This is a genomic window from Crocosphaera watsonii WH 8501 (assembly GCF_000167195.1).
In the GTDB taxonomy this organism is placed as follows: domain Bacteria; phylum Cyanobacteriota; class Cyanobacteriia; order Cyanobacteriales; family Microcystaceae; genus Crocosphaera; species Crocosphaera watsonii.
The window spans coordinates 1-55,207 of sequence record NZ_AADV02000009.1 but is presented as its reverse complement, the minus strand read 5'-3'; the positions used below and the strand labels follow the sequence as shown (position 1 = coordinate 55,207).

At 36.5% G+C, this 55,207-nt stretch carries 61 protein-coding genes and 2 pseudogenes; 33 read left to right on the top strand and 30 right to left on the bottom strand.

The genetic code is table 11. From position 1 onward, the window contains the following. Positions 1–135 precede the first annotated feature (135 nt). Both CWATDRAFT_RS12340 and hpnA read right to left on the bottom strand, forming a co-directional pair. Positions 136–825, bottom strand: a complete 690-nt coding sequence (locus tag CWATDRAFT_RS12340; protein ID WP_007305297.1) for a chemotaxis protein CheW — start codon at positions 823–825, stop codon at positions 136–138. Between the two features lie 37 nt (positions 826–862). Beyond that, on the bottom strand, positions 863–1,849 hold the full coding sequence (gene hpnA, locus CWATDRAFT_RS12335) for a hopanoid-associated sugar epimerase (protein ID WP_007305296.1): 987 nt from the start codon (positions 1,847–1,849) through the stop codon (positions 863–865). Positions 1,850–1,977: 128 nt separating this feature from the next. Here hpnA and CWATDRAFT_RS12330 point away from each other — a divergent pair, with 128 nt between their 5' ends. After that, complete coding sequence (locus CWATDRAFT_RS12330; RefSeq protein WP_021836843.1) at positions 1,978–2,175, top strand: hypothetical protein; 198 nt, start codon at positions 1,978–1,980, stop codon at positions 2,173–2,175. After that, entirely contained in the window at positions 2,156–2,536 is a 381-nt protein-coding gene (locus tag CWATDRAFT_RS12325) for a hypothetical protein (RefSeq protein ID WP_007305298.1), read from the top strand. Before CWATDRAFT_RS12330 ends, CWATDRAFT_RS12325 begins: the two co-directional genes overlap by 20 nt. A 90-nt stretch (positions 2,537–2,626) precedes the next feature. Here the strand turns inward: CWATDRAFT_RS12325 and CWATDRAFT_RS12320 are convergent, their stop codons facing one another. From CWATDRAFT_RS12320 to CWATDRAFT_RS41750, 7 genes are all read right to left on the bottom strand, one after another. Next, complete coding sequence (locus CWATDRAFT_RS12320; protein ID WP_007305295.1) at positions 2,627–3,409, bottom strand: Rpn family recombination-promoting nuclease/putative transposase; 783 nt, start codon at positions 3,407–3,409, stop codon at positions 2,627–2,629. 31 nt (positions 3,410–3,440) lie between these two features. Continuing rightward, positions 3,441–3,602, bottom strand: a complete 162-nt coding sequence (locus CWATDRAFT_RS38535) for a DUF5989 family protein (protein ID WP_007305294.1) — start codon at positions 3,600–3,602, stop codon at positions 3,441–3,443. Beyond that, complete coding sequence (locus CWATDRAFT_RS12315) at positions 3,602–4,009, bottom strand: SxtJ family membrane protein (protein ID WP_007305293.1); 408 nt, start codon at positions 4,007–4,009, stop codon at positions 3,602–3,604. Before CWATDRAFT_RS12315 ends, CWATDRAFT_RS38535 begins: the two co-directional genes overlap by 1 nt. Before the next feature lie 20 nt (positions 4,010–4,029). Beyond that, complete coding sequence (locus CWATDRAFT_RS12310) at positions 4,030–5,868, bottom strand: carbamoyltransferase family protein (protein WP_007305292.1); 1,839 nt, start codon at positions 5,866–5,868, stop codon at positions 4,030–4,032. A gap of 492 nt (positions 5,869–6,360) precedes the next feature. Beyond that, positions 6,361–6,675: a hypothetical protein gene (locus CWATDRAFT_RS12305; RefSeq protein WP_007305291.1), complete on the bottom strand. Its 315-nt coding sequence runs from the start codon at positions 6,673–6,675 to the stop codon at positions 6,361–6,363. Positions 6,676–6,677: 2 nt separating this feature from the next. After that, positions 6,678–6,854 carry a hypothetical protein gene (locus CWATDRAFT_RS38530; protein WP_007310570.1) on the bottom strand — a complete coding sequence of 59 codons (177 nt, stop codon included), beginning with the start codon at positions 6,852–6,854 and terminating at the stop codon, positions 6,678–6,680. 119 nt (positions 6,855–6,973) lie between these two features. Next, entirely contained in the window at positions 6,974–7,075 is a 102-nt protein-coding gene (locus tag CWATDRAFT_RS41750; RefSeq protein ID WP_071905581.1) for a PEP-CTERM sorting domain-containing protein, read from the bottom strand. 472 nt (positions 7,076–7,547) lie between these two features. Here CWATDRAFT_RS41750 and aspS point away from each other — a divergent pair, with 472 nt between their 5' ends. The 5 genes from aspS to CWATDRAFT_RS12280 all read left to right on the top strand — a co-directional run bounded on the left by aspS (position 7,548) and on the right by CWATDRAFT_RS12280 (position 12,474). After that, positions 7,548–9,344: an aspartate--tRNA ligase gene (gene aspS, locus CWATDRAFT_RS12300; protein ID WP_042711473.1), complete on the top strand. Its 1,797-nt coding sequence runs from the start codon at positions 7,548–7,550 to the stop codon at positions 9,342–9,344. A gap of 146 nt (positions 9,345–9,490) precedes the next feature. Further along, complete coding sequence (gene bioF, locus CWATDRAFT_RS12295; RefSeq protein WP_007305300.1) at positions 9,491–10,672, top strand: 8-amino-7-oxononanoate synthase; 1,182 nt, start codon at positions 9,491–9,493, stop codon at positions 10,670–10,672. Further along, positions 10,662–11,357 carry an alpha/beta fold hydrolase gene (locus CWATDRAFT_RS12290; protein WP_007305301.1) on the top strand — a complete coding sequence of 232 codons (696 nt, stop codon included), beginning with the start codon at positions 10,662–10,664 and terminating at the stop codon, positions 11,355–11,357. Before bioF ends, CWATDRAFT_RS12290 begins: the two co-directional genes overlap by 11 nt. Beyond that, positions 11,344–12,159 (top strand): methyltransferase domain-containing protein, encoded by an 816-nt coding sequence (locus tag CWATDRAFT_RS12285; protein ID WP_007305302.1) that lies wholly within the window; start codon positions 11,344–11,346, stop codon positions 12,157–12,159. Before CWATDRAFT_RS12290 ends, CWATDRAFT_RS12285 begins: the two co-directional genes overlap by 14 nt. A gap of 48 nt (positions 12,160–12,207) precedes the next feature. Further along, positions 12,208–12,474: a YciI family protein gene (locus CWATDRAFT_RS12280; RefSeq protein WP_007305303.1), complete on the top strand. Its 267-nt coding sequence runs from the start codon at positions 12,208–12,210 to the stop codon at positions 12,472–12,474. A gap of 25 nt (positions 12,475–12,499) precedes the next feature. On the opposite strand, the gene CWATDRAFT_RS12275 is transcribed toward CWATDRAFT_RS12280, so the two are convergent. The 3 genes from CWATDRAFT_RS12275 to CWATDRAFT_RS12265 form a co-directional block, all read right to left on the bottom strand. After that, positions 12,500–13,177: a hypothetical protein gene (locus CWATDRAFT_RS12275; RefSeq protein ID WP_232287085.1), complete on the bottom strand. Its 678-nt coding sequence runs from the start codon at positions 13,175–13,177 to the stop codon at positions 12,500–12,502. Between the two features lie 20 nt (positions 13,178–13,197). Further along, positions 13,198–14,193, bottom strand: a complete 996-nt coding sequence (locus tag CWATDRAFT_RS12270; RefSeq protein WP_007305289.1) for an ImmA/IrrE family metallo-endopeptidase — start codon at positions 14,191–14,193, stop codon at positions 13,198–13,200. 140 nt (positions 14,194–14,333) lie between these two features. Continuing rightward, positions 14,334–15,353 (bottom strand): N-acetylmuramoyl-L-alanine amidase, encoded by a 1,020-nt coding sequence (locus tag CWATDRAFT_RS12265; RefSeq protein WP_007305288.1) that lies wholly within the window; start codon positions 15,351–15,353, stop codon positions 14,334–14,336. Between the two features lie 119 nt (positions 15,354–15,472). Here CWATDRAFT_RS12265 and CWATDRAFT_RS12260 point away from each other — a divergent pair, with 119 nt between their 5' ends. The 6 genes from CWATDRAFT_RS12260 to CWATDRAFT_RS12235 all read left to right on the top strand — a co-directional run bounded on the left by CWATDRAFT_RS12260 (position 15,473) and on the right by CWATDRAFT_RS12235 (position 19,620). Continuing rightward, on the top strand, positions 15,473–16,261 hold the full coding sequence (locus CWATDRAFT_RS12260) for a class I SAM-dependent methyltransferase (RefSeq protein ID WP_042711472.1): 789 nt from the start codon (positions 15,473–15,475) through the stop codon (positions 16,259–16,261). Positions 16,262–16,390: 129 nt separating this feature from the next. Then, a complete protein-coding gene (locus CWATDRAFT_RS12255) occupies positions 16,391–17,026 on the top strand; it encodes a peroxiredoxin (RefSeq protein WP_007305305.1) in 636 nt (211 codons plus the stop codon). Between the two features lie 147 nt (positions 17,027–17,173). Next, positions 17,174–17,410 carry a 50S ribosomal protein L28 gene (rpmB, locus tag CWATDRAFT_RS12250; protein ID WP_007305306.1) on the top strand — a complete coding sequence of 79 codons (237 nt, stop codon included), beginning with the start codon at positions 17,174–17,176 and terminating at the stop codon, positions 17,408–17,410. A gap of 245 nt (positions 17,411–17,655) precedes the next feature. Continuing rightward, positions 17,656–18,552 (top strand): alpha/beta fold hydrolase, encoded by an 897-nt coding sequence (locus tag CWATDRAFT_RS12245; RefSeq protein ID WP_007305307.1) that lies wholly within the window; start codon positions 17,656–17,658, stop codon positions 18,550–18,552. 228 nt (positions 18,553–18,780) lie between these two features. Further along, positions 18,781–19,368 carry a type IV pilin-like G/H family protein gene (locus CWATDRAFT_RS12240; RefSeq protein WP_007305308.1) on the top strand — a complete coding sequence of 196 codons (588 nt, stop codon included), beginning with the start codon at positions 18,781–18,783 and terminating at the stop codon, positions 19,366–19,368. Between the two features lie 51 nt (positions 19,369–19,419). Beyond that, positions 19,420–19,620, top strand: a complete 201-nt coding sequence (locus CWATDRAFT_RS12235; protein WP_007310562.1) for a hypothetical protein — start codon at positions 19,420–19,422, stop codon at positions 19,618–19,620. A 92-nt stretch (positions 19,621–19,712) separates the two neighbouring features. Here CWATDRAFT_RS12235 and CWATDRAFT_RS12230 read toward each other — a convergent pair whose 3' ends face one another. Together CWATDRAFT_RS12230 and CWATDRAFT_RS12225 are read right to left on the bottom strand one after the other, a co-directional pair. Beyond that, the gene (locus CWATDRAFT_RS12230; RefSeq protein ID WP_232287084.1) at positions 19,713–20,360 is read right to left on the bottom strand and encodes a class I SAM-dependent methyltransferase; all 648 of its coding nucleotides are present in this window, start codon (positions 20,358–20,360) and stop codon (positions 19,713–19,715) included. A 493-nt stretch (positions 20,361–20,853) separates the two neighbouring features. After that, positions 20,854–21,807: an alpha/beta hydrolase family protein gene (locus tag CWATDRAFT_RS12225; RefSeq protein WP_007305286.1), complete on the bottom strand. Its 954-nt coding sequence runs from the start codon at positions 21,805–21,807 to the stop codon at positions 20,854–20,856. A gap of 223 nt (positions 21,808–22,030) precedes the next feature. Between CWATDRAFT_RS12225 and CWATDRAFT_RS33520 the strand changes: the two are divergent. From CWATDRAFT_RS33520 to CWATDRAFT_RS12210, 4 genes and pseudogenes are all read left to right on the top strand, one after another. Next, positions 22,031–22,228: pseudogene (locus tag CWATDRAFT_RS33520) on the top strand (BrnT family toxin); the annotation flags it as partial. 4 nt (positions 22,229–22,232) lie between these two features. Further along, positions 22,233–22,439 (top strand): CopG family antitoxin, encoded by a 207-nt coding sequence (locus CWATDRAFT_RS12220; protein WP_007305310.1) that lies wholly within the window; start codon positions 22,233–22,235, stop codon positions 22,437–22,439. Positions 22,440–22,600: 161 nt separating this feature from the next. Continuing rightward, positions 22,601–22,951, top strand: coding sequence for a hypothetical protein (locus CWATDRAFT_RS38525; RefSeq protein WP_007305311.1), 351 nt, complete (start codon positions 22,601–22,603; stop codon positions 22,949–22,951). Between the two features lie 149 nt (positions 22,952–23,100). Beyond that, a complete protein-coding gene (locus tag CWATDRAFT_RS12210) occupies positions 23,101–24,585 on the top strand; it encodes an IS1380-like element ISCwa5 family transposase (RefSeq protein WP_007305312.1) in 1,485 nt (494 codons plus the stop codon). Positions 24,586–24,778: 193 nt separating this feature from the next. Here the strand turns inward: CWATDRAFT_RS12210 and CWATDRAFT_RS31725 are convergent, their stop codons facing one another. From CWATDRAFT_RS31725 to CWATDRAFT_RS12200, 3 genes are all read right to left on the bottom strand, one after another. Then, positions 24,779–25,621 (bottom strand): mechanosensitive ion channel family protein, encoded by an 843-nt coding sequence (locus CWATDRAFT_RS31725; protein WP_007305285.1) that lies wholly within the window; start codon positions 25,619–25,621, stop codon positions 24,779–24,781. Positions 25,622–25,801: 180 nt separating this feature from the next. Further along, positions 25,802–26,584 carry a hypothetical protein gene (locus CWATDRAFT_RS31720; RefSeq protein ID WP_050018354.1) on the bottom strand — a complete coding sequence of 261 codons (783 nt, stop codon included), beginning with the start codon at positions 26,582–26,584 and terminating at the stop codon, positions 25,802–25,804. 370 nt (positions 26,585–26,954) lie between these two features. After that, positions 26,955–28,547, bottom strand: coding sequence for a gamma-glutamyltransferase family protein (locus CWATDRAFT_RS12200; protein WP_007305283.1), 1,593 nt, complete (start codon positions 28,545–28,547; stop codon positions 26,955–26,957). A 174-nt stretch (positions 28,548–28,721) separates the two neighbouring features. Between CWATDRAFT_RS12200 and CWATDRAFT_RS12195 the strand changes: the two genes are divergently transcribed. Beyond that, entirely contained in the window at positions 28,722–29,903 is a 1,182-nt protein-coding gene (locus CWATDRAFT_RS12195) for an NHL repeat-containing protein (RefSeq protein WP_007305313.1), read from the top strand. Between the two features lie 49 nt (positions 29,904–29,952). Here CWATDRAFT_RS12195 and vapC read toward each other — a convergent pair whose 3' ends face one another. The 3 genes from vapC to CWATDRAFT_RS12190 are packed head-to-tail and all read right to left on the bottom strand — an operon-like array spanning position 29,953 to position 30,533. Next, positions 29,953–30,180 carry a type II toxin-antitoxin system VapC family toxin gene (vapC, locus tag CWATDRAFT_RS35800; protein ID WP_422615051.1) on the bottom strand — a complete coding sequence of 76 codons (228 nt, stop codon included), beginning with the start codon at positions 30,178–30,180 and terminating at the stop codon, positions 29,953–29,955. 3 nt (positions 30,181–30,183) lie between these two features. Next, entirely contained in the window at positions 30,184–30,336 is a 153-nt protein-coding gene (locus CWATDRAFT_RS38520) for a PIN domain-containing protein (RefSeq protein ID WP_198138978.1), read from the bottom strand. Between the two features lie 20 nt (positions 30,337–30,356). Further along, positions 30,357–30,533 carry a type II toxin-antitoxin system VapB family antitoxin gene (locus CWATDRAFT_RS12190; protein WP_007305280.1) on the bottom strand — a complete coding sequence of 59 codons (177 nt, stop codon included), beginning with the start codon at positions 30,531–30,533 and terminating at the stop codon, positions 30,357–30,359. Between the two features lie 133 nt (positions 30,534–30,666). Between CWATDRAFT_RS12190 and CWATDRAFT_RS12185 the strand changes: the two genes are divergently transcribed. After that, positions 30,667–31,038 (top strand): carbohydrate binding domain-containing protein, encoded by a 372-nt coding sequence (locus tag CWATDRAFT_RS12185; RefSeq protein ID WP_021831181.1) that lies wholly within the window; start codon positions 30,667–30,669, stop codon positions 31,036–31,038. Between the two features lie 94 nt (positions 31,039–31,132). On the opposite strand, the gene CWATDRAFT_RS12180 is transcribed toward CWATDRAFT_RS12185, so the two are convergent. Continuing rightward, entirely contained in the window at positions 31,133–31,912 is a 780-nt protein-coding gene (locus tag CWATDRAFT_RS12180) for a hypothetical protein (RefSeq protein WP_007305279.1), read from the bottom strand. 244 nt (positions 31,913–32,156) lie between these two features. Here CWATDRAFT_RS12180 and coxB point away from each other — a divergent pair, with 244 nt between their 5' ends. From coxB to CWATDRAFT_RS12130, 10 genes are all read left to right on the top strand, one after another. Beyond that, positions 32,157–33,104 carry a cytochrome c oxidase subunit II gene (gene coxB / locus CWATDRAFT_RS12175; RefSeq protein WP_007305315.1) on the top strand — a complete coding sequence of 316 codons (948 nt, stop codon included), beginning with the start codon at positions 32,157–32,159 and terminating at the stop codon, positions 33,102–33,104. A 212-nt stretch (positions 33,105–33,316) separates the two neighbouring features. Next, positions 33,317–34,984 carry a cytochrome c oxidase subunit I gene (gene ctaD / locus CWATDRAFT_RS12170; protein ID WP_007305316.1) on the top strand — a complete coding sequence of 556 codons (1,668 nt, stop codon included), beginning with the start codon at positions 33,317–33,319 and terminating at the stop codon, positions 34,982–34,984. Positions 34,985–35,167: 183 nt separating this feature from the next. Next, positions 35,168–35,785, top strand: coding sequence for a cytochrome c oxidase subunit 3 (locus CWATDRAFT_RS12165; protein WP_007305317.1), 618 nt, complete (start codon positions 35,168–35,170; stop codon positions 35,783–35,785). Positions 35,786–36,478: 693 nt separating this feature from the next. After that, the gene (locus tag CWATDRAFT_RS12155) at positions 36,479–37,297 is read left to right on the top strand and encodes a carbon-nitrogen hydrolase family protein (RefSeq protein WP_007305319.1); all 819 of its coding nucleotides are present in this window, start codon (positions 36,479–36,481) and stop codon (positions 37,295–37,297) included. 35 nt (positions 37,298–37,332) lie between these two features. After that, positions 37,333–38,793, top strand: coding sequence for a glycoside hydrolase family 13 protein (locus CWATDRAFT_RS12150; RefSeq protein ID WP_007305320.1), 1,461 nt, complete (start codon positions 37,333–37,335; stop codon positions 38,791–38,793). A gap of 64 nt (positions 38,794–38,857) precedes the next feature. Next, a complete protein-coding gene (locus CWATDRAFT_RS12145) occupies positions 38,858–39,145 on the top strand; it encodes a DUF2288 domain-containing protein (RefSeq protein WP_007305321.1) in 288 nt (95 codons plus the stop codon). A 117-nt stretch (positions 39,146–39,262) separates the two neighbouring features. Beyond that, complete coding sequence (locus tag CWATDRAFT_RS33515) at positions 39,263–39,358, top strand: photosystem II reaction center protein T (RefSeq protein WP_007305322.1); 96 nt, start codon at positions 39,263–39,265, stop codon at positions 39,356–39,358. Positions 39,359–39,534: 176 nt separating this feature from the next. Further along, positions 39,535–40,095, top strand: a complete 561-nt coding sequence (gene nrdR / locus CWATDRAFT_RS12140; RefSeq protein WP_007305323.1) for a transcriptional regulator NrdR — start codon at positions 39,535–39,537, stop codon at positions 40,093–40,095. Positions 40,096–40,184: 89 nt separating this feature from the next. Then, complete coding sequence (locus tag CWATDRAFT_RS12135) at positions 40,185–41,549, top strand: TrkH family potassium uptake protein (RefSeq protein ID WP_007305324.1); 1,365 nt, start codon at positions 40,185–40,187, stop codon at positions 41,547–41,549. 166 nt (positions 41,550–41,715) lie between these two features. Then, positions 41,716–42,408, top strand: a complete 693-nt coding sequence (locus tag CWATDRAFT_RS12130; protein ID WP_007305325.1) for a potassium channel family protein — start codon at positions 41,716–41,718, stop codon at positions 42,406–42,408. On the opposite strand, the gene CWATDRAFT_RS12125 is transcribed toward CWATDRAFT_RS12130, so the two are convergent. From CWATDRAFT_RS12125 to CWATDRAFT_RS12095, 6 genes are all read right to left on the bottom strand, one after another. Beyond that, positions 42,403–42,972: a deoxycytidylate deaminase gene (locus tag CWATDRAFT_RS12125; protein ID WP_007305278.1), complete on the bottom strand. Its 570-nt coding sequence runs from the start codon at positions 42,970–42,972 to the stop codon at positions 42,403–42,405. The two genes, CWATDRAFT_RS12130 and CWATDRAFT_RS12125, sit on opposite strands and share 6 nt — an antisense overlap. Positions 42,973–43,002: 30 nt before the next feature. Next, entirely contained in the window at positions 43,003–43,431 is a 429-nt protein-coding gene (dut, locus tag CWATDRAFT_RS12120) for a dUTP diphosphatase (RefSeq protein ID WP_021831910.1), read from the bottom strand. 41 nt (positions 43,432–43,472) lie between these two features. Then, positions 43,473–43,991 (bottom strand): hypothetical protein, encoded by a 519-nt coding sequence (locus tag CWATDRAFT_RS39740; protein WP_007305276.1) that lies wholly within the window; start codon positions 43,989–43,991, stop codon positions 43,473–43,475. 165 nt (positions 43,992–44,156) lie between these two features. Continuing rightward, the gene (locus CWATDRAFT_RS12105; protein ID WP_007305275.1) at positions 44,157–45,665 is read right to left on the bottom strand and encodes a thymidylate synthase; all 1,509 of its coding nucleotides are present in this window, start codon (positions 45,663–45,665) and stop codon (positions 44,157–44,159) included. A gap of 274 nt (positions 45,666–45,939) precedes the next feature. Beyond that, entirely contained in the window at positions 45,940–47,259 is a 1,320-nt protein-coding gene (locus tag CWATDRAFT_RS12100; RefSeq protein WP_007305274.1) for a sensor histidine kinase, read from the bottom strand. Between the two features lie 4 nt (positions 47,260–47,263). Next, positions 47,264–48,550: a hypothetical protein gene (locus tag CWATDRAFT_RS12095; protein WP_007305273.1), complete on the bottom strand. Its 1,287-nt coding sequence runs from the start codon at positions 48,548–48,550 to the stop codon at positions 47,264–47,266. A gap of 406 nt (positions 48,551–48,956) precedes the next feature. Here CWATDRAFT_RS12095 and CWATDRAFT_RS12090 point away from each other — a divergent pair, with 406 nt between their 5' ends. After that, positions 48,957–50,315: a UDP-N-acetylmuramoyl-tripeptide--D-alanyl-D-alanine ligase gene (locus CWATDRAFT_RS12090; protein ID WP_007305326.1), complete on the top strand. Its 1,359-nt coding sequence runs from the start codon at positions 48,957–48,959 to the stop codon at positions 50,313–50,315. Positions 50,316–50,330: 15 nt separating this feature from the next. Then, positions 50,331–51,302 carry a 3'(2'),5'-bisphosphate nucleotidase gene (locus tag CWATDRAFT_RS12085; RefSeq protein ID WP_007305327.1) on the top strand — a complete coding sequence of 324 codons (972 nt, stop codon included), beginning with the start codon at positions 50,331–50,333 and terminating at the stop codon, positions 51,300–51,302. Between the two features lie 15 nt (positions 51,303–51,317). Here CWATDRAFT_RS12085 and CWATDRAFT_RS12080 read toward each other — a convergent pair whose 3' ends face one another. After that, on the bottom strand, positions 51,318–51,908 hold the full coding sequence (locus CWATDRAFT_RS12080; RefSeq protein ID WP_007305272.1) for a rhomboid family intramembrane serine protease: 591 nt from the start codon (positions 51,906–51,908) through the stop codon (positions 51,318–51,320). A gap of 118 nt (positions 51,909–52,026) precedes the next feature. Here CWATDRAFT_RS12080 and folB point away from each other — a divergent pair, with 118 nt between their 5' ends. Beyond that, a complete protein-coding gene (gene folB, locus CWATDRAFT_RS12075) occupies positions 52,027–52,389 on the top strand; it encodes a dihydroneopterin aldolase (RefSeq protein WP_021834385.1) in 363 nt (120 codons plus the stop codon). Between the two features lie 66 nt (positions 52,390–52,455). Here folB and CWATDRAFT_RS36650 read toward each other — a convergent pair whose 3' ends face one another. Next, the gene (locus CWATDRAFT_RS36650) at positions 52,456–52,614 is read right to left on the bottom strand and encodes a hypothetical protein (protein WP_007305271.1); all 159 of its coding nucleotides are present in this window, start codon (positions 52,612–52,614) and stop codon (positions 52,456–52,458) included. A gap of 115 nt (positions 52,615–52,729) precedes the next feature. Here CWATDRAFT_RS36650 and CWATDRAFT_RS12065 point away from each other — a divergent pair. Continuing rightward, positions 52,730–54,256 (top strand): annotated as a pseudogene (locus CWATDRAFT_RS12065) (IS5-like element ISCwa2 family transposase). A gap of 132 nt (positions 54,257–54,388) precedes the next feature. Here CWATDRAFT_RS12065 and CWATDRAFT_RS12060 read toward each other — a convergent pair. Beyond that, positions 54,389–54,967 (bottom strand): hypothetical protein, encoded by a 579-nt coding sequence (locus tag CWATDRAFT_RS12060; RefSeq protein WP_007305270.1) that lies wholly within the window; start codon positions 54,965–54,967, stop codon positions 54,389–54,391. Positions 54,968–55,207: the final 240 nt, after the last annotated feature.

Here is a 55,207-nt window from a genome sequence, read left to right as displayed (position 1 = left end):
TTGTTGGGAGCGTGTGATTGAGCGAGACAGTGAATAGAGTTTAGTGGGTTGCTGGTTAAGATTAAGGTCTCGGATTGTAAGAGTATGAGAATGAATGAAGTTCATNAGGAATACTGAATTCATGAATCTAGATAGTTAATGTTTTTTCGTTCGTAATGAAATAATTCTCTTGGTATAAGTATCAGGAGTTTTAGAAATAACAACAGGAGTATCTTGTAATTGTTGTGAAGAGAAACGATAAACCCCTAAAATTTCATCTACGGGAAATACCCAACGATTGGATTGTATTTCAATCACAATCATTCTCTCATAAATGACAGGAACAATAGAAGATAAATCTTTTAAATTCTTGTCTTTCTCATCCAAGTCTCCAAGAGGTAATGCTAAGAGATTTCTCAGTAAAATACACATTAAAATCTCACCACGAATATTAACAATTCCAGCAAAAACGTGGTTACCTCGGTGGGGTAAAGTATGAACAGGATGGATATGAGTAATTTCTTTAACAACCCATGCTGGTAAGGCTAACCATTCTTGAAAAACTCTAAAAATAACTAGAGCAACAATTTCATCATTAACTGTCTCTTTTTTAACTAAAGTTGAACCTTCTTCTTCAGCTTTTGCTGCTGCTTCTTGCCAATCTTGTGCTAATATGTCTGTCCATTCTTCGACATAACCTTCTGGGGAATTTCTTTGTAAGAGAGTTCTACCGGCACCTCGATAAACCGAACAATTCCGACAATGAATAACTGTTTTCAATTCAGCACAAGAACTATCCCCCGAAACGCCAATATCATTCCAACAATAAGTGATAGATTCTTCCATAATTTTTACTTATTATGAATTATGAACAGTAATTTACTTATACATAGCCATTATTTGTAAACCAATTAATGGCATCCTGCAGAGCATTTTTAATGGGAGAAGAGGGTAAACCTAATTCATTAATAGCTTTAGATGGATCATAATACATCGGCTGTTTAGACATTTTTACCCCATCCATAGGAATTGATGGTTTTTTACCCAAAGGGGATAATAAGGTCTCTTCTACCCATGCTACAGTTAAAGGTAGCCAAAGGGGTAAGGTTTGTTGGGGGGCTTTTAACCCTGTTAGTTGGGATAATTCTTCTAACAAGGCTTTTAAACTGAGGTTTTTGTTGCCTAAAATATAGCGTTCCCCTGTCTTCCCTTTTTCTAATGCTAACAGATGACCTTGCGCTACGTCTCGCACATCAATAATATTTAGCCCTGTATCGACATAAGCTGGCATTTGACGGCGTAAAAAACGTAAAATAATCTCTCCCGTAGGAGTGGGTTTAATGTCTAGTGGTCCAATGGGGGTACTGGGGTTAACGATAACGATATCTTGCCCCTTAATAATAGCTTTTTTTGCTTCTTGTTCTGCCCAATATTTCGATTTCTTATAATGTCCGACTAATTCATTGACGGGACTTTGATGGGTTTCATTGACTATTTCTCCGGGGTTCCCTACTCCAATGGCAGCAACGGAACTGGTGTAAATAATACGTTCAATATTAGCTTGTTTGGCCGCCTGTAAAATAGAACGAGTTCCTAATACATTGCTATTGTGTAATTGCTCTTTATCTGCTTGATATAAGGAGTAATGAGCAGCGACATGAAATAACACATTACAACCTCTTATTTTCTCGCTTAAGTTAATATCGTTAAGATCCCCCTTTATGATTTCAATATCTAAAGGTTTGAGATTTTCTAAACTACTTTGAGGACGAACTAAAGCACGAACTTCATAACCTTTTTTTAATAAAAGTCTTATTAAGTTTGCGCCAATAAATCCGGTTCCTCCTGTTACAAATGCTTTAATGGACATAATTTATTTTTGTTATGGTGGTTGAATATATAACTCATTTTAGCACTATTGGTTTCTATTTTGTTTTATTTTATAATGATATAATACTAAATCTAATGATGGTTAATTTTACAAAGGTAAAAATTATCATGCTCAAAGCACCATTAAAAATATCGGCTATTATAAGTAGGGCAGTCTTTTTTAGTCTATTTACTACTGTTTCTCCTCTCTTTAAAACTGCTATTAGTTCTGCTCAATCTCAGAATGATTTTAAAACTCATACTGTAGATAATAAATTTTCTATTCAAACTCCACAAAACTACACCATTGAAAAAAACACCATCTAATATTCCAATATGGACTCTTTGGAGTAGTAAAAATAGAAATAACATCAATAATGTAATTAAGACTGAAGTTTCTTTTTTCCCACAAAGATTTAATGATGTTGTTCCTCCTACTAATCAAAGAACGATTGAAGGACCGACTACTGTGAGTATAACTAAGCGTGGTAATTTAACTATAGATAATAAACCAGCAGTTAGACTTTGGGTAGCTGGAGAGGGTACAGAATTCCATTTTGGTAATGAAATTCACAGCTACATTCGCGATTCTAACAATACAACAGTTGTGATTGTTAGTTATTATGGAAATAATCCGAATGCAGTAGATACTATACAACGTATTCATTGGTCTTTTCGTTCCCTTTAACTATCTATAAAACAAAGTATAAAGATTAATAATTAGTCGTTTCTACTTTGTTTTATTTATGAGTAACCTAAGTAATGATATTAATGAGGTTTAGTGTTGATTCTTATTAGCTTCTGCTTGGACTATTTCTAGAGGTAAATCTAAAGAAGTTGCTATAATTTCTAAACTAAGACCTAATTTTATCATTCTAGGAATAGACTCTATTTTACTTACCTGTCTTCCTTCCTCTAAAACTTCTTGATAAATTTTTGTTTCTTTTAAATCACTTAAACTAAACATAGCTTCTAGTTCCTGACGATTAATTTTTGGTAATTTATAAATTAGAATAGTCTCTAATAGTTCCAAAAGTTCTCTTTGTTGCTGCTGGTTAATCATTTCCTGACGAACTTTTTGAATGATTGGTTTAGCAGTTTCAACGGCTTCCGTTTCTTTTGACACTATCAGTCCAATTATAGCAATACCGAGAGACTTTGTGTCAGATGTTTCTAATTCATTAATATAAATGCGTTGTATTCTTTGGGAATTGAGTAATTCTTGATAATGTTGAGTATTAGATGAGTCTACTTGACGATTAGGATAAATAATAACTCCCTTCCAATCAGATTGTAAAGAGTTTTTGCTCAAATACAAGACTATTTCACTGAAAAAACGAGCATAAAAGTTAATATCTTTTTGAAATTGAACTTCTAAAAAATAGATAAGATCTGTTTCAGTTTTGGGAAAAAATACCCCATCAATACGAAAAGCTAACTGTTTCACTTCTACGGATGAAAAGTCATAGTTACTAGCTTCTTCTGAGTTATGATTAATTAGTTCAAAGAAGAAACTAGGAAATGATTGAAACAAGCGATAAAAAATAGTATCTGTTTTCATTATCTATCCTATTAACAATAAATAAAAACAGCTAAAACAAAGTATAAATAAAAGGAGCGATCGCCGATCCTTGAGTAAAGACAATCAAAGCACCTAATAATACTAAAGTAATAATCAATGGAGCTAACCAATACTTTTTACGTTCGTTTAAAAAGCCCCATAAATCTTGTAAAAGTTCAATAAATCCTTCCATTAATAAGGTTTCTCCATACTAAGTTTATTTTTAATTTGACTAGAAACTCGATAAGTTCCTAATCTAAACTCAAATTTTCTTTTCAAAGGATCTCGTTTAATTATTTTCATAATTAAGGCCATAGGTGTCACAATGATAAAGAAAATAATCCCCAAAATAAGACGATTATTTACCCAAGCAAGCACCTGAGAAACTCTCATCCATCCTTGATAAATAGGGGCAAGGGATTGAGGAATCAATAGGGATAAAATGACTAAAACTATGGCAATAATCCAAGGAATTAGGGGTAACTGATGACCCCATAATAAGGGTAATAATAAACCAAACAGTAAGGCAATAAATCCTCCTGTTATTAAGCCAAATTCTCGTAATCCTTTTTTATCTAACTTTGGTATTTCCTGAAACATTTTTAAACCTCTGTTGTTAATTAATCTAGTTCAAATTCATCTCGCCAAGCATCGTCTTTTTGCCATTGAGGTTGTTTAGATTTGGCTAATAAATAATTATTAATTACTAAATAATCCATCTCGGTACGCATAAAACAACGATAGGCATCTTCTGGGGTACAAACAATCGGTTCTCCCCTAACATTAAAGGAAGTATTAACTAAAACACCACACCCTGTCAAGGTTTCAAATTGTTTAATTAATTGGTGGTAACGGGGGTTAGTTTCTGGGTGAACAGTTTGCACTCTTGCTGAATAGTCAACATGGGTAATAGCAGGAATTTTTGAGCGAGGTATTTTCAATTTATCGATACCAAATAATTGCTTTTGTTCCTCATTCATAGGGATATGTAAGTCTTTTTTAACTTCAGCTACTAATAACATATAAGGACTGGGTTTATCTAACTCGAAATATTGGTCAACTTTCTCTGCTAAAACGGAAGGAGCAAAGGGGCGAAAAGACTCCCGATATTTGATTTTTAGATTCATCACTGACTGCATTTTCTCATTACGAGGATCGCCAATAATAGACCGATTTCCTAACGCCCTGGGTCCAAATTCCATCCGTCCTTGAAACCAACCCACTACATTACCTTCTGCCAATATTTCTGCTACTTTGTTAAATAGTTCACTGTCTTCTAAATAAACATAATTTGCTCTGACATCATCAAGATATTGCTGCCCTTGCTCATCACTAAACTGGGGTCCTAAATAAGAGCCTTTCATCCTATCAAAATGACTGCCATAACGAGGATTTTCTAAGTATTGATACCAAATAGCTAAAGCTGCACCAATGGCTCCTCCAGCGTCTCCTGCGGCGGGTTGAATCCAAATATCTTTAAATTTTCCCTCTCTTAAAAGTCTGCCATTGGAGACACAATTTAAGGCCACTCCTCCGGCTAAACATAAATTATCTGTACCTAATTCTTTATGAGCAGTATTAGCTAATTTTAAAACAATTTCTTCGGTTACTTCTTGAATAGAAGCCGCAATATTCATCTCCCGTTGGGTGATTTCGCTTTCTGGTTTTCGGGGAGGTTGACCAAACAATTGAGCAAACTTATTATTAGTCATAGTTAACCCAGTTGCATAGTTAAAATAATCCATGTTGAGGCGAAATGTTCCATCCTCTTTAATATCAATTAAATTCTCTAAAATTAAATTAGTATATTTGGGTTCACCATAAGGAGCTAATCCCATCAATTTATATTCACCAGAATTGACTTTAAATCCTGTATAATAGGTAAAGGCAGAATATAGTAAACCCAAGGAGTGGGGAAAGTCGATTTTCCACTGAGGAATCATGTTATTACCTTCCCCTAACCATAAGGAGGTTGTTGCCCATTCTCCCACCGCATCTAAACATAAAATGGCTGCTGTTTCAAAGGGACTAGGAAAGAAGGCAGAAGCAGCATGGGATTGATGGTGTTCGGTGAATAATAATGGGGGAAGTTGGGAGGTTTTACAGTTAGCTAATTTTGCTAATTCTTTCTTTAAAACTGTCTTTAAATATAACTTTTCTTGTAGCCATGCAGTCATGGCACTGACAAAAGAACGAAACCCCTTTGGTGCATAAGTAATATAGGTTTCTAAGAGTCTTTCAAAGGTAATTAAAGGCTTTTCATAAAAAACAATATAATCTAACTTTCTGAGGGAAATATTGGCTTCTTGCAGAACATAACTAATAGCATTCTTAGGAAACTTGGCATCGTGTTTCCTGCGTGTAAATCTCTCTTCTTGTGCTGCTGCTATAACCTGTCCCGATTGCACTAAGGCAGCAGCACTATCATGATAATAGGCAGAAATGCCCAAAATATTCATCTTTAATCCAATCCTCCACCATGTTATGCTGCATAGGCTTTAACCAGGACAAACCCCTGATTAAGACAAATAACCTACAGAATAACATAATAGACGGAAAAAACGAAAATAAGATTCTACTATGGCCTGTTACAAAATGGCCACTATGGCTAAAGTAACACCAGTCCAAAATAGGGTTTTACTACGGGCAGAACATAAACCGGGTAACATCATAAGTGTTTATCTCCATGAAAAAGAGAGGTTTGCTCTATATATCTCTACTATACTATCTCTAACCTAAAATGAACTCAGTATATTCTAGGTTGAGGGATACTCTTTGGTTAGCCTATCGGCAATTGCTACAAGTCCCCAGAGAAAGATTAAGACGGTTATTAGGCTCATCATGGCTGTTTCCTCTTATGTTAAGGTTTGTAAACGTTTCTGATCTGATCGTAGCTTTCTTGTTTGGTAGTGGAAAGGAGGATAACCGTATCAGCATAAATACGGAGGAAATTAGATATGACCTTTTCTCTCTTCTTGAACAGCTAAAGCTAACTTATTAGGTAGCTTATCTAAATAAGTTGATTTTTCTTGTTCAGAAAAGGGAGAAATAAAGGTATAACAGGGATCACAGTCTCCATCATCATAAACTTGGACAACCCATTTATCGGGCAAGTTATTAACTGTAACCTCGACCATATACCACCATTTATCATCAATTTTACGGGAATTATTTATGACAAATAAGTTTTTTTCTTGGTCAGATAGTTCCCACTCGTCTGTAATAAACTCGATGGCTTTTTGTTCAGCTTCAGATAAAGAAATCATCGCTAACATTCTACCTCATTAATTTTTTCGATTTCCCAGTGATCTGCGTCCATTTCTCCTAATAATGCTTCTAGTTTTTGTTGTGCTTCTGTGGATGATTGGGCTTTAATGGAAAAACAACCACTTACAACAATTTCATAAAGCTTATCGGGATTAAATTTTTGAATACTATGTTTCATTGTATCCAAGCTTAAATTAATAAATTAATTGTAAGGTTATAATCTCCAACTAAGCTGTAAAATAAATATTAAAAAAGGTAAGCAATGCTTACCTTGATTGTGTTACAAAAAATTAACTTTTATTTTTGTTTTTTTCTCAACAACGCACCCATACCCAACAAAACCCCTAAACTAAGAATGCTTGAAGGTTCTGGTGTACTAGGTAATTCCGTCCCCTCGATCGCAATACCACTTAATTCGTCAGAAGGTGAAAATGCCCCAATAATAGTTTATTCATTATTCGTCTTAAATTTTTAGAACATTCTTAGTTTAATTATAAATTTATCCTCTCTAACTAAGCTGTAAAATAAACATTAAAAAAGGTGGGGAGTCCCGTTATTTATAGTTGTCGCCCAGTTAAAGGAACTACTACTAAAATTAGGGTTTAACTACTGTTGAACCCTCTATAATCTCACTTTTCAATTGGAAGGATCACTATTTCAGTTTAGTGAGCGTGGGACGTTAAGCAATTTTAAAGTTTAATCTATAATTTGGCAAAAATATAAACTTAATCTTAAAAAAAATATCTCGTTAAATAGAAAACAGTTAGGGGTTACAAAAATAAGCGATAATGGGGGGTACGTCTCAATTTTGGTCAGTGTGAAGCGTTATAATGCACGACCTCAGTACAATAACAAATTAGACAAACTTCAGATGAGAACCCATTATTGTAATCATGTAAGCGCAACGGATGTTGAGAAGACTGTAACCCTGTTTGGATGGGTTGATCGCCGTCGGGATCACGGTGGGGTGATTTTCATCGACCTACGCGATCGCACGGGAATCGTGCAAATTGTCAGCGATCCTCAGCGTACCCCTACATCCTACCCCATTGCTGAGACGTTACGCAACGAATATGTAGTCAAAATTATTGGACAGGTTAGTAAGCGTCCCCCTGAGTCTTTAAATACTAAAATTACCACGGGAGAAGTAGAAATTTATGCAGAGTCCATTGAGTTATTAAATGGGGTCAATAAACAACTGCCTTTTGTGGTTTCGAGTTTAGATGCAGAGTTTGTTAAGGAAGAAACTCGTCTCAAGTATCGTTATTTAGATTTGAGACGCGATCGCATGGCTAAAAATTTACAATTACGCCATACAGTTGTTAAGGCTATCCGTCGTTATCTGGAAGATGAACAGCAATTTATGGAAATAGAAACCCCTATTTTGACTCGTTCTACTCCTGAAGGGGCAAGGGACTATTTAGTACCTTCTAGAGTTCACCCAGGACAGTGGTATGCACTGCCTCAGTCACCGCAATTATTTAAACAATTATTGATGGTTTCAGGCTGCGATCGCTACTATCAAATTGCGCGGTGTTTTCGGGATGAAGACTTACGGGCAGATAGACAGCCAGAATTTACGCAACTGGATATGGAAATGAGTTTTATGTCCGAAAATGAAATATTAGAATTGAATGAAGGATTAGTTTGTAGCATTTTTAAAACGGTTAAAAATATAGATTTACCTCGTCCTTTTCCTCGGTTAACTTATAAAGATTCTATGGAAAAGTACGGAAATGATCGCCCTGATACTCGCTTTGATTTAACCTTAGTTGATGTTTCTGATATTGTTAAAGATAGCGGATTTAAAGTGTTCTCAGGAGTAGTTAAGAATGGGGGAAAGGTGAAAGTTTTACCCATTCCTGGGGGCAATGATGCTATCTCTAATGTGCAGATTAAACCAGGGGGTGACTTATTTAAAGAAGCTACGGAAGCAGGGGCAAAAGGTATCGCTTATATTCGGGTTAAAGAAGATAATAAACTAGATACTATTGGGGCGATTAAGGATAATTTGACGGAGGATAAAAAAGCGGAATTATTGGCAAGAATCGGCGCAAAACCTGGATATTTATTGTTATTTGGTGCTGGAGATACGGACACGGTAAATAAGTCTTTATCACGCTTAAGATTGGTGATTGGTCAACGGATGAATTTAATTGATCCCGATAAGATTAACTTGCTTTGGATCACAGAGTTTCCTATGTTTGAATGGAATGCTGACGAGAAACGCTTAGAAGCTTTACACCATCCTTTTACTGCCCCTAATTTAGCAGATATAGACGATTTATCAACAGCGAGAGCGCAAGCTTATGACTTGGTTTATAATGGGGTAGAAATTGGCGGTGGAAGCTTACGTATCTATCAAAAAGACATCCAAGAAAAGGTCTTTGAAACCATTGGTTTATCTTTAGAAGAAGCTTACAATAAGTTTGGCTTTTTGTTAGAAGCGTTTGAGTATGGAACTCCACCTCATGGGGGTATTGCTTACGGGTTAGATCGTCTGGTTATGTTACTAGCAAAAGAAGACTCTATCCGTGATGTCATAGCCTTTCCTAAGACTCAGCAAGCGAGTTGTTTGTTGACAGAAGCACCAGCTTCTGTTGATGCTAAACAGTTGAAAGAGTTAGAAATTAAATCGACTTATAAACCGAAAACAAAAGAGGAGTAAAGATGGTTAGAGACGTTTTTAGCAGCGTCTCGAAGCTATGCAAGAAGAGGTAAAATATATGATGGTGGGCAAATAATAACAATCCTTAATCCTGCGATTATTTTTTGAGAATTTGCCCACCCTACAGTTGAGGTTGAAAAAGTTAGATGCTTTCAGGTATAAATAAGAGTAATAAATTAGATTTTATTGCCAAAGAATTACAGGAAACAGAGAAAAATAATAACATTCGACAACTAAAGGCTATTTGTCCTCAAGATGGGGTTACTATTGTTAAAAATGGGAAGAGTCTAATTAATTTTAGTTCTAATGATTATCTCGGACTTTCCAAACATCCTAGTCTAATGTTAGCCTCACAAAACTATACTAAACAATATGGAACAGGTTCCACTGCCTCCCGTTTAGTGACAGGAACTTATGATATTCACGAAAAATTAGAGCAAAAATTAGCAAAAGTCTGTGGTAAAGAGGCTGCTTTGCTATTTAACACAGGATTTCAAGCTAATACTACTATTATCCCTAGTTTAGTTGACCAAAAATCTTTAGTGTTATGCGATCGCCTGGTTCATAATAGTATTCTACAAGGTATTTTCCTGAGTAAAGCCCGATGGAAACGCTATCAACACAACGATTTAAGTCATTTGGAGAGATTACTGAAAAAAGCTGTTTTACAGGGCTACAATCGCATTTTAATCGTTACTGAGACGGTTTTTAGTATGGAAGGCGATCGCAGTGATGTGGATGGTTTGATTCAACTTTCGCAACAATATAACACACTTCTTTACCTCGATGATGCCCATGCTTTAGGTATCATGGGAGAGAAGGGCATGGGACTGACGGCAAATAAGTCAGGAATTGATATTAGTTTGGGAACCTTTGGTAAAGCAATAGGAAGTTTTGGAGCGTTTATTACTACTTCTAAACTGATACGTGATTATTTGATTAATTGTTGTCCAGGTTTCATTTATACCACTGCCTTACCTCCTGCTGTTATTGGTTCTATTGATGCTGCTATTGATCTCGTTCCTAGCTTAGATCAAGAGAGAACATATTTAGGTGGACGAATAGATTATCTACAAAATCAGCTAATAAATTTAGGTTATAAGGTTTGTAATTCAATTTCTCCAATTATTCCTGTGATTATTGGTGATGAAGAAAAAGCCCTAAATTTATCACAATATTTAGAAACAAATGGCATTTTAGCAACTGCTATTAGACCCCCAACTGTCCCCAAAAATACTGCTAGAATTCGTTTTGTTTTATCCAGCAAACATCAACCAGAACAGATCAATTATCTTATTTCTTTGCTTAAACAGTATCATGAGTCTTAAAGGAGAAATTATCGCTTATCATGGTTGGGGTTTTGATAGAAACTGTTGGGAACAATGGCAGGAGATATTATCAAGTAATTTTCAATTTAAAACCTATGATAGAGGATATTTTCAAGACGAAATTTATCCAGAATTTACAGATAATGAGCTAAATAAAATCATTTTTGCTCATTCTTTTGGCTTACATTTATGTCCCAGAGAAATACTAAAAAAAGCTAACATCCTAATCTTATTCAATAGTTTTTCTGAATTTCATCCTGACAATGAAAAGTCAAGAAAAAGAACAAAATATGGACTAAAATTGATGATAGATGAGTTTAAAAATAACCCAAAAAATGTTTTAAAATCTTTCTATAAAAAATGTTATTATCCTTCTCCTTATATTGAAACTGAGGAGCAAAACTTTAACAGGGAAAGGTTAGAAGAAGATTTAAAACTATTAAATAAAGCCAAATTAGATATAAATATTCTAGAAAAAATACCCAAAATTAATATAATTCATGGCTCAAAAGACAGAATTTTTCTTGTATCTTATTCTCAAGAATTTTACAAAAAGGTGAGCAAAAATAGTCAATATTACGAAATTGAGGATGCTGGACACTGCTTACCTTTTACTCATCTAAAATCTTGCTTATCTATTGTAAATCAAACATTAGGAGAAATAGACAATCATGGCGATAATTAAAGTTGCTAACTCATCCAAAAAAGATGCAATAGCAAACAATTTTAGTAAAGGAGTTGCTAATTATTTATCTCATTCCCAAGTTCAAAAAGAAAGTGCCGAAAAGTTATTAGAAATAGCAAAAAACTCTGTTATTTCTCTGCCGAAAGGTACAATTTTAGAAATTGGTTGTGGGACAGGTTTTGTAACTAAGGGACTTATTAAACAGTTTCCTGATCACTTTTTTGATATTATTGATATTTCTGAAGAAATGCTCAATTATTGTGCAAATAATCTACAAATTTCCGAAGCAGAAAAAGAGTTAATTCAGTTCAGAAAAATAGATGGAGAAAGAGTAAAAGCAGAGCCTCATACCTATGCTGCTATTATTAGTAGCTTTACTGTGCAATGGTTTGAAGACATTGTTAATAGTTTAAACCGTTTAATTAATATGTTGCAACCAGGAGGAATATTATTATTAGCTTTTCCCAACCATCGCAGTTTTCCTGAATGGAAAAAGATGTGTCAAGAGTTAAATTTACCCTTTACCAGAAATCAATTACCAAATACTGAAGAAGTAATCAGAAAACTATCTATTCCACCCCATAAAATTCATCTGCTGGAGGGTGATTATACCATGAATTATGAAAATGCTGCCGATTTTTTCAGAAGTCTTAAGATTATCGGTGCAGGACTAAATTTAAAGCAAGAAAAATTATCAATCCCTGAGATGAAACGATTAATTAATTATTGGAATTCTCAGTGTTATCCTGATCAAGTAGAGGTAAGTTATGATGTTACTTTTTTACTTATTAAATTAATATGATATAATATAGAGTATGAGTCCAGATACCTAATTATTTTTATTTTTACTATGGCTTGGTTTGCTAAAATTGAAGCAGGAATTGTCGACAAGAAGACATTTGATCAATATGTCCCTGATCATAAACAATATGTCCAAGAATTAATTAACGAAGGACACGAAGCTAAAACGGGATATTGGGGAGAATATGGGGGAGGAATGTTATTATTTAAAGCAGATTCCTTAGAAGAAGCACAAGCGATCGTTAAACAAGATCCCCTAATTGTTAACCATTGTGTTAAATATGAATTACACGAATGGTGTGTTGTTGTTGAATAAATAATAACTGATAATTTGTAACTGCTTAATCATCGGGATAAGGATACAGGAGGTTTCTTGTTTCCTTTTTTAAGTCTATAATTTCTTGTTTTAAAAGTTCTGTAACTTCATCTTCTGATGCTGTTTCACTATAACCAAAGATAAATTTTATGTTCATATCACAATTATTTTTTTGGTAAATTTTAGATTGAATTAAGTTAAAGCCAAATTGTTCAATATTTTTCAAAATTAGTTGTTCTAAACACCATACTCTACCTTGAAGACGTTCTATAATATCAGTCATTCCTGAATTCCTCAATGCTCTTAAACAGCGTTTATCTCCTGTTAATAAATAATTATCATTTTCCTGTTGATTAAGAGAGCAGACATAACTAATTAAAATAGCTTCTCCTTTATCAATTTTATTATTTCCCTGCTGATTTAGTTTACTATAGTCTATCAATTTAGTATAAATATTTTGCTCAAAATCAATAAGATTTCGTTCTGAGATAGTTTGATAATTTTTGGTGATATCTAAAGCTTTTTTTCTATCATATTTTTCAATATTATTAGGTTTATTCCCTCTCTCACGCTTAATTTTTTTCCTGCACTGGTATTTAAAAATGTCAAGAATATAAATATGATTTTTTTCAATATCAAGAGATTGAAGGGTATCATTAAAAAGATCATAAGTAGCAAGTTTAAAAATAATGTCATTATCCAAACAGTAAAAACCTGGCAATTTTAAACTCCTAAAGCTTTCTCTAAATATTCATAGGTTTCATCACTAAACATATCCCAGTCTAAATTATCTGCTAAATACTTATTAATAAGTTTTTGTCCATCAGTTGACACTTCTAGTATATTTAAAGCAGCCATAGCTTGACGAAAACAATTTTTATTATGCCATCCATAGTTAAGAATGATTGCATCTGGTTGGATATTGGGAAGTTTAGGAATAAGAATTTTACAAACGTATCGAGTAAGACGTTCAGCATTTTGAAATTTATGTTTCCCTAAGTGGTTATCATACTTATCTAACAATAATTGAACAGCAAATTCATTAGCTTGTTGTTCTTCATTATCGTTAGAATTAAATTCAATTTCTTCGTCAACTAAAACCCCTTTTTCTAAATGTCCTAATGCTAAATGTCCTAATTCATGGGCTAAGTCAAAGGTAAATTTTGCCCTATGTGTATGTTTTGCACTAAGAATAATAACGGGAAAAGTTTCTTGCCATTGAATTAATCCAGCAAATTTCTTAATTTTCTTAGGAAAATTATTAAAATATCCCACTGCTATGCCTTTACTCCAACAATAATCTAAAAGAGATTCTAAACTAACTGTCTTATGATTACTTAAAATTTCTTCTCTAATCATTTGAGCATCATTAGCTAAGTTCTTATATTCAATATTACTCCCATAGGAAATTAATTCAGCTACCCGACTAGCCAATGTTTGAGCAAGATGAGGATGTTCTTTATTTTTACTGTTATGCTGTTTAAATTTAGGAAGAGGTAAAGTATTAAATTTAACCTCTTCTCCAGGGGTTAATAAGGATTTTAAATCTATATTGAAATTATCAGCTATGTAACCCGCCCCCTCTAACACAGCAAAAGGTTTATCATTAAGTTCATCATCCCACCAACTCGGTAAACCATATTCTCGGATATATTTTTTATTGAGTCCAAATGTAGTCAGTTTTTTATAGAGGGCTGACATAGTAAGGGTTTGTCCCATTTTTTTACCCTCCTTTTTGGGAAAGACAATGCTTTATACATTAGTATAATATTACTTAAATTAGACTATCTGCTACATAAAACTTGATATTTTCTTTTGATAGTCTATCTTAATTGCTGCTTATTTCATCTTCTGATATTCTATCGTAAATATTCCGTAATCCCATCAGCGATCGCCTCAGCCATTTTCTGACGATAACTAGCACTGTTTAAATTACGATTATCCACGCTACCCGTAACAAAACCAACTTCCACCAAAGCGGCCGGCATAGAGGTTTTTCTTAACACATAAAACCGTGCTTGTTTCACACCCCTATTTCTAGCTATAGTCACCCCGCGCACAATATTACGATGGATACTCAAAGCTAAACGATAACCAGAAGAAAAATAAAAAGTTTCCATACCATTCACCTGAGTTTTATTACCCCCTACCGCATTAGCATGGATACTAACAAACACATTGGCGTTACTATTTTCCGCCTTTTGTACCCGTCCACTCAAGGAGACAAAAGAGTCCCCAGAACGGGTCATAACGACGTTAAAACCCCGTTGCCTTAAAATTTTGGCAACTTCAGCCGAAATCGACAAAACCACCCGTTTTTCCTGCAATCCCCCTAATCCGATCGCCCCAGGATCTCGCCCTCCGTGGCCAGGATCGATCACCACCGTATAACGGCCACGACTCCCATAACTCGGACCACCTGGTTTAGGTAAAGGTACGATAATAGCAACCGGTGCCTCTTCAGCTGGCAAAGAATAGACAGAATGGGGTTGAAAGTCCGATAACTGCACATACCAACGGTTATTTGCTAAACTGCGCACCTTCACTTCCCAAGGACGCATAGAATATTCTTCCCCCAATTCCACTACAATACGAGTGGTATAAGGATCAAACTGGCCAACTCGAACCTCTTTGACGTAACCACTGATCTTATCTTGGGAAATGCTTGGTTTTCCTAAGTTAACCCCAGGTAAATCGATAATGAGACGGGTGGGGTTAGCAATCATGGAAGCTTTGGGTCTAACCCCCTCTTCTGTGACGATTTCTACCCTATTTTGACGAACATCAAAGTCCCAATATTCGAGATCATTGGCATCAACAGCAACTCCTACGGTTTGAGAAACAAGCAGTCCCCATAAAAAACTTTTTAGTAGTTTCATTCCTCACCCCACTTTGTTTATGGTTTTAAATTAGTTTATTCTGATGATTTTAGCAGGTAAAAATTAGAAATCTGTTCTTATTCATAGGAAACAGTGCAATGTAAAAGATGGTATTAAATATGATTAAAGATAAAAATTTTCAGACTTATTCAACCTCAGATGTGGTTAATTATTATCAATATTTACAGCAATTACAGCCAGCAGAAGAAACCCTGATTAAGCTGCTTAGAAATCAATTGTCAAACATGAAAATGCTTGATTTAGGGGTAGGAGGAGGGCGGACGACAAAACATTTTTTTCCTCTGGTTAAAGATTATATTGGGGTGGATTATTCTTCTAGTATGATTGAAGCTTGTCAACAAAGATTTAGTCCTTATTATCCCTCCATAAAATTAATAGTAGGAGATGCTAGAAAATTAAGTCAATTTGCCGATAATTCTTTTGATTTAATTTTATTTAGTTTCAACGGTATTGATTATATTTCCCATGAAGACAGATTAAAAGTATTACAAGAAATTAATCGTGTAGGTAAATCTGGAGCCTATTTCTTTTTTTCTAGTCATAATCTTCAAGCCATAGAACAATCATTTAATTGGCAATCTCATCTGAGTTTAAATATTTTTAAAACATACATTGATTTGGTTATGTTTGCTTTTTTGCGTGGTTTTAATGGTGGGATTAGTTATCAAAGCATCAAAGAAAATAGTTATGCAATTCTTCGGGATGAATCCCATAATTTTCGTCTCAGAACTTATTATATTCGTGCCTCAGAACAAATTAAACAACTAGAACCAATATTTAATGATATTAAAGTCTATTCTTGGAAAAACGGCTTAGAACTAACTACAAACCATGATAGAATCTCTTGCAGTGATATGTGGCTTTATTATCTTTGTCGTTTGCAATAATAACTGATCACTGGTAACTGCTCACTGATCACTGACAATTGTTATAAATGTATAAAATTTAACTATATTCCTAAATTCTCGTGATAATAATGTAGTTACTGCTTTGAAATTGTATAGGAAGTTACAAATATGGCTCTTCAACTTGGTGACACAGTACCCGATTTTACCCAAGATACCAGCGAAGGTTCTATTTCTTTTCATAGTTGGGCTGGAGACAGTTGGGTTGTTCTTTTCTCCCATCCTGCCGATTATACACCGGTTTGTACCACAGAACTAGGCACAGTAGCCAGTCTTAAACCGGAATTTGAAAAACGTAACGTTAAGGTTCTAGCCTTGAGTGTGGATAGCGTGGACTCCCATAAAGGTTGGATTAATGACATTAACGAAACCCAAAACACCACCGTTAACTATCCTATTATTGCCGATCCCGATCGCAAAGTAGCGGACTTATACGGGATGATTCATCCGAACTCCCTGAATAATCTCACCATTCGTTCTGTCTTTATTATCGACCCTAACAAGAAATTACGCCTCAGTTTAACCTATCCTGCTAGTACAGGACGTAATTTTGATGAAATCTTACGGGTAATTGATTCTTTACAACTAACCGATTACCATCAAGTGGCTACTCCTGCTAACTGGAAAGATGGAGATGATTGTGTGGTTGTTCCCTCCATTTCCACAGAAGAAGCAAAACAGAAGTTTTCCAAGGGAGTTACAGAAGTTAAACCCTATTTACGCATGACCCCTCAACCCAATAAATAGGATTATTTTTGTTTTCTTGCCTTGTTGGGGTCAACACTGAGGGAAGTCGAAGTGTTGACCTCTATTTTGTCTGATGTGACAGAAAACCCTTCCAGAGTTTGCTACTATTAAAGATCAGACCAGATTGTATCAACTAGGAGGTTAGAAATGTCCCGTAGATGTCAACTCACTGGCAAAAAAGCGAATAATGCTTTTGCGGTCTCCCACTCTCACCGTCGCACCAAAAAATTACAAGAAGCTAACTTACAATGGAAAAGGGTATGGTGGCCCGAAGGCAACCGTTGGGTTAAGTTACGTCTATCCACCAAAGCCATTAAGACCCTAGAAAAGAAAGGGTTAAATGCTATGGCCAAAGAGGCTGGCATTAACTTGAATAAAATGTAATCTTAGCAGATATTATTGAATTGGGGAGGGATTTTTTAGTAATAATATCCCCTATTCAATTGCTTGTGTTTTGTCATGTAAAATTATTGTCATCTTATTTTATTCTGCCGCTTGTTTACTAATATTGTCAACTTAGGAGTGAGAAAAATCTGACTTCGTTAGTTCTCTTTTTATACATTTTTGGCAAAATGAGTTATATTATGGGTAATAAAGATAACATTTTATAACCTTTTAATAAACGGCTCATGATCACTACAGAATCCTCATCAAGCAAACCCCTAGAAACCTACTATTGGTATTGGCAAGGTCATCGCATCAAGTATACCGTCAAAGGACAAGGAAAACCCTTACTATTGATTCATGGTTTTGGTGCATCCCTCGGTCATTGGCGCAAAAATATTTCTCATTTAGCCCAAGAAAATTATCGCGTTTATGCCCTAGACTTATTGGGTTTTGGGGGTTCCGATAAACCTCCATTAGACTATACCATAGAATTATGGCGGGATCTAATTAAAGATTTCTGGCAAGACCATATCAATGAACCAACAGTTTTTGTAGGCAACTCCATCGGTGGTTTATTAGTATTAATGATTTTGGCTGATTATCCCCAGATTAGTCAAGGGGGTGTCTTAATTAACTGTGCCGGTGGCTTGAACCATCGTCCCGATGAGTTGAATCTTCCCCTCAGATTTATTATGGGAAGCTTTACGAAATTAGTCAATTCATCCCTGACGGGAAACTTTATTTTTAACCGTATTCGTCAAAAACACCGCATTCGTCGCACCCTTCACCAAGTTTATAGCGATCGCAACGCAGTCACTGATGAATTAGTCGACATTCTCTATGAACCCTCTTGTGATCCTGGGGCGCAAAAAGTGTTTGCTTCGGTATTAACTGCTCCTCCTGGGCCCCATCCTAACAGTTTATTACCCCACATCAACCAACCTCTTTTGGTTTTATGGGGAAGTGATGATCCTTGGACTCCTATTGCTGGGTCAAAAATTTACCAGGAACGGGCAGAAAATGGACAGAATACCATTTTTCATCCCATCGAAAACGCTGGCCATTGTCCCCACGACGAAAGACCACAACAAGTCAATGAATTAATTTTAAACTGGCTAAACTCTCTTCTTTTTCAATAAAACCCCTTTGTTAACGACAGGGTTTAACTATAGTTTTCCTTGAGGTGGAACAATTCATATCTATATAGGTCAAAATTCATTAATAGTAGATGGATTTTGTCCGTTCCACCTTCATTATCTAAAACAATAAAAATGATATCAATAGAGGGTGGTTTTACCGTATTTTTTACTTTCGTCTGTTTCAATCGAAGCCATTAGCCAAGTAATTTTAAATAAGGAGAGCAAACAATGGTCCAAGCATTAACAAACAAACAGAGATGGTTAACCGCAACTGTAGCCAGTTTATTATTAGGAACAAGTTTAGTTGCAATCCCTGCTCAAACCCAAGCAGAAGAAAAGATTGAACAACAACCAGTGTTGAGCGAAAAGGAACAGGTGAAACAAGCTCAAGCAACCGCCCTGGAAATCATCACCAAGATGACTGCCGCACAACGCTCGTATTACCAAGAAAATGGGGAATTTGAGGTTGTTATTGATAAGATAGCTGAAGATCATAACCTAACTTTGCCTTCTACCTTTAATTACGCTGTTCGCACCAGTTTTCAAGGTGCTTACATTTACGTTCAACCGTCTGACAATCCCATCGCTAACAAACTGACAGGGTATGTTGGGGGTGTTTTCATGAAGTCTCCTGAAAAAGCCAAAGATAATGAGACTCAGAAAGGGGAAATTGTCACAATTATCTGTCAAACCAAAGAAACAGGACGCAGACGGCCCGGCGATCCTAAAGTCGCTAGACCCAAAGATTTAAGCTCAAGCACTGAGCTATCCTTAAGCTGTGCAGACTCTACTGTACCAGTTGCCAATAACCGATAACGATGCACTTTGTACCATTAATTGACACTCTCCCGAGTGCAAATCGGGAGAGTGTCAAATTATCGCAAAACCCTAACTGTTCGTTTTGGGGAACCTTTATCATTTCCTCAAGTTAAACATCCCAAACGTCAAGACATTGATACTGTCTTAGAAACCTTAGAAAAAGGGTTAGTTGAGTTGTTACCTTCCCATTATCAAGAACCGGATGAACTAAAGTTATTTTCAGGTTTCTTGAATCATTTTTTCTGTTAAGATGGTGGGTTACGATGCGGATAAAAACTTATGATGTTTTTATCAAAATCAAATCCGCACCTAACCCACCCTACGAGCTAATTTTTTAATCTTCAATTTCTTTGGTATTCTATTAATGCTTGTTTAACGGATGGGTTATTAGTATCAATGTAAGGAATACGGTTAATTTCTTGATAACCATACTCAGAAAATTGTGATAATTCTGCTTCGGAAACTGGCCAGGGTGGACCATCAATCGTGTCTTCTGTATCTCGAAGACGAGTTACAATTAATAAGGTTCCTCCTGGTTTTAACGAGGTTGCGATCGCTTCTATAACTTCTTTTCTAATAGTGATCGGTAATGCTTGAATAGTTCTTGATTCAAAGATGATCTCAAAACTGTTTTTCCAACTATTATCTAAGTTTAATAAATCAGCAACTAAGTAATTAACGGAACTATTATTAAACCTTTTTTGACACCATTCAATGGATGAGGGTGCAATATCAAAAGCTGTAACATTAGCCTTATATTGAGCTAAAATTTCGCTATCATCTCCTAAACCGCAACCAATAACTAAAGCTTTTTTCTTGGTTATATTGGCTATTTTTACCCAGTTTTCTAAACAAGGATGGGGCTGCATTTTTGCCCAAGGAACCTGTTCAGGGTTTCCTAATGCGTCGGTATAAATATCTTCAAACCATCCAGTAAAATCATTTTTTTGTTGATACTCTGTAACTAAATTTTCAAGTTTTTTACGCAATGGGTTTAGATTTTCGTCACTCATAATAATTCACAAAAATAGGACATAAATCACTGTAGGGTGGGCAAAAAAAGAAAGATTATCAAATCATTTCAAATACTTTTCAATTTACCCACCGACCACATTACTATCATAAATCATAAATTCTAGATTTTAAATTCAAGTCACTGTAGGGTGGGCAAAAAAAGAAAGATTATCAAATCATTTCAAATACTTTTCAATTTGCCCACCGACCACATTACTATCATAAATCATAAATTCTAGATTTTAAATTCAAGTCACTGTAGGGTGGGCAAAAAAAGAAAGATTATCAAATCATTTCACATAATTTTCAATTTGCCCACCAACCACATTACTATCATAAATCATAAATTATCAATTTTAAATTCAAGTCACTGTCCGGTGGGCAAAAAATACTCCGATTTTCAAATTGTTTAAAATAGACTTTGACTTTGCCCACCCTACTATTATAAATTATAATAATTGTTAACTGTTAATTGCTGAACCATTGTCTTATCGCTTCGGTAACTTCAGGATCAAGAGGTCGTTTCATAGCTGTTACAAAGTCTTCATCGGGGTTTCCTAGTCGTCGAAAACTATGATCTAAACCTGGGAAAATATGGGTTTTAACTTGAGTATTTCCTGCTTTTTTTAATGCTTCTGTTGCTAATAATGCTTCTGTATGGGGTGTATTATGATCTAAGTCTCCATGTAACAACAAAACAGGACATTTTACCTTAGAAATAAACTCAAACGGAGGATAATCAAAATGTTGTTTCCAGATCAGAAAATCCAATTCTTTAGACCAAGTTTCATCACCCAGTGTTAGATTAGTATTTCCTTGTTTAATTTTATCACATAATTCATCAGTTTTGACGTAAACCCAATACATCAAGGGAAAAGTATTCTTAAAATTTTCAATCGCATCTTGTTCTAACTTCCAAAAATTATCCCGTTGCCATTTTAAAATAGTTTCTAGGTTATTATAAACCCCTCCTTGCCAAATATAAAAAGCTAAATCTAAATTTTCAGCAGCTAACATCAAAGCGATAACTGCACCTTCGCTTTGTCCTAAAATGCCAATTCTATTATTATCGATTTCAGGTAAAGTTTTTAACCATTTTATAGCTTCTCTAGCATCATCAACTAAAGTAAATAGACCAACATGATCACAATCTCCTTCGCTTTCACCGCACCCTCTTTTATCATATCTAAAGGTAGCATAACCTAATTTTTTAAATAATTTTGCTTCATCTTTAAACAAGTTTCTGTCAGGTAAAGTAACAGGAAACCAGTCTTTTTTTGAGTTATCTAAATTACCGTCACGGGTTTGAGGGAAAGAACCACCCACAAATAAACAAACAGGTGGTTTATTGATGTTATCAGGTAGGGTTAAAGTTCCTCTAATCTTAGTATTTTTTGAAGTAAAGTAGGTAGATTGTTCCATATAATTAGCTTTTATTCAGTCAATCGTCATGTTAGCTTAGCATAAAAGTCTATTTTAAGAAATAGAGTAGCAAAAACATGAATAAAATATTTATCTGCTTATTCAAAAATAAAATCCTTTAGATTATAATATAGATATGAATAAATTACGGTTTGAGTGGGATTACGCAAAAGACAAAATTAATCAAAAAAAGCATGGTGTTTCTTTTTAAGAAGCTAAAACCGTATTTTATGATGATAATGCTATTCAATTTTGGGATGACTATCATTCTAATGGGGAGGAGCGATTTTTACTACTTGGTCAAAGCTCAAAAATGCGAATCTTACTAATTGTGCATTGTTTTCGAGAACAAGACTCTATCATTAGAATTATATCAGCCCGAAAAGCAACCAAAAAAGAAAGTCAAGAATATCGAGGATAATATCATGAAACCAGAATATGATCTTGCTAACATGAAACGTCGTCCCAACCCCTATGCAAAACAACTTAAGCAACAAGTAACCTTATCTCTAGGTAATGACATAATAGAATATTTTGATCAAAAAGCACAAGAAAAAGGAATTTGCTATCAACAGTTAATCGCTCTATATCTTCAAGATTGTGTGATCAATCAGCGAGAACTGTCTTCTTAATCATAAAAATTACTGAGTTATAAAGTGTATTACTATATCAGCTATAGCAACTAAAAAAATACCTTATATTTTTTAGTTTACTAGAAACAATGAACTGCATAACATTGATTTAAAAATATTTTTGTGTAATTATACATATATAACAATACTCAGTTTATAAAATGATTTGTACTAACAAACGCCAAAATCAAGCTATCATAACATCTTTAGTGAGTTCAGCTTGTCTAGCGGCATTAACTTTTGGTTTTAGCGAAAAAGCTTCTGCTGCAGCCACGGTTTGGGGTGGAAATGGTGCCATTACTAGCATCACTGATGGTGGTAATTATAGATATGAGGGTCGTCTAAACTCCTCAAGACTGATTAATGGACTAACTGGAAATGCTGCTAATAATAACCCCGAATTTCTCACAAAATCTGCGATCGCCAAACACAGAAGCCTTACAGGAAGTGGGTTTGAACAGAGCGATCGCAGATTTCCCCAACCAACAGTCTGTTGTCAGATTTTAAGTTAAAATCAACCCGAATTAGACAAAGATGAAAAGATAAATCAATCACTCATTTTTCCAAAAAAATTATTAATAAAATCTCTAATAGTACTAGATTGTTAGAATAAAATATGCTATAATTTAATTATTAAAGCAATTTACCTTAAACTGATTTAATGAGTCCCAGTCATCCCCGAACCCCTCGTCAAGTAATCAACTTTAGTAAACAGAAAGGAAAAGAAATAATCGCTAATTTTGATGGGGGACTAATCACTTCAGATGCGGGGATTGTCTGGATAGCTGAGTTGGATAAAAAACTGGGAATTACCGAGAAGTTTGGTAACTGTTTTCAAGATCATCGTCATCAATATTATGTAGATCATTCCGTTCATGAGTTATTAGCACAAAGGCTTTATGGAATTATTTTAGGCTATGAAGATGTCAATGACCATGATAAATTACGTCACGATCCTGCCCTTAAGATCGCTTTAGAAAAGCTTAATGAACTTGAAGATAAAAAGGGATGGTTAGCTGGAAAAAGTACAATTAATAGATTGGAATATTGTCCTGAGACTATTCTCGACCAAAAAACGAGTCGTTATCATAAAATAGAACCCAACTTTGAAGCCATTGAAAAATCTTTTGTCGAATTTTGTTTAGAGTCTTATAAAAAACCTCCCTTAAGTATTATATTAGATATGGATGTCACGGATGACCAAGTACATGGTAATCAAGAAGGGGCATTTTTTAATAGTTATTATCACGGAGTATGTTATGCTCCTTTATATATTTTCTGTGGGCATCATTTATTAGTTGCTAAACTTCGTTCATCTAATGTAGATCCAGCCGATGGAGCCTTAGACGAATTACAAAGAATTATCGGACTAATTAGAGAAAAATGGTCAGAGACTCATATCCTAGTTAGGGGTGATAGTGCCTATGCCCGTGAAGAAATCTTCTATTTTTGTGAAAATCAGCCTTTAGTTGATTATGTTATAGCTATGGGAACAAATGGCGTTCTTAAGTTACGAGCGGATGATGTAATTGAAAAAGCCAAACATGAATATGAAAAAAAACTAGCTCCAATAACTGAATTAATGGATAGTTTATTTCAGAAAAAAGAAGATTTAGAAGAAGTTAAAAAATTAGTACCAATTTCTACTTGGTATCGCTCTATTCGTTATAAAACAGAAAAGTCATGGAGTTGTCAAAGAAGAGTAGTGACAAAAGTTTGTTATGGAAGTGATGGCTTAAAAATGCGCCATGTGGTGACATCTTTGCCCGCTTCAAAAATTCCACCCTCAAAACTTTATACAAAAAAATACTGTCCGAGAGGCGAGATGGAAAATCGGATTAAAGAACAACAATTAGACTTGTTAGCTGATAGAACTTCAACTCAAACATTTCAAAGTAATCAACTAAGATTATGGATACATTTCTGGGCTTATGTTCTCATAAATGCTTTTCGTCAACACTGTTTTAAAAAAACTTCATTGGCTAAAGCAACTGTGGGAAGAATACGTCTAAATCTTCTTAAGTTGGGAGCCAGAATAAAGATTAGTTGTAGAAGAATTATTATCGCTATAGCTAGTGCTTGTCCTTATCAAGATATTTTGTCTATTGCTAACAAAAGAATTAAAACTATTCCTAATACTGGATAAGTAGAATAAGTTGTTTTTTAAAAAAGATATCTATCATAAGTTGTTGACTGACTGATACTTTCATTTAGTCTTATTTATCGTGGAGAAAATCAAAAGTTAATATAATTATTCCCTCTTAAACTCAATTTTTGGATAATCAAAGTCAATTTTTTTATTCATCTATATTCAAAATTTCTATTAGTCCTAAAAATTATCATTTTTCATCTCTGGATTGGGCTTTCAAATTAATTTGTGAGAAATCCGGGATTAAGCTCCCAGAACTTGGACTGATATAAGGTATGCTCATAGACCATTTTTCCTTGTCAATTCCTGGATGAGCTTCAACAGCTTTTTCCCAAGCTTCTTTAATCCTGCGTGCATCATCATTGGAACTAAGAATAAAGAGAAACTCAATCAATCGATGCTCACCAGGTAGGAGATTTTCAATTCTCGATCCCCAAACTTCTGAATTCGGTAAGGTGACGATTTTGCCAGTGTAGTGATCAAAAGAGGTATTGGCTAACGTGATAGCTCTGACATACCCTTTATCGTTGGTGCCTGGAATTAAGACGAGATCGCCCACATCAAAGGGCTTATAAATGAGCAACATTAAACCACTGGCGAAGTTGCCCAAATTACTTTGCAAAGCAAAGGCTAAGACGAAACTGACCCCACCAAGCAAGGCCAGTAAGGGACCCAGACTAATACCTAAGCTCGTTAATCCCATCAGAAAGCCAACCACCATCACCCCACGTTCTGTGGTCATCACGATGAAGTCAAGAAATAAGTTAGAAACTCCACCAACTCGGCTGAGTGTTGTTCTGACAAGCTTTTTCAAGATAAGAGCAGCAAGAATAGACACGCTGATAATCAGAATAAACTTAACAATACTGAGTCCCAAACGGATACCCCCTTCTTCTGATTGCAGCCAACTAACCAGTCGCACTATCAACCCTTCTGTATCTGTAACATTTATCTCAATACCGCTTACCACGTCGATATATTTGCGATAGGATTGTGTGTCCCCACCTTTGTTTCCTAACGCATCTAAAACCACATTTAAACGGTCAATAATAGCAGTTTGTTCCCCTTGTAACTCGGTTACATTAACTACTAATTGATTTTTTAACTCGGTTTCAGAGTCTTTCGGGTCTTGTAAAAATTCCTCTTTTTTAGCTGAAGGGGCTAAACCTGTTTGAGAAACCGCTTCTCCCGCTTGGATGACTTTAGTTCTCTGTTACGCAAGAGTTTTTTCTAATTGTTTATACTCAGGGGAGTCAGGCACGGCACTTTCTAACTTTTTCTCAGCCGACTCTAACTCTAATAAGGCTGTTGCTAAGACATCAATTTTTTCCATCCCCTCATTGTAAGCTGCCGATCCCTGTGTAAGTTTAGCTATCTCTTTTTCCGCTTCTAGGAATATTTTCTGAGCAGAGGTAATTTGCTGTTCAAGTTCTGCCTCTTGTAAAGTTTTTTCTAATTCTTCATCTTGCTTTAATTCTTTCTCCGTTTCAACAGCTTCCTTTATATCTTGTTCAGCCTCTCTGAGAGCTTGTTTAGCTGCTTCCACATCCTCAACTGCTTTTTCATATTCTGGTGTACCAGAGGTCGTTTCATTCAAGGCCGACTCAGCTTTAGCCAACTCTTCTCTCGCTTTGTTAACAGCTTCGTCTGCCTCTTCTCCCTCTTTAATGATTTGATTTTCTCGCTTGATGGCAATCTCTGTTGTACTAATTTCTACAGCTTTATCTTTGAGCAACAGGAACCAAGCTGCGGCCTCTGTTTGTAATTCTTCGAGGCTCAATGGTTTCACTAATAACTCTAGTTGATCCACTGGAATCTTAAGGTCTTCCACCGTAACCGCTTGAGATGGATCAACATCCCCAGTGATAGTTGATTCAATTAAAATTGAGTCTTCTTCTTGTTCTTGGGCAAATCCTGGAGGACTTAATATTGCCACGATTGATACCATTCCTGCTATCACCAGTGTTTGAAATCTGACTAAAATTATATGATTCATAGACGATTCTGTTAATTATTATGTAGTAGTACAAAAATTTATTAATAAATTTTTGTACCCTTAATTGTCATGCCAAGGAAACTACGAATCTCATTAAGCTCGAATTCCATAATACGTAGTCCCGTAGATGCTATCTCTCGCTAACAGATTTTTAGGTATTGCATACTAATTTTCCAGACCACTACTAAAATTAATAACCGTTAACAATCAGCATAATAGCATATAATTTCATCTAAGTTCAATGATTAAAAAACGAAAGTTATATTCTTGTCAAGATTTATATTTTTATTACTTTAATACTGAGCAGCACTTTTTCTGATATAATACATATTTATTGAGTATAAATTATCAATTACGCTTCTAATTTTGTTCAATAACCTAATGCTAAACCATCGGCACGGGGTTCGGAACCGGCGATTAAAACACCGTTATTTTTTAAGATCATTTGACCTTTGCCAAACATGGTTTCAGGGGCTAATTTAACATCATGGCCTCGTTCTCTTAACCCTGCAATAATTTCGGGGGATGCACCCATTTCTAAAAGTACGCTATTTCCTTCTAGAAATCGCCATCTAGGTGCATCTAAAGCAGTTTGAGGATTCATTTGATAATCAGTTAAATTAACCACCATTTGTAGGTGTCCTTGGGGTTGCATGGGCGCACCCATTACGCCAAAGGGGCCAATAGGTTGATTATCTTTGGTTAAAAAGCCAGGAATAATCGTATGAAAAGGACGTTTATTGGCTGCTATTTGATTAGAATGACCTTTTTCTAAGGTAAAAGCTGAGCCTCTATTATGTAAGGATATTCCTGTTTCTGGAACTAAAATTCCGCTACCAAAAGTATCATAGTTTGATTGAATAAAAGAAACCATTAACTCTGCATCTGCTGTACATAAATAAACGGTTCCTCCTTGTGGTATTCCATGGTTAGCTAAAGGTATAGCTTGATTATTAATTAATTCTTGACGCTGTTTTGCATAATTTTTCTCCAATAAATTACTGTTAGTAACTTTCATAAAATCAGGATCACTAACATAAGCATAAGCATCAGCAAAAGCTAATTTCATTGCTTCAATTTGATAATGAAAGCTATCTACAGAATCTCGTTTGTATTGTTCAATATTTAAACCTTCCACAATATTTAAAGCCATTAAAGCGGCAATTCCTTGGCTATTGGGGGGCATTTCCCATACTTCTAATTCCTTATATTTAGTAGCAATAGGATCAACCCATAAAGGAGTATGAATCGCTAAATCATCAGAGGTTATATATCCTCCTGTATCTGCTGCAAAATTGTTTATTTTTTCAGCTATTTTTCCCTTATAAAAACTTTCCCCTCCTGTGTTGGCAATCTCTTCTAATGTTTGAGCATGGAGAACACTTCCCCAAATTTCTCCAGCTTTTGGGGCGCGTTTTTTAGGAAAGAAAACTTGTTGAAAATATTGATATTCTGGTCTTTTTTTCGTGAGATAAACTACTTCTTTGCGTCGCCATATTTCTGCGGTTACTGGAGAAACAGGAAAGCCATTTCTAGCGTAACGAATGGCAGGGGCAAATAACTGCTCAAAAGGTAATTTTCCCCACCGTTGCCAAACCTCATACCAGACAGAAACTGCCCCAGGAACCGTTACCGTTAACCAGCCAATATCTGGCATTTTTTCTAAACTAGAATAAGCTGATAATGGTAAATTTTTCGGGCTTTTTCCTGAGCCATTAATACCTTGTAATTTTCCATCCCAAACTAAAGCAAAAGCGTCACCACCAATCCCATTAGAAGTGGGTTCAACTACGGTTAAAGTAATAGCAGTGGCAATAGCTGCATCAACCGCATTTCCTCCAGATTGAAACATTTCTATTCCTGCTAAAGTTGCCAAGGGTTGACTGGTAGCAACCGCACAATTTTTAGCTAAAATAACACGACGTTGAGAAGCATAAGGATAAGCATTAAGATTAAACTGCATGATAATTAATAGATAAATAGGAGTTCGGAGTTCGGAGTTCGGAATTCGGAGTTCGGATATAGGTGTACCTCATGAGTCCGAGAAACCTTATATAAAAAAACTCTAATAATTTATCCTTCATTTTAATTCCTGCCATAAAATTGACGGCAAATGAAACAGAAATCATAAAAATTGATGGAAACCACCCTAAAAATTAATCCTACTGCTGACACCCCCAAAGATGAAACATTTATGGATATATTATCTCCTCATGGGGCGAATATTATCCTGGGTGAACAAACCGCCGAAAGTTTAGTTATACCCCTGGAACCCTCTCCTACCACTATGTTTGGCCCAAGAGGGGCTTGTTTAGTTGCCGAAGATGGTCCATTATGGGTGTGTGATACGGGACATCATCGCTTGTTAGGGTGGAAACATCGCCCCGAAACCGACGGTCAACCGGCAGACTGGGTGATCGGTCAACCGGACTTTTCCCATGAAGGACAAAATGCTAAAGGAACCCCCCAAGCTAATACTGTGAGTGTTCCTACAGGGATCTGTGTTTGTGGGGAAGGTTTAGCCGTAGCTGATGCCTGGAACCATCGGGTTTTAATCTGGAAAAAATTGCCTGAAAATAATAATATTCCTGCGGATATCGTCTTAGGACAAGCAGACTTTCATCATAACCAGCTTAACCGAGGACAAATGGACACGGCGGCCGATAGAATGCACTGGCCCTATGGGGTAATGTATCATCAAGGACGGTTATTTGTAGCGGATACTGGCAACCGTCGGGTATTGGTGTGGAACGAACTACCCACCCGTAACGGACAACCAGCAGACTATGTTTTGGGACAGGTAGAGATAAACCGACGGGATGAAAATGGGGGAGATAGTCCCACTGCGAGTAGTATGCGTTGGCCCCATGCCTTGGTTATTTGGCAAGATCACTTAGTTTTGGCCGATGCTGGTAATAACCGTTTAATGATTTGGGAAGGAATACCTACTGAGAATAATACCCCCTGTGGTATGGTTTTGGGACAAAGTAACTTTCAAGGGGCTGAGTTGAACCAGGGAGGCTATTTTCCCACCCCTAGCAGCCTCAGTATGCCCTATGGTGTCGCGGTTATGGGTAAATGGTTGATGTCTGCTGACACGGCTAATTCTCGCCTGGTAGGATGGACTGATGAGTTAATGATGGGGAAAGTAGCGCAAGGGTTAACGGGACAATCTCATTTTCGTAGCAAGAGTGAAAACCGTTCCTATGGTGGCCCAACTCGTCAAAGTTTAAGCTGGCCCTATGGTATTACCGTTTGTGGTGAAACGGCAGTTATTGCTGACTCTGGTAACAACCGTGTTTTATTATGGGGTTTTTAAATCGCTTATTTGATTAACCTTTATTTATTGTGCCACGAACTGGTTTTATCTAGGCGCGGAGAAGGTTCAAATATGTAACAAAGGGGACAAAATCTTTATCCGAAAAAAGCAATGGTAGATTATTTTCAATACAGAAAGAAGCGATAATTACATCAGCCGTTTTTCTAATGGTTATTCCTTGCTTGCGTAACTGACGATAGTTTTCTGCGCTTTTGATAGCCATATTTTCACCCAATAAATCAAAAATTGTCAATGAAGTGAGTAAATTTTTAGCTATGCTCTAATCTGAATCATTCCGAAAACCTTGTATAACTTCTGTGAGAATAATATCACCAATACTTATGGGCTGAATTCCTAGCCATAAATCAAGTTTTGTGGTTTCAGGAGTCTCATAACCATTGAAGTAATCAATCCAAACACTCGAATCTACCATAATCATTTATTAAGCCTCATTTATTCTAAGTCTCCTTCCCATTTCAAGTTACCCTTAAATTGTTTAATTTGCTCTTGTTTTTTTAAATCAATTAACGTTTTAATCCCCATTTCTATGACTTCTTTTTTTGTCTTTAAACCAGTTACTTTTAAGGCATCAGCTATTAACTGCTCATCAATGATAATGTTAGTTTTCATGATAAATTTAAACTTTGTAATATGGGGAAAATTATATCAATATTATACAAAATGTTAACAATTGCCACAAAATTGGGAATGCTAAGCATAGCACAGCCAATTGAATCCTACTGCTATGTTGTTAACAAAACTAATGAAATTTTCCGAGGGTAAGTCTTACTTATCTAAACTAGCGATCGCCTCTTCCATTGTGACAATAAATGCTTTAGCGATCGCACCTTCTCAAGCTATGAATTTAATTCAAAATGGTAGTTTTGAGAATATTAATGGCACATTTGTCAATAACGGGGCAGGTTTTATGCCCTTGGGTAATGGTTCTACTGTTATTCCTGGTTGGACAACCACAAACCCATTTGTAGCATGGATTAGTGATAGTAATGGATTTGGAGTAAGAACACCCTTTGGTACTTTTTCTCCTGATCTTAAAACCGGTTCTAATGTCGGAGGTCTTGCTCAAACAATTAACATTATAATTACAGTAAATATCGATTGTTACCATCTATAGCAAGCAGTAATGATATATGATAAGCGACAAAATATCAGGACATAATAGTATTATGTCCCTACGAATTCTAATGAATAATAACAATGATCTATTCTTATGCTAAATTATCCTCACTTTCTTCTTGATCATCTGGCATATTTTCTATCATACTTTGGATTAAATCATACTGAGTAAAATATTTATTTCCCTGCCAATGTTCCCAAGCTTCAATATGTTTCATTCTCAAGGCAATTTCTAAAATAGATAATCCTTCTTCATGAAGACTAACAGCAATCTCTTCAATTTCCGGTAAAGGTTGTTTAGATTTTTCTTCCATATAAGCTCTCACTGCTTTATCTTTTTCCTCTTCTGTTTCATATTGAGCAATAACCTCTTCAATTTCTTCTTCTAACTCTTCGGGGGTATAAACAACAACATCTTCCTGATCAAAAAACTCTGCAAAAGAATTAGGAGGTTGAGGAGTTTCGTCAGGAGAACAACCAAATAATTTATTAACAATTCCTAGTCTAACAGGTTCAGCAGCGCGCCAATTAAGTCTAGTATTAAAGAATTTTACTGCTTCTATAACCCGTTGAAAGGAACGAGCTTCTAGGATCATTAAATTATCACTAATAAACTGAAAATAAGCTAAGGGAAGAGGTCGATCTTGTTTAGGAATTTTATTATAAGACTGTTGAAAACGAATTTTTTTCGCTTCTTCCTCATACAACCAATACCAGCGATCGCTCTTATCATAATACTTCAGACATTTTAACTTCTTAAAAACCCCCAAAACAGTTTTTTTATTAGTAACGTAATAATAGAGCCTAGCAGGTTGATAGGGTTCCCCCGTAACATTAGTAATTAAATTTAATTGTGTTTCAGTTGTTGCCATTGTTTAAGTGTAATTAGATTTAAAGCCTATCACTCCTATCCTAATGCAAAGTTATAATTATTATCTTAAAAAAAGCTAAAAACTTCATTTCTTAAGATTATCTTTATCACTTTACATCAACTTACATTTGGTTTAATTGTAAAGAAAAACAAAAGATCCTTAAATCTGTGATAAAAAACCCAATCATTTTTAAAAGTTTGCCTTACCGTTGTTAGATAGGTAATCGTCTAACCCATGAACCATTGTGAAGATTCCAAGTAACATTATCACCTTACTCGTTGGTATCGTCATTACATTAGTCAGTCTTTGGTACGGTCAAAACCATGGCCTATTGCCGGTGGCTGCTTCTGAAGATGCCCAACAGGTAGACAATATATTCAACTTTATGATGACCATTGCAACGGGACTATTTCTCCTGATAGAAGGAGTTATAGTTTACAGTGTCATTAAATTTCGTCGTCGTAAAGGGGACACTAGCGACGGTCCTCCCATTGAAGGGAATGTTCCCTTAGAAATTCTCTGGACTGCTATTCCCACCGTTATTGTCTTCATACTTGCGCTGTACACTTTTGAAGCGTACAACAATATGGGGGGACTAGATCCCGTTATTTCCAAAGATACGGCTCCCCAACAAATCGCCATGGGTGATCAACAGCATCGAATTGCCTTGGGGATTGGTAAATCTGCGACAGAAGACAACCCTGCCATTATGGTGGATGTCAAAGGTATTCAATACGCCTGGATTTTCACCTATCCCGAAACAGGAATCATTACTGGTGAACTCCATGCTCCTATTAATCGCCCTGTGCAACTGAATATTGATGCAGGGGATGTAATCCACGCCTTTTGGGTTCCCCAACTGCGCTTAAAACAAGACGCTATTCCTGGCAGAGAAGCATTTTTATCCTTTACAGCTAACCGTGAAGGAGATTATCCCATCATTTGTGCCGAACTCTGTGGTGCTTATCACGGGGGTATGAAATCTGTGCTTCATGTAGATAGTGCCGAAGCTTATGCTGAATGGGAACAAGCTAATAAACCGGTACAAGAAGCCAATATGGGAGAAACCGCTTTAGTTGACCCGAAAAACATGAGCGATCCCGAATTTCTCAGCCCTTATGCCGAAGAAATGGGTATGAATCATAACATGGTTGCTGAATTAGCTAACCATAATTCCGATCACGCTTTTTAACCCTGAAAAGAAGTCGCCACCTAGAGAGAGAGAAACCCCATTCTAACTTTACAATCTGAATTTCTGAGGTAGAAATCAAGGGTTTTATGTTCCCTGCCCTTGTAGGGTCTATTAACTACCAACTGGTACTGGACTTCTCATTTAGACCTTTAACATAAGGTCTTTTCTGCACCTGTTTTACCAACTCGATCGCAATCATTGATAAACCTTCTATGACAATAACCGTCGAATCAACCCACATGGAACACCAACAAAGGAAGTGGACGGACTACTTCACTTTTTGTACCGATCATAAGGTGATTGGTATTCAATATTTAGTTACGTCCTTCGCATTCTATTTCATCGGTGGGGCCTTTGCTGAAGTTATTCGCACAGAATTAGCTACTGCCGATCCCGACTTCGTTACCCCGGCCCTGTATAACCAGTTCATGACTATGCATGGCACAATCATGATCTTTTTATGGATCGTTCCTGCCGGGGCTGCTTTTGCCAATTATTTGATCCCTCTGATGATTGGGGCTGATGATATGGCATTTCCCACCCTCAACGCTGTGGCTTTTTGGTTAACACCTCCTGGAGGAATTTTATTACTCCTCAGTTTCTTTGTGGATGGTGGTGCCGCCCAGTCTGGTTGGACTTCCTACCCACCCCTGAGTTTAATTAGTGGGGTTTGGGGACAAGAAATTTGGATTTTGAGTGTCTTATTGGTGGGGACTTCCTCCATTTTGGGGGCAATTAATTTTGTCACCACCATCTTTAAGATGCGTATTGAAGGTATGGACTTGCACAGTATGCCTCTATTTTGTTGGTCTATGCTGGCAACTTCTGCTTTAATCCTCTTATCCACCCCTGTACTAGCTGCTGCTTTAGTTCTATTATCTTTCGATTTAATCGCCGGCACCAGCTTCTTTAACCCCACAGGAGGGGGTGATCCTGTTGTTTACCAGCATATGTTCTGGTTCTACTCTCACCCTGCTGTATATATCATGATTTTGCCTTTCTTTGGGGTGATTTCTGATGTCTTACCGGTTCATGCTCGTAAGCCTATTTTTGGTTATCGGGCGATCGCCTATTCCAGTTTAGCCATTAGTTTCCTGGGTTTAATTGTTTGGGCGCACCATATGTTTACCAGTGGAACTCCTGGATGGTTGCGGATCTTTTTCATGGCTGCCACCATGTTAATTGCGGTTCCCACAGGGATTAAAATCTTTAGCTGGTGTGCAACTATTTGGGGCGGAAAACTCAACCTCAACACCGCTATGTGTTTTGGTGTGGGTTTCATTGCTACCTTTTTAGTAGGTGGTTTAACGGGAGTAATGTTATCTTCTGTTACTTTTGATATCCATGTCCATGACACCTATTTTGTGGTGGGACATTTCCATTATGTACTCTTTGGTGGGGCAGCAATGGGACTGTTTGCCGGGTTCTATCATTGGTTCCCGAAAATGACGGGTAGAATGATTAACGAAACCTTGGGTAGAGCTCATTTTATCCTGCTATTCATTGGCTTAAATATCACCTTTTTACCCATGCACGAACTAGGGTTATTAGGGATGAACCGTCGTATTGCTTTATATGACATTCAGTTTCAACCTTTGAACCAAATTTGTACCTTGGGTGCGTATATTTTAGCCCTGTCTAGTCTTCCCTTTGTGATTAATATGTTCGTCTCTTTAACCAAAGGGGAAAAAGCAAGCCGTAACCCTTGGCGTGCCTTTACTTTAGAGTGGCAAACCTCTTCTCCCCCTGCTATTGAAAACTTCGATGAAGAACCAGTTTTATGGGCTGGTCCTTATGATTATGGTACCGACTCCGAAGGGGTTGATGCTGAGGAAAGTGTCGAAGACATATTAGCGGAAGTTGGAGCTAATTCTAAGTAGTTTTTCTGGTACTCTGGGCTTAATAAGATTAAGCCCCTACCGCTCTTTTTCAACTATCATTAAGCTGAGTTCGGTGTTAGGATTTGAATCTTGTTTTGCAACTCCTAATTTTGACAAGTTGTCTATCAATTTCCTTATATCGAACTCAACCGTCATTACATCATTTCAACGTTTCAATTTCTTATGCAAGGATCAGCTATTCAACAACCTCAAGGAACGGTTCCCGAACAAGGTGGGCATCACGGTGGCCACGGGGGACATCCCGATCATCGACTATTTGGTATTGCTCTGTTTTTAGTGGCAGAAAGTTCTATTTTTATGGGCTTATTTGCGGCCTTTTTAATCTATAGAACTGTGGTTCCTGTTTGGCCACCAGAAGGCACTCCAGAACTAGAATTATTATTACCTGGAATCAATACTCTGATCCTGGTTACTAGCAGTTTTGTTATGCACAAAGGACAAGACGCTATCAAGAAAAATGATGTTTCTGGTTTACAACTGTGGTTTGGTATTACTGCGGTTATGGGTGTTATCTTCCTCATCGGCCAAATGTATGAATATTTCCATTTGGAGATGGGTTTAACTACCAATTTATTCGCCAGTTCTTTCTACGCTTTAACAGGGTTTCATGGTCTTCATGTTAGCTTTGGACTATTATTAACCCTAGCTGTTTTATGGCGTTCTCGTAAACCAGGACACTACAGCAGTGAGTCCTTTTTTGGTGTAGAAGCAGCGGAACTTTACTGGCACTTTGTTGATGTCATTTGGATCATTCTTTTTATCTTAGTTTATTTACTGTAAATCAATTTGAGATAATTTTGAATTACCCCAACTTTTGCAGTTGGGGATTTTTTGTATAATATTAATTGATAGTTAAGGTTTGTCTCAAAAACCTAAGTTCAAATCGATTCGTAACTACTCAGGAAAGAAAACGTCAAAAAGCTGGACTTAATAAGTCAATTTTAGATGTAGGTTTTGGCACTCTCAACAAAATGATTACCTATAAAGTTGAAGCAAAAGGTGGGTTAGCTTTATTTCTTCCTACTAGGAAAATTAAACCTTCACAACGTTGTCCTAAATGTGGAACGGTTCACAAAGATTGGGCTAATTTATCATGTCTGTAATCATTGCAACGCGCGAAAATGGACGAGATAGATCAAGTGTGATGGTTATGTATAATGTTGCTTGTCAGAAGCAACCGGGGTTAGGAACTCACCTCGAAAGCAAGACCTGCTCTTGCGGAGGAAACCTCCGCGAGCTTCCTCGGCGAGATCGTGGATCTCATAAGCTCTACTTCTAAGACTCGTAAACATACGGGATCTATGAAGCAACTTGGGGAAATGAAGCGACAAAAATCTCAACAAAATGAGAAAAGTTTGGGGCCTTTAGAAACCCCCTCAGAGACGGGTTTTACCTTCTGCCTTCTGCCTCCTGCTATATTCCGGGCCTCGTCTTACCTTATAATCACAATAGGATTTTGATTATAAGGAACGAATGAAACCTTATCTCGCTGCTGCTATTCAAATGACAAGCAAGCCCAATCTAGAACAAAATCTAGTGGAGGCTGAAGAACTGATTGAACTTGCTGTACGTCGTGGTGCAGAATTAATCGGTTTACCAGAAAATTTTGCTTTTCTAGGGAAAGAAGAAGATAAGCTGAGCCAAGCCCAAGAAATTTCCCAAAAAGCTGAAAAATTCGTCAAAACTATGGCCCAACGCTTTCAAGTAACCATTTTAGGTGGGGGGTTTCCCGTCCCCGTCGAAGGTGATGGAAGTAAAGCTTACAACACGGCTATTTTAGTTGATCCCACAGGACAAGAAGTATCTCGTTACCAAAAAGCGCATTTATTCGATGTTGATGTTCCTGATGGTAATACCTATCGAGAATCAAGTACAGTGATGCCAGGAAAACAGTTACCTGATATTTATGCTTCACAAGACTTAGGCAACTTAGGACTATCTATCTGTTATGATGTGCGCTTCCCTGAGTTATATCGTCATTTATCCAGACAAGGGGTAGAAGTTTTATTTGTTCCCGCTGCTTTTACCGCTTTTACTGGCAAAGATCACTGGCAAGTTCTCTTACAAGCAAGAGCCATCGAAAACACCTGCTATATCGTAGCCCCGGCTCAAACAGGCAACCACTACGCCAGACGCTTTACCCACGGTCACGCCGTTATCATAGACCCTTGGGGCATTATTTTAGACGATGCAGGACAACAACCCGGTATGGCCTTAGCAGAAATTAACCCCAACCGTGTTAAACAAGTACGTCAACAAATGCCTTCTCTACAACATCGTGTCTTTGTGTAAATAGTTATCCATTATCCATTGTTAAGAGAGATTTCATGGTCATAAAAACCCCTGAATGGGTAAAAAACGCCATTTTTTATCAAATTTATCCCGATACCTTTGCGAGAAAGGTTCCAGATCGCCAAAAATGGTTATTAGATGTACCCTTGGAAGACTGGGAAGCCCCCCCAACCTCCCAAGGATACAAAGGAGGCAACCTCTGGGGTGTGATCGATAAATTGGATTATTTACAAGATTTAGGGGTTGATGCTCTCTATTTGACCCCTATTTTTCGCTCTGCTTGTAACCATCGCTATCATACTCAAGATTATTATGCGATCGATCCTTTATTGGGAGACAGAGAAGCTTTTGATCACTTGTTGAAAACTGCCCATGATAAAGGGTTTAAGGTGGTTTTAGATGGGGTATTTAATCACGCTAGTCGTGGCTTTTTCTTTTTTAACGATATCCTGGAAAATGGACCGAATTCCCCTTGGTTAGATTGGTTTAAAATCGAAGGGTGGCCTTTATCTGCCTACGATGGCAGTCGTCCGGCTAATTACGTCTCCTGGATAGATTATCGTGCTTTACCCCAGTTTAACCACGATAACCCGGCAGTGAGGGAATATATCATGCAAGTGGGGGAATATTGGTTACAACAAGGGATCGACGGTTGGCGGTTAGATGTACCCAACTGTGTTGAAGCAGAGGGTTTCTGGGAGGAATTTCGAGAACGGGTTAAAGCTGTCAACCCTGAAGCCTATATCGTCGGAGAAATCGTTTCTGATGCTACTCAATGGCTAGATGGCAAGCAATTTGATGGGGTGATGAATTATCCTTTTGCTCGTTTAACCGCTTGTTTTGTCATCGGCGATCGCCTTGACAAGGAGACTATCCCCAGTTTTTATAAACCTTACGAAACCCTCGATGCAGCCGAATACGCAAAGGGACTTGAGGAATTATTAGCCCGTCATCCTTGGGAAATTCAATTAACCCAGCTAAACCTACTTGATAGTCACGATACTTCTCGTTTTCTAACTATGGCAGGAGGCGATCGCACTTCCTTACAGTTAGCTACGTTATTGTTGTTTACCTTTCCTGGCACTCCCAACATATTTTATGGGGATGAAATTGGTATTGAAGGTGGCAAAGATCCCGATGGGAGAAAAGGTTTCCCTACAGAAGAAAAGTGGGAGCAAGAAACCTTAACCTATCATAAACAATTAATCCAAATCAGGAAAAAATACACGGCTTTACGGACAGGAGAATATAGAGTTATCACTGCTCAAGAAAATGTCTATGTCTTTGCCCGTATTTTAGGAGAAGAAGGGTTGATTATTGCAGTTAATAATGGAGAAGATAAAACAGAAATACAAATAGATAAATTCGACAAAGTGTCCTCAATATTACAGACTAAACCGAGTCAGATTATTTATGGAGAAGGGTCAATTAATTGGCATGATAACCAGTTAAAAATAACAATGCATCCTCGTTCTGGCCTAGTTATAGCCCCTTAAACAGTGAATAATAAATTTAACTAACTGGTAACTGACAACCTAATTAATCAAGTAGCAACTATTTATGGAAGAACTCAGAAAAAAACTAGAAGAAGACATGGCCGATGTTAATTGGAATGACATTAAACCCCACGCTCAAAGGGATGCTGTTATTGTTGTTAATGAAACATTAAACCTTTTAGATGTTGGGGTTGCCATCGCTCAAGACGATAAAAAAGCTGTTGAACATTGGATCACAGAACAGTTAATTAGTAAGCCATCTAATCAACAATTGAGTGATTGGAATATTGACCAAACTCAATTATTTAAGACTTTAATTGTACAACCCTTTGTCTTAGTTCAAAGTGTCTAGGAAAGTGATCACAGACCCCTACTTATTGAGAATACTTGTCAATGATCGAGAAGTTGATTTCATTTTGTCAATTTTTTGATACACTAGGTATGAAAATGATTTTAGGAAATTCTTAAGATGGAAAGCGTAGCTTATATCGTTGTTTTAATCATGGCCTTGGCGGTTCTTTTCTTTGCGATCGCCTTTCGCGAACCCCCCCGTATCGAAAAGTAGGTTTCGGGGTGTAACCTCCTTAAAACCAGCCTTCATAATTATCTGAGCCGCTATTTTCCCTTATTTTAACCAAGGGAGATCGAAACGGCTCAGAATATTGTATTTTTTCGCAAATTTTTAAATATTTTGAGGTCTTACTTCTTTTAGTTTAATTTTCCGTTACTACGGATAGTCCTATGCAATGTCCCTACTGTCAGCATACCAATAGCCGTGTTTTAGAATCGCGATCTTCCGAAGGTGGGCAAAGCATCCGCCGTCGCCGTGAGTGTTTAAACTGTAAACACCGTTTTACGACTTATGAACGCATCGAGTTTGTTCCCATCACCGTTGTTAAACACGACGGTAAGAAAGAGTCCTTCGACGCTTCTAAGCTCTTGCGAGGTATGGTCAGAGCTTGTGAGAAGACGGGAATTACTCATCAACGCCTTGAGAACATTGTAGACGATATTGAGTCCTATTTACAACAACGTCCTCAACGACAAGTTACTACTCACGAAATTGGACAATTAGTTTTAAAATATTTAAGGGAAGAAAATGAAGTGGCTTATATCCGTTTTGCTTCTGTTTATGGAAGGTTTGAAGGGATTAAAGACTTTGTGGAGACTCTTGATCAACTACAACAAGAAACTGTTTCTGCATCTGTTTCTCAATGGTCTAATGCTTCTACTACAGAAAGGGGAAAATCTTCGACTTCTCCTTGTTTAAGTCTAAGCCATAACAGCCCTGATCATGTTTAATCGGTAAGATAGATAATAAAAAATTGACAATAAATAAGCGATAATTGATAATAAGTTAGTCCATCCTTTTGTAGATTTTATATTTTCCAATGACAATTGCTAGGACGATTTGTTGCGGTTTTCTGGTGGTTATTGCGGTAGGAACACTATTATTAATGTTACCTTTTGCTACTGATGATGGTAGTTGGAATAGTCCTTTAGTTGCCTTGTTTACGGCAACTTCTGCTGTTTGTGTCACCGGATTAATTGTTGTTGATACAGGAAGTGATTTTTCTTTCTGGGGTCAATTAATTATTTTATTGTTAATTCAAGTAGGAGGGTTAGGTTATATGACTACCACAACCTTCCTGATTTTATTATTAGGGCGAAGATTTGATCTCAGACAAAAGTTAGCTATACAAGAGTCTTTTGATCGCCCTTTTTTACATGGTAATAGTAGGACGTTGATTCGTTCTATTATTGCTACAACTCTGGTTTTTGAGATTTTAGGTATTCTCCTGATGCTTAACGTATTCTCTAAAAAGTATGGAACTATGAAAGGTTTATGGTATGCAATTTTTCATAGTATCAGTGCTTGGAATAATGCAGGGTTTAGCCTATTTTCTGATAGTTTAACGGGTTTGGATGATTCGTTAACCATTAATTTTATTATTCCTTTATTAATTATTTTTGGGGGTATTGGTTATCAAGTTATTATGGAACTTTATATGGCTATTGTTCATTTTGTTACTAGAAAACGAGAAAGATTAGTTTTTTCTTTGAATTTTAAGGTAGTAATCAGTACCACAGCAATTTTATTATTATCGGGAACCATAATATTTTTTTTGGTTGAATATCCTAACCCCGATACTTTGGGAAATCTTGATTTAAGGGGGAAAATACTAACAGCCTGGTTTCAATCTGTGACCACAAGAACTGCGGGTTTTAATAGTATTGATATTGGTTCAATGACCTTTGCTGGTTTATTATTAACTATAGGATTAATGTTTATTGGAGCCAGTCCTAGTGGTACAGGAGGAGGTATTAAAACAACAACCTTAAGGATTTTAACTAACTGTACTCGTTCTGTTTTGAGAGGTAATGATGAGGTAGTAATGTTTGAGCGAGAAATTTCTGTACCGTTAATTTTAAAAGCAGTAGCAGTGGTTTTTGGCTCTACTAATATGGTAGTGTTAATAACTTTTTTGATCTACTTAAATGAAGGGATTTTCCATCCTAGCTTTTTTGAATCTGGTGGTACTTCCTTACAAGTTTTATTTGAAGTTATTTCAGCTTTTGCTACCGTAGGATTATCCGCAGGAATTACAGATAAGTTATCAGCTATTTCTCAACTCTTATTAATTTTAACTATGTATACTGGGAGAGTGGGAATTCTGGTATTTATGGCAGCGATCGCAGGGGAAACTCGTCCACGAGTTGTCCAATATCCAGAAGAAACTTTATTAGTAGGATAGGTCTGAAATTTGATATAATAAGAGAAAAGTAAAACCATAGCAGTAAAAAAATTTGTTAGGACATTTTTCTACCTTTAATTGTCATTCCGAGGGAACGAGGAATCTCATCATTGTCCTAGTCAAAATGCCTAGTAGTATATTGTTAAAATAAGGGTGAGGTATCAACTTGAAGTCCCTAAATTTTTTTAGTAGTCTCCGTCGAGAAACCCGTCAATTTGCTGTTATTGGGTTAGGAAGATTTGGCCGTGCTGTTTGTGGAACCCTTCATAAATTGGGTTATGAAGTGTTAGGAACTGACATAGATGAAGCTTTAGTGGCTCAAGTTTTAGCAGAAAAACTTGCTTCTAGTGCTATTGAATTAGATTCCACAAAACCCAATGCTTTAAAAGAAGCAGGTATTTTTGAATTTGATACGGTTATTATTGCTATTGGTAACTACTTGGAAGAAAGTATTATTACCACTTTAAACGTCAAAGAAGGTGGTGTAAAATATGTTGTTTCCAAAGCTTCTTCTAATGTTCATGGAAAGCTCTTACAAAGAGTAGGAGCGGATTTAGTCGTGTTTCCTGAATATCAGGGAGGATGCGATTTAGCTCATTTATTAACCCAAAATCAAGGGGTCATGGAACGCTTTGAAGTCGATCCTGATCATAGCATTGTAGAAACTCGTATTCCTGAAGAGTTTCATGGAAAAACCCTGGAAGAATTAAATGTAAGAAGTCGTTATAATATTAGTGTTTTAGCCATTGGCAAAGATGATAAATTTAATATCAATCCTCCTCCTCAAGAAAAGTTGAACAAAGATTTATCAATGGTTGTTATTGGTTCTAATAAGGCGATTCAAAAATTACCTTTATAAAGTTTGAAAAGTTTGCGTATTTTCTAGCTTTTCTCTCGCTGTTAAGGTAGGATTTAAGAGGAATAAAGATGCTCGTTTTGCTGTTTCTTGAGATAACTTTATTTGAGTTAAACTCACTAACCCATCTTGAATAAAAGCATCCCTAACCAGGACTTTATCCCCTTTGTTAAAGTCGCTTTCATAGAAAACTTCTCTAATACCCGCAGAAATAATTAATTTTAAGCAGTAAAGACAGGGTTCTAAGGTAACATAAATACTAGCTCCGTGGGTAGAAATGCCGTGTTTCGCAGCTTGGGCGATCGCATTAGCTTCGGCGTGAATAGCACGAGAAGGCAGACCACTGGGACTATCACAGCTATCTAGTCCAGGGTAACAAAATCCTTGGGCTGTACAATGTGCGGAACCGGAGGGGGAACCGTTGTATCCTGTCGCTAAAACCTGTCTATCTTTGACGATAACCGCACCTACTGGAAAGGCCAGACAGGTTGACCGAGTAGCGGCCAATTTAGCCATCATGATAAAGTATTCGTGCCAAGTGGGTCTTTGTTCTTCAAGAAATGTCATTTTCTGATTAGATAATATGAAAAAATAAATTTAAACTCCCGTAGAACCAAAGCCACCTTTTCCCCTAATCGTATCACTTAACTGTTCTACCTCTTCGATATTAACACGAATAACAGGAGCAATGACCATCTGAGCAATTCTCATTCCTTGGGTTACTTTAAATGATGTTTTTCCATGATTAATTAAGATGACTCCTATTTCCCCTCTGTATCCTTCGTCAATGGTTCCTGGAGTGTTTAAAACAGTAATTTGATGTTTTAATGCAAGTCCACTTCTAGGACGTATTTGTGCTTCGGTATTAGGGGGTAATTCAATAGAAATTCCTGTTTTAATTAATTTACTGTCTCCTGCTGGTATGTCTACGGTTTCTATAGAAACTAAGTCAAGTCCTGAATCATTTTCATGTTCATATTTAGGAGTTATTGCTTGTTGATTGAGTTTGATTATTTTAAGGTGCATTTCCTCATATTTCCTTTGAATATAGGATAATATTTTTCGTTTCATTTGTTACTTTTACGATCTATGTCATTGAGCCATAAATTGACTAATATTACTGTGATAGTGGGTATTACCCACTCAATCACTTTATTTGCTGTATTGTACCAAGTATCCGAGGGGTCGGAAGCTAATTTATTTTGCTTATTATCTAGCCACACAGCAGACACAATTAATACTATCAGAAAACTGCTCAAAATTATATATTGCTTTTTTAAAAAAATATTTTTCTTTTGATTTGACATTTGTTGAAGTCTCTGATTTTCTTCTTCTTTTCGCTCTTTGTATATCTTCTGATAATCATCACACTCGAGTAATTTATTAAATAGTGCATCTTTATTGCTCATAAAATCTTGATCAAGAAATTCTCTTTGATCATCATTTAATTCTCCACCTAGTAAGTCTACTCTACCTGATGTATTTCCCGTTTGCTTTCTAGCTGACGATGTATATAGATATTTAAAAATAAGCGTCACAAAAGCATCAACTTTAGGTTTTATTTCTATAGGTAAATTAAATCCCAAGCTAACTCACTAGCAGTTAACTTATAACTAGCTCCTTTCAAATTGTCAGCTTTATATGGATATATATAAATATTAATGCCGAGTTCGTTTTTAATGTCTTGATCACTTAAGATAGTCATGTCTTTTTTTTTTTAATTATTGATTATATTTTTATATACTGACAGATTAAATAATAAGAGGTTTATCTTGTTGATAGCTATCTAAATTTTTGACTAAACAGATTTCTGCTTTTTGTAATTCTGTCCCTAAATACATAGCGTGTTTTATTTCAAGACTGGGACAAGTATCAGCAATTTGTTGATAAAGTTTTCTAGCAGTTTTCCCTGAATAACAGTTAACGACTTCCCCCGATCCTGGGGTAATATGTTCAACAATAATTTCATTATCTTTAATCGAAATTAAAAAGCTTCCACTGGGATCATTATAAGTTCTTTGCTGACATATTCTCCTATATTCTGTTTCAATAACTTTGTCTGCGTGTTCCCAACAATCACTATATATATGTGCGCTTTGACTGATAATAATTAAGGGTCCTAACTGAAAATTATGTTGATATTTGTTATTAACCTCTTCTATAATATGCTGTTGTAATTCTCGTAAACCCATCGCATTTGCAGGCCACGCTGAAAACATATCATTACTACGAAATGTCGCAGTTAAAGATAATTCATCATCAACTATTCTTACCCAAATATGATTTAAACAAGGAGGACTATCATTGTTTTCATAATCTTTAACATCCCACAAAGACATAACAACTCTAGAAGAGTCTTTATCACTGATTAATTTATCAATTGCTTGTTTAATTTGATCCCGTTCAAACCACGATCTCAACCTTTGTCCATAAGTATATTTAACTCCTTCTTTTTGAGGTGCATCATCAAGAATTTGTCCAATATAATCATTAATAAACTCTCGTTTTATGGGTAAATAATTAGGACTTGGAAAATAAAAATTTAAAGGCTCATCGGTTACAATAGCAGTCATATCAATTAATTCTTGCCATTGTCCATATTGAGTCGGTCTAATAGTTCCTGTTGTTTTAATTCTCTGCAATATTTTAACCCATGTTTCTGCTATAGTTTTACCCTCAATACGATGACCATATCTCGGTCCTGGTAATACCGTTGGACTGCTTTCCATGATAGGAAATGTTAACGGTTCCCCCCAAGGTTTATGATATATTTTTTTACTAAACTCTTCAACAGAATCAACTACTTCTTTGATAGAATTTGCTAATTTATAATCTAGAGATTGACGCAAAGTTTCTAACGCATTCTCATCAATTTCTATATCAATATAACCATTAATATCAGAATTAATAACCCAAATATCTCGACCTGTATCACTTTTTCCTTTAGTAAAACCCTGTTCTAAAAAGTCTAGTAAACATTTACATCCCCCTGCATTTTTGTCTTCTTTGGTTGCATCTAAAATGACTAAAAATCTCACATGAGTATTAGCTAATAAATTACGAATTAAAGGGCCAATTCCTCTGGTGGGACTGTATAAGTTTCCGATAACCGCATAGTCTTCTGGGTTCAATTTTTTAGCAACTGATTGTCTTACAGTCCATCCTGTAATAATTGCTGTTTGTCCATGACCACAAATTAATTGATTTGGTTTATAATGAGGTTTATAATTGAATCGATAATTAGATGGTGCAACTGTCATAATTTAGAGTAATTTGGATAATTTTGTTAACTTGTTTTTATAGTATAGCAATCAGCTTTCAGTTATGATAAAATTAGAAACGAGATTTAACACTGTTAAATCCCTACGAGGGTATATTCGTAGGGATTTAATAATATTATGTCCTAGATATGTTATCATTTTCCCCATATCATTAATTATTGCTATAACTACTCAATTATAATTCAATTAAAAATAAATTACTTATTTCTAAAGCAAATTTTAAGATATTTATGGTTACATCAACTTGTCACAATTAGATGGGTAAAATAACAGTAAAAATTGTTCCTTTATTCAACTCACTTTCTACTTTAATTTGTCCATGATGATTATCTACGATCGCTTTAGCGATCGCCAAACCCAAACCCGAACCCCCTGTACTTTTCCGGGAGGGATCAACTTGATAAAAGCGATCAAATAAATGACTTAAAGCCACTTCAGGAACACCTTTTCCTGTATCTTTTACTTTGACTTTTAACTGCTGTAAACGATCCCGTTTAATCTTTTTTAATTCTACCTCAACAGCAGATACTTGTTCCTCTTTTTCTATATTTTTATTTTCAGAAAAACTATGCTCTAAACCATTACTAATTAAGTTAGTAAATAAACGAGCTAATTGATCCCAATCTCCTAATAAACTAAAATTATCCTCATTACTATTATCAGGTTCTACGATATGTAAGGATAAAAAGATGTCCTTTTGTTGGGCTACAGTTCTTTGTTCTTCTATCACTTCAATTAATAAAGCATCTAAAGGAAGAGTTTGCTGTTTAATTTGTAACATTCCACTATCAGAACGGGCTAAAAATAATAAATCATTGACTAAATTACCTAACCTTTGTGTCAACCTTTCTACCACTTTTAACTGTCTTTGTTGGACTTGTGGATCGCTATTTCCATAAGATAAAGCCATTTGTACATTGGTTTGAATGGTAGCGATAGGGTTTCTTAACTCATGGGAAGCATCAGCCGTAAATTGTTTTAAACTTTGATAAGAGTCTCGTATAGGTTGAATAGCTAAACCAGATAAAAACCAACCAATAAACCCGACAATAATAATAGTAATTAACGTTGCCAAGGCGAGGTCAAAACTCAGTTGACGAATGGGTTTTGTTACCTCAAACCAAGGATGACTTACCCGTAAATAACCTAAAATATAACGGTCTAAATTAATTCTTTGGGTAACTTGTCTAAGAATGCGATCGCCACCAAGATGAACCGTTTCCGCCCGTCGGTTAAGATGAAGGGGAATAAGGGGAGGATCGCTAAAAGTTGACCAGACTAACTCTCCTTGAGGGTTAAACCATTCGAGATCGATGTGATCATCTTCCACTGCTTCAGCATTGTCTGGAAAACTGCCCTCCACATCCACCTGATAACGCCCCTCGGACACAGAAACGGACTCTATAACCAAAGAACGGTTAACCACCTCTACAACGTGCTTTAAAGTGTCATCAACCCGTTCTACTAAGGTGCTACGAACATAAAAAAACACCCCTGTAGCAAACAGAAGGAGTAGAATCGCTGTAACTGTGGTGTACCATAGAGCTAAACGACGGCGTGTCGCTTGAAACATAGACTTATCTCATTTTTACTTGCTTTAAGCAGGATAAATCTACTTTACCAAAATGTACACTAAAAGCTAATTGTAAATTTTCTAAAGATTTGACCAACGAGGGAACCCCGTCTTTAGTAAAAGATTCATAATGGTTAAAGAGGATAGAAAAACGCTTCTCTAAGTAGGGTTTAACCTTGCCAGAAACCAAAACAACCTTAAGCAATAAACCCATAGTGCGGGTTACTCCCATGTTAGAAATCATATCCACAAAAACATAGTGTTCTGGTTTCTTCCCGTTTTCAACCACCAGAAAATTCATTAATTGACTGGAAGTTCGTAACATTAAGAACTCCGTAGGTCTTTGGTTATTACATTCAGGTAGGGTATTTTGTAGTAAATTATAAAGATTCTTATTAAATTGTCCTTTGGAATATTTAGGGTCTAAAGAAGTAAAAATATACTCATAAAGATCGTCTTTATAACGTCCAAAGGTTTTAGTATGAACCGTATGAGTCAAGAAATTATTAGATAAACTTTTATAGGTATGCCCCCCATCCACTGTTCCCATATAATGCTTCAACGCTTGGTTTAACTCTTTATCTTTGAGGAGGGTGGGATTTTTGACAGGACGAATAATCCGACTCTTTTCCTGTGCTACTTCGGGGGAACGGGATATTTGGGCTAATCTGACTTTGTAGGTAACATAGCGAGATAGATTAACCTCAAAACGTTTTTCCGTTTGAGTTTTAATTTTTCTAACGGTTTGTTGGTGTTCTTGACTGCTTTCGTCCCCCAACAGACAATGGTTGTATAGATAAGGATAACGATGAATCAGGTTGCCCACCAAGTCGGACTTATCAGGATTGAGCCTGTTGTTAATAACTCGCGCTAACCTTTGAAGCTTGACATTATCCTCGCACTGGGTGAAGTTTTTGACCAGATATCTAACACGATTAGCTGCGCTCTGATAACCACTACGAGGAGGGGCAAGATTCTCTAATAGTCCAATTAACTCAGGAATGGCACTATAGGACTGGACATCCATCTGCCAATGGTTGATGAGAATATGGCAACAACGGTTAAAAAAGTGGTTAAACTGATATTCATTGTTCTTCCGTTTAATAATTTTTTCTAAGGCTGTATAAACTTCGATATCACGGAACCCCCGTCCCTCAATAAATAAGCGACGGAAATCTTCAACCAACTGACCTGGGGTGTCGGTTCTGATATGTTGTAAGAAGTAATCGTAAATGACTTGTTCTTCTTGGGATCCTTGTTGTCGTGAGTAGCTTTGGTGCAGGTTATTCATGGCCGTCAGCCCATTTTAATTGATTAATGTAACCTGGGGCTGTAAAATTCCGTTTAGGTTATAGGTCAGTTTATCGCCCACTTTCGGTTTGATGATAGTAGTTGCTCAAGCATTTTTAGCTGTTTGGTTATGGTCAACAGTGTTCGTTGTATCTTTCCTTCATTGTAACAATCTAGGAAAGAATTTTGAAAATCCCTATTCTATAATTCTTGTTGTTTTTATCTAACCTCCCTTGATTAGATTTACAGTTAAATACACTTTTCTCATTAGGTCTTATTCTGTAAAGACATCTCTTAAAGTAACGGAAGAGAACACCTTTTGTATGTGATCTTGATCACCACTATTCAATTAATTTTCCTCGGTAAATTTTCTCGTTTTATCTCAGTAGTTATTCCAGGTTGTTACTATGATTCTCCGTGAAATTCCAACTATCCTGTCCGGCACTTTCCAAAAGATATCACAAACTTTGTCTGACAAATCTATCAATAAAATTAGTACCGATAGCAGAACAATCCAAGAAAACGATATTTTTATTGCTTTACAAGGAGATAAATTTGATGGACATCGCTTTGTAGATGAGGTAATTGATAAAGGAGCAATTGCCCTCATCGTTAACCACGAAGTATCTGTAAAATCGACTAAGGAAATACCCCAAATTGTTGTTAAAGATACATTAATCGCCTATCAAGAAATTGCAAATTGGTGGCGAAATCATGTAAAGATTCCTATTATTGGTATAACTGGCTCTGTGGGTAAAACCACAACCAAGGAAATAATTGCAGCAGTGTTAGGAGTTTACGGCAATGTTCACAAAACCCAAGCCAACTACAACAACGAAATTGGAGTACCAAAAACCTTACTGGGATTAACCACCAATCATAATTATGCTGTGATTGAGATGGCCATGCGAGGCAAAGGAGAAATTGCCCTATTAAGTCAAATTGCTTGCCCCACCATCGGCATTATAACCAATGTGGGAACGGCACATATTGGACGACTAGGATCACGACAGGCGATCGCCGAAGCTAAATGCGAGTTATTGGCGGAAATGCCCGAAAATAGTGTAGCTATTCTCAACCACGATGATCAACGTCTCGTGGAAACAGCAGCAACGGTGTGGCAAGGTAAAACCATCACCTATGGGTTAGAAGGAGGGGACATTACCGGGGAATTGTTAGAAAATCAAATATTAAGGGTGGAAGGGATGGATTTTCCTTTACCCTTACCTGGCCGTCACAATGCCTTGAATTATTTAGCTGCGTTAGCGGTGACTAAAGAGTTAAACTTAGACTGGACTTTTTTAATGGAAGGAGTAACTGTCAACCTTCCTCAAGGGCGATCGCAACAATATTCCTTAAAAAACGATGTCATCCTTCTAGACGAAACCTACAACGCTGGTTTAGAATCCATGAAGGCGGCCTTACAATTACTCAAAGATACCCCAGGAACCCGTCATTTAGCGGTTCTTGGTACTATGAAGGAATTGGCTGACGCTTCTGCTGAATTACATAGGGAAGTGGGAGAAACTGCAGAGAAATTGGCTATTGATGCTTTGTTTATTTTGGTGGATGATCCTCAGTCCCAAGCTATTACTAAAGGGGTTACAACCATTGAAACTCAGTCTTTCCCTACCCACGAACAATTGATACAACGGTTAAGAGAGGTGATTCAACCAGGCGATCGCATTTTATTTAAAGCTTCTAATTCTGTGGGTTTAAATCGTGTGGTGGAAGCGGTTCTTCAGCAATTAACAACTAATGATTAACGATTTTGCTAAACAATGAATTATCAAGCAGAAAAAGAGTTAGCCTTGAAGATAGTCACAGAAGCGGCTAAACTCTGTCAACGAGTGCAACAAACCGACGGGGGAAAAGCGGTTAAAAAGGCCGATACCAGTCCCGTTACTGTGGCAGATTTCGGGGCGCAAGCCATTTTATGTCAAGGGTTAATTGAGGGATTTCCCCATGATCCTGTGATTGGGGAAGAAGATGCTACCCTCTTGCAACAACCAGAGTTAGCAGGGGTACGCCAGCAAATTATTGAACAGGTACAAGAATCTATTCCCACTGCCACCCCAGATAATGTCATAGATTGGATTAACTGGGGTAATGGAGAAGTTGCCCAACGTTATTGGACTTTGGACCCCATCGATGGCACTAGGGGGTTTATTCGGGGCAATCAATACGCTGTTGCTTTGGCTTTAGTTGAAGGGGGAGAGGTAAAGTTAGGGGTATTAGCTTGTCCTGCTTTTCCTAGAGAAGATGGTGGGAAAGGACTGATTTTCTTGGCTATTCGGGGTCAAGGAGCCACAGAAATGCCCTTAGAAGGGGGGAACCCTCTACCAATTCGAGTCGATCCCTCGTTCAATTTTGAGCAGTTGTATCGCATCGAAAGCATCGAATCTAGCCATAGCGATCGCGGAGTCCAAAGCGCCGTTGATCGCCATCTGGGGTTGACTTATGGGGCGAAACAGATGGATTCTTTGGCTAAATATGGGGCGATCGCCAAGGGAGAGGCTCATTTTTATACCAGAGTCCCTTTACCGCAATTTAAGGGCAAAAAAGAAAATATCTGGGACCATGCACCCGGAGTCGTCATTGTGGAAGAAGCAGGAGGAAAGGTGACGGATTTAGAGGGTAAACCCTTAGATTTTTCTGTTGGTACAAAATTGAGCAATAATCACGGTGTTTTAGCCACTAATGGCGTAATTCATTCCCAAGTTTTAGCAGCTTTATCGAAAAATTGGGTTTAAAACCTGCTACCTTTTCTAAGGATAATTTCGTTTTTCACTGGCGATTAATTTAGCGGCTAAAATCCCCCCTAAAAAGCCGAATAAGTGACCTTGCCAAGAAATTCCTGGTGCTGAGGGCAATACTCCTAATACTAATCCACCGTAAAAAAAAGCAACCACAACAGACAGAAAAATGGAGATAAAATTACGCTGGAAATAACCCCTTAATAACAAAAATCCCAAGTAACCAAAAATCAAAATACTAGCACCAATATGGACAGAACTGGGTGCGGCAAACAACCATACCCCTAAACCCCCAACTAGCATGGTTATTGCAGTAACAATCCAGAAATCGCTGGTTTCTTGCAGCATAACTAACCATCCCAACACCAAGAAGGGAACAGTGTTACTGATCAAATGGGGTAAACCTCCATGCAAAAATGGAGCAAATAAAATACCTCTTAAACCGATTAAACTCTGGGGTCGAATTCCATATTGATTTAACCTACCTTTTAAAATAAAAATATCAACGAGTTCGGTTACCCAAAAAATACTGACAAAGCTTCCTAAAATAGTCAGTTGTTTTTTGAGTTCACGGGAAAGATTATTATTTGGTGAGTGACTCATAAGATTTATACTAGAGTTATCCTATTCACAATGATAACGATTGAACTATTGTTTTGTCTAAAAATTGACGCAAATTGTTAGAGAGAAACAAAAGCTGATGAAAGTAACAAATACTCAAATGGATTTTATTGAAGTAACTGGGATTCGTTGTTACGGTTATACGGGTTATTTGCCGGAAGAACAAGTTTTGGGTCAATGGTTTGAGGTTGATTTAACTCTAGGTGCGGATTTAACAAATGCTGGTACAAGTGATAATCTCGATGATACTTCAGACTATCGACAGGCCATCGCTATTGTTAAACATCATATTAAAACAACAAAAGTTGCTTTAATTGAAAGGTTGACAGAAATTATCGCTCAAGAAATCCTTGCCTTACCAAATATTAATCAAGTTAGGGTAAGGTTAACTAAAGTCTCCCCTCCTATTCCAGATTTTGCTGGTAAAATTACCGTTGACATTACCAGAATTAATAAAAGCTAAGAAAGCAACTGGGGCATAGTCCCATTTTTACAAAAATGTCACAGCAATTCACAGTTATCACAGGTGCTATAACTTAGTTAGTAAACTTTTCAGCTTTTCTTCTACTGATTCGTGGGTATATTCATCATCGGGATGAGGTGGTTGTCCTGGAGACTGGAAATAAGGACGTTCATCGTATATTTTTCCCCATTGAAAGTCTACTTGGGGTTTGCTGAATAAAAGCAAAACCCTATTCTTTAAAAGGTTACACCCATATTCGCGATCGCAAAAAAGATCAGCTTTGTCGGCTACAAACCGCTATAATTGGTAGAAACACCTCCCAGTTGTTGCTCAAGAACAAATGTATCGAAAAGAGGAGCAACCTTTACCGCCCCCAGAAAAATTTGAATTACCTTTCGAGGGCAAATTGTCCCCCAATAATCGTTGGGTAATCATGGCAGAGTTGATACCTTGGGATGATTTTGAGGAAGAATATGCTAAACTTTTTTCAGCAGAAAAAGGTGCGCCAGCCAAACTATTTAGAATGGCATTAGGGACATTAATTATTAAGGAAAAATTAGGAACAAGTGATAGAGAAACTATAGAACAGATTAGAGAAAATCCCTATCTACAATACTTTATAGGTTTAAATTGTTATCAACAAGAGCCACCATTGGAATCTTCAATGCTAGTTCATTTTAGGAAAAGAATTGATGGAGAATTGATAAACAAAATCAATAAAAAAATAGTAAAAAGAGAAATAGATAAGAGTGATAAAGAAGTAAAAAAAAAGGATTGTCTCCAAGAAAAAGGAGAAAAAATAAAAAATAAAGGTAAACTAATTTTAGATGCGACTTGTGCGCCAGCAGACATCAAATACCCAACGGATTTAGGCATATTAAATCAAGCCAGAATTGAGACAGAAAGAATAATAGATAATCTTTATAAACCATTAAGAGTAAAATTGAGAAAAAAGCCGAGAACTTCTAGAAAAATTGCTAGAAAGGAATACTTAAAAGTAGCTAAAAAACGAAAAGTATCTTATCAAGAAAGAAGAAAAGCTATCGGGAAACAGTTAAAATACCTTAAGAAAAATTTAGGAAATATAGAAGACTTAATTCAAGCTGGGGCTTCCCTGGAAAATCTGAGTAAAAGACAGAAAAATTGTCTAGAGACTATCAAAAAAGTTTATGAACAACAACAGTCAATGTGGGAGAATAAGACCCAGAGTGTTCCTCAAAGAATTGTAAGTTTAACTCAACCGCATATTCGTCCAATAGTGAGGGGAAAAGCAGGAAAACCAATAGAGTTTGGAGCTAAACTCTCAGTAAGCTGTGTAGATAACTATGTGTTTCTAGAAAAAATAAGTTGGGAAAACTTCAATGAATCTTGTCATTTAAAAGAACAAGTAGAAAAGTATAAAGAAACGTTTGGCTATTATCCCGAATCCGTCCATGTAGATAAAATTTATCGAACTAGGGAAAACAGAAATTGGTGTAAGGAAAGAGGGATAAGAATCAGTGGTCCGAAGTTAGGAAGACCTCCGAAAAATGTCAGTGAAGAAGAAAAGAAACAAGCCCACTCCGATGAATGCTTCCGTAATGCTATTGAGGGAAAGTTTGGACAAGCTAAACGAAGATTTAGCCTAAATCTCGTGATAACAAAACTCCCTGAAACCTCCATTATATCTATTGCTATTACATTTTTAGTTGTCAATCTTTCTAAACTTCTGAGGCAGTTTTTGTCGCTTTTTTTGTCCTTATTTACTAATAATAGAACAGGGGAACTCATCAAACCGCCTTTCATTAATTTTGATTATACTTAAAACAATTTTTATGTACTAAAACTTATTGATTTGTCAGAAAATTCTTGGTCAAAAGTGGCATAAATTTTGGAGAAACTTTTTCAGCAAACCCTACGTAAATGTATAGATAGTAGGGTGGGCAAAGGGTAAAGCTCAAAAACTTCACAGAATGATTGAATCTTTTGCCCACCTTAAAGTTAATTTTTATTCAAATAGTTAATTTTTAACTTCTACCATTTCAATAATTCTTTGATCGATATCTTTAACCAAAAAGTTGAGAGGTTTTCTGCGACGAACTTTATATTTTAAACGTCTAGACTCAACTCTTAATAAAATATCCTCTAAACATTCATTATCAAAACAAACATGACGCTGACGGTTTTTCTCACCGTAACTGGCACCCGCTATAATATGAAGTTGAGTATTTTTTTTCAGTTGATACCAAAGTCCATCTCTGTTTCCATAGTTGCTGGTAGCGGTTGCTGTAGCATCTGAATACATATAAAAAGCGTCAATTCCTGCGGTTCCCAAACTTTGTTCATAATTGTAATAATAATGAAGAGGAACATCAGCCACGTTTAACTGTAGTAAACCCTCATAGAATTGCCGAGCAACCTCTAGATCCGATACCATGATGGTGTAAACTTTGGGTGCGCTGGTGAGAAACATCCACATAGCCAAGCCATAGGCCGCCAATAACATCACCATGATGCCTTGAGTGGACAAAACGCTGTCAATGGGGAGGAATGCTCCTAAATAATTGAATGTTAGGGTAAGCTGTGTCACTATAGTCATAGATTATAATTTAAGGATTAAGAATTATCCCAGTTTGTCTTACTTTACTACAAATTTAACTGTGTTCAAGGTAAGATAACCGACCAAAAGTCAGATGTCAAGCATTATTACTCAATTCTATCTAATTTTTACCCAAAAATACAACTGTAAACTATGTTCAAGGTTTAGCAATTATTATGGCATCAGATCCTAACCGAGTTTTACGATTAATTCCTCTTTTTGCTGGTGGTTTAGGAGGAA

Coding starts and splice junctions, on each gene's coding strand:
- CWATDRAFT_RS12340 (WP_007305297.1), bottom strand. CDS start 825: ATGGAAGAATCTATCACTTATTGTTGGAATGATATTGGCGTTTCGGGG.
- hpnA (WP_007305296.1), bottom strand. CDS start 1,849: ATGTCCATTAAAGCATTTGTAACAGGAGGAACCGGATTTATTGGCGCA.
- CWATDRAFT_RS12330 (WP_021836843.1), top strand. CDS start 1,978: ATGCTCAAAGCACCATTAAAAATATCGGCTATTATAAGTAGGGCAGTC.
- CWATDRAFT_RS12320 (WP_007305295.1), bottom strand. CDS start 3,409: ATGAAAACAGATACTATTTTTTATCGCTTGTTTCAATCATTTCCTAGT.
- CWATDRAFT_RS38535 (WP_007305294.1), bottom strand. CDS start 3,602: ATGGAAGGATTTATTGAACTTTTACAAGATTTATGGGGCTTTTTAAAC.
- CWATDRAFT_RS12315 (WP_007305293.1), bottom strand. CDS start 4,009: ATGTTTCAGGAAATACCAAAGTTAGATAAAAAAGGATTACGAGAATTT.
- CWATDRAFT_RS12310 (WP_007305292.1), bottom strand. CDS start 5,868: ATGAATATTTTGGGCATTTCTGCCTATTATCATGATAGTGCTGCTGCC.
- CWATDRAFT_RS12305 (WP_007305291.1), bottom strand. CDS start 6,675: ATGATTTCTTTATCTGAAGCTGAACAAAAAGCCATCGAGTTTATTACA.
- CWATDRAFT_RS38530 (WP_007310570.1), bottom strand. CDS start 6,854: ATGAAACATAGTATTCAAAAATTTAATCCCGATAAGCTTTATGAAATT.
- aspS (WP_042711473.1), top strand. CDS start 7,548: ATGAGAACCCATTATTGTAATCATGTAAGCGCAACGGATGTTGAGAAG.
- bioF (WP_007305300.1), top strand. CDS start 9,491: ATGCTTTCAGGTATAAATAAGAGTAATAAATTAGATTTTATTGCCAAA.
- CWATDRAFT_RS12290 (WP_007305301.1), top strand. CDS start 10,662: ATGAGTCTTAAAGGAGAAATTATCGCTTATCATGGTTGGGGTTTTGAT.
- CWATDRAFT_RS12285 (WP_007305302.1), top strand. CDS start 11,344: ATGGCGATAATTAAAGTTGCTAACTCATCCAAAAAAGATGCAATAGCA.
- CWATDRAFT_RS12280 (WP_007305303.1), top strand. CDS start 12,208: ATGGCTTGGTTTGCTAAAATTGAAGCAGGAATTGTCGACAAGAAGACA.
- CWATDRAFT_RS12270 (WP_007305289.1), bottom strand. CDS start 14,193: ATGGGACAAACCCTTACTATGTCAGCCCTCTATAAAAAACTGACTACA.
- CWATDRAFT_RS12265 (WP_007305288.1), bottom strand. CDS start 15,353: ATGAAACTACTAAAAAGTTTTTTATGGGGACTGCTTGTTTCTCAAACC.
- CWATDRAFT_RS12260 (WP_042711472.1), top strand. CDS start 15,473: ATGATTAAAGATAAAAATTTTCAGACTTATTCAACCTCAGATGTGGTT.
- CWATDRAFT_RS12255 (WP_007305305.1), top strand. CDS start 16,391: ATGGCTCTTCAACTTGGTGACACAGTACCCGATTTTACCCAAGATACC.
- rpmB (WP_007305306.1), top strand. CDS start 17,174: ATGTCCCGTAGATGTCAACTCACTGGCAAAAAAGCGAATAATGCTTTT.
- CWATDRAFT_RS12245 (WP_007305307.1), top strand. CDS start 17,656: ATGATCACTACAGAATCCTCATCAAGCAAACCCCTAGAAACCTACTAT.
- CWATDRAFT_RS12240 (WP_007305308.1), top strand. CDS start 18,781: ATGGTCCAAGCATTAACAAACAAACAGAGATGGTTAACCGCAACTGTA.
- CWATDRAFT_RS12225 (WP_007305286.1), bottom strand. CDS start 21,807: ATGGAACAATCTACCTACTTTACTTCAAAAAATACTAAGATTAGAGGA.
- CWATDRAFT_RS12220 (WP_007305310.1), top strand. CDS start 22,233: ATGAAACCAGAATATGATCTTGCTAACATGAAACGTCGTCCCAACCCC.
- CWATDRAFT_RS38525 (WP_007305311.1), top strand. CDS start 22,601: ATGATTTGTACTAACAAACGCCAAAATCAAGCTATCATAACATCTTTA.
- CWATDRAFT_RS12210 (WP_007305312.1), top strand. CDS start 23,101: ATGAGTCCCAGTCATCCCCGAACCCCTCGTCAAGTAATCAACTTTAGT.
- CWATDRAFT_RS31720 (WP_050018354.1), bottom strand. CDS start 26,584: ATGAATCATATAATTTTAGTCAGATTTCAAACACTGGTGATAGCAGGA.
- CWATDRAFT_RS12200 (WP_007305283.1), bottom strand. CDS start 28,547: ATGCAGTTTAATCTTAATGCTTATCCTTATGCTTCTCAACGTCGTGTT.
- CWATDRAFT_RS12195 (WP_007305313.1), top strand. CDS start 28,722: ATGGAAACCACCCTAAAAATTAATCCTACTGCTGACACCCCCAAAGAT.
- CWATDRAFT_RS38520 (WP_198138978.1), bottom strand. CDS start 30,336: ATGGTAGATTCGAGTGTTTGGATTGATTACTTCAATGGTTATGAGACT.
- CWATDRAFT_RS12190 (WP_007305280.1), bottom strand. CDS start 30,533: ATGAAAACTAACATTATCATTGATGAGCAGTTAATAGCTGATGCCTTA.
- CWATDRAFT_RS12185 (WP_021831181.1), top strand. CDS start 30,667: ATGAAATTTTCCGAGGGTAAGTCTTACTTATCTAAACTAGCGATCGCC.
- CWATDRAFT_RS12180 (WP_007305279.1), bottom strand. CDS start 31,912: ATGGCAACAACTGAAACACAATTAAATTTAATTACTAATGTTACGGGG.
- ctaD (WP_007305316.1), top strand. CDS start 33,317: ATGACAATAACCGTCGAATCAACCCACATGGAACACCAACAAAGGAAG.
- CWATDRAFT_RS12165 (WP_007305317.1), top strand. CDS start 35,168: ATGCAAGGATCAGCTATTCAACAACCTCAAGGAACGGTTCCCGAACAA.
- CWATDRAFT_RS12155 (WP_007305319.1), top strand. CDS start 36,479: ATGAAACCTTATCTCGCTGCTGCTATTCAAATGACAAGCAAGCCCAAT.
- CWATDRAFT_RS12150 (WP_007305320.1), top strand. CDS start 37,333: ATGGTCATAAAAACCCCTGAATGGGTAAAAAACGCCATTTTTTATCAA.
- CWATDRAFT_RS12145 (WP_007305321.1), top strand. CDS start 38,858: ATGGAAGAACTCAGAAAAAAACTAGAAGAAGACATGGCCGATGTTAAT.
- CWATDRAFT_RS33515 (WP_007305322.1), top strand. CDS start 39,263: ATGGAAAGCGTAGCTTATATCGTTGTTTTAATCATGGCCTTGGCGGTT.
- nrdR (WP_007305323.1), top strand. CDS start 39,535: ATGCAATGTCCCTACTGTCAGCATACCAATAGCCGTGTTTTAGAATCG.
- CWATDRAFT_RS12135 (WP_007305324.1), top strand. CDS start 40,185: ATGACAATTGCTAGGACGATTTGTTGCGGTTTTCTGGTGGTTATTGCG.
- CWATDRAFT_RS12125 (WP_007305278.1), bottom strand. CDS start 42,972: ATGACATTTCTTGAAGAACAAAGACCCACTTGGCACGAATACTTTATC.
- dut (WP_021831910.1), bottom strand. CDS start 43,431: ATGCACCTTAAAATAATCAAACTCAATCAACAAGCAATAACTCCTAAA.
- CWATDRAFT_RS12105 (WP_007305275.1), bottom strand. CDS start 45,665: ATGACAGTTGCACCATCTAATTATCGATTCAATTATAAACCTCATTAT.
- CWATDRAFT_RS12100 (WP_007305274.1), bottom strand. CDS start 47,259: ATGTTTCAAGCGACACGCCGTCGTTTAGCTCTATGGTACACCACAGTT.
- CWATDRAFT_RS12095 (WP_007305273.1), bottom strand. CDS start 48,550: ATGAATAACCTGCACCAAAGCTACTCACGACAACAAGGATCCCAAGAA.
- CWATDRAFT_RS12090 (WP_007305326.1), top strand. CDS start 48,957: ATGATTCTCCGTGAAATTCCAACTATCCTGTCCGGCACTTTCCAAAAG.
- CWATDRAFT_RS12085 (WP_007305327.1), top strand. CDS start 50,331: ATGAATTATCAAGCAGAAAAAGAGTTAGCCTTGAAGATAGTCACAGAA.
- CWATDRAFT_RS12080 (WP_007305272.1), bottom strand. CDS start 51,908: ATGAGTCACTCACCAAATAATAATCTTTCCCGTGAACTCAAAAAACAA.
- folB (WP_021834385.1), top strand. CDS start 52,027: ATGGATTTTATTGAAGTAACTGGGATTCGTTGTTACGGTTATACGGGT.
- CWATDRAFT_RS12060 (WP_007305270.1), bottom strand. CDS start 54,967: ATGACTATAGTGACACAGCTTACCCTAACATTCAATTATTTAGGAGCA.